The organism is Proteus sp. CD3 (assembly GCF_008808075.1).
Taxonomy (GTDB): Bacteria; Pseudomonadota; Gammaproteobacteria; order Enterobacterales; family Enterobacteriaceae; genus Proteus; species Proteus appendicitidis.
The window spans coordinates 3,916,543-3,972,914 of the sequence record NZ_CP019686.1; the positions used below are offsets into that span (position 1 = coordinate 3,916,543).

General features: G+C 42.0%; 64 protein-coding genes, 3 tRNA genes and 3 rRNA genes (1 of these 70 running past the window's edge). 59 read left to right on the forward strand and 11 right to left on the reverse strand.

Translation table 11 applies throughout. From position 1 onward, the window contains the following. The first annotated feature begins 70 nt into the window (after window positions 1-70). From tuf to BTA34_RS17635, 33 genes are all read left to right on the forward strand, one after another. Entirely contained in the window at window positions 71-1,255 is a 1,185-nt protein-coding gene (gene tuf / locus BTA34_RS17475) for an elongation factor Tu (RefSeq protein ID WP_151436284.1), read from the forward strand. A gap of 235 nt (window positions 1,256-1,490) precedes the next feature. Then, window positions 1,491-1,688 carry a bacterioferritin-associated ferredoxin gene (bfd, locus tag BTA34_RS17480; protein ID WP_151436625.1) on the forward strand — a complete coding sequence of 66 codons (198 nt, stop codon included), beginning with the start codon at window positions 1,491-1,493 and terminating at the stop codon, window positions 1,686-1,688. Between the two features lie 77 nt (window positions 1,689-1,765). After that, window positions 1,766-2,239: a bacterioferritin gene (gene bfr, locus BTA34_RS17485; RefSeq protein ID WP_151436626.1), complete on the forward strand. Its 474-nt coding sequence runs from the start codon at window positions 1,766-1,768 to the stop codon at window positions 2,237-2,239. Window positions 2,240-2,565: 326 nt separating this feature from the next. Next, window positions 2,566-2,877, forward strand: coding sequence for a 30S ribosomal protein S10 (gene rpsJ / locus BTA34_RS17490; RefSeq protein ID WP_001181005.1), 312 nt, complete (start codon window positions 2,566-2,568; stop codon window positions 2,875-2,877). 32 nt (window positions 2,878-2,909) lie between these two features. Continuing rightward, window positions 2,910-3,539 (forward strand): 50S ribosomal protein L3, encoded by a 630-nt coding sequence (gene rplC, locus BTA34_RS17495; RefSeq protein ID WP_023583465.1) that lies wholly within the window; start codon window positions 2,910-2,912, stop codon window positions 3,537-3,539. A gap of 16 nt (window positions 3,540-3,555) precedes the next feature. Further along, a complete protein-coding gene (gene rplD / locus BTA34_RS17500; RefSeq protein WP_023583466.1) occupies window positions 3,556-4,161 on the forward strand; it encodes a 50S ribosomal protein L4 in 606 nt (201 codons plus the stop codon). Then, complete coding sequence (gene rplW / locus BTA34_RS17505) at window positions 4,158-4,460, forward strand: 50S ribosomal protein L23 (protein WP_004246962.1); 303 nt, start codon at window positions 4,158-4,160, stop codon at window positions 4,458-4,460. Before rplD ends, rplW begins: the two co-directional genes overlap by 4 nt. A gap of 19 nt (window positions 4,461-4,479) precedes the next feature. Further along, window positions 4,480-5,304 carry a 50S ribosomal protein L2 gene (rplB, locus tag BTA34_RS17510; protein WP_006535497.1) on the forward strand — a complete coding sequence of 275 codons (825 nt, stop codon included), beginning with the start codon at window positions 4,480-4,482 and terminating at the stop codon, window positions 5,302-5,304. Between the two features lie 14 nt (window positions 5,305-5,318). Further along, window positions 5,319-5,597 (forward strand): 30S ribosomal protein S19, encoded by a 279-nt coding sequence (rpsS, locus tag BTA34_RS17515; protein ID WP_004246960.1) that lies wholly within the window; start codon window positions 5,319-5,321, stop codon window positions 5,595-5,597. A gap of 14 nt (window positions 5,598-5,611) precedes the next feature. After that, window positions 5,612-5,944 carry a 50S ribosomal protein L22 gene (rplV, locus tag BTA34_RS17520; protein ID WP_006535498.1) on the forward strand — a complete coding sequence of 111 codons (333 nt, stop codon included), beginning with the start codon at window positions 5,612-5,614 and terminating at the stop codon, window positions 5,942-5,944. 17 nt (window positions 5,945-5,961) lie between these two features. Then, the gene (gene rpsC / locus BTA34_RS17525; RefSeq protein WP_023583467.1) at window positions 5,962-6,663 is read left to right on the forward strand and encodes a 30S ribosomal protein S3; all 702 of its coding nucleotides are present in this window, start codon (window positions 5,962-5,964) and stop codon (window positions 6,661-6,663) included. A gap of 12 nt (window positions 6,664-6,675) precedes the next feature. Beyond that, window positions 6,676-7,086, forward strand: a complete 411-nt coding sequence (gene rplP, locus BTA34_RS17530) for a 50S ribosomal protein L16 (RefSeq protein WP_006535500.1) — start codon at window positions 6,676-6,678, stop codon at window positions 7,084-7,086. Beyond that, window positions 7,086-7,277, forward strand: coding sequence for a 50S ribosomal protein L29 (gene rpmC, locus BTA34_RS17535; protein WP_004238624.1), 192 nt, complete (start codon window positions 7,086-7,088; stop codon window positions 7,275-7,277). Before rplP ends, rpmC begins: the two co-directional genes overlap by 1 nt. Next, window positions 7,277-7,531: a 30S ribosomal protein S17 gene (rpsQ, locus tag BTA34_RS17540; RefSeq protein WP_023583468.1), complete on the forward strand. Its 255-nt coding sequence runs from the start codon at window positions 7,277-7,279 to the stop codon at window positions 7,529-7,531. The genes rpmC and rpsQ overlap by 1 nt, the downstream gene beginning before the upstream one ends. 176 nt (window positions 7,532-7,707) lie before the next feature. Then, complete coding sequence (gene rplN / locus BTA34_RS17545) at window positions 7,708-8,079, forward strand: 50S ribosomal protein L14 (RefSeq protein WP_004246955.1); 372 nt, start codon at window positions 7,708-7,710, stop codon at window positions 8,077-8,079. Window positions 8,080-8,089: 10 nt separating this feature from the next. Then, window positions 8,090-8,404 carry a 50S ribosomal protein L24 gene (gene rplX, locus BTA34_RS17550; protein WP_006535502.1) on the forward strand — a complete coding sequence of 105 codons (315 nt, stop codon included), beginning with the start codon at window positions 8,090-8,092 and terminating at the stop codon, window positions 8,402-8,404. A 13-nt stretch (window positions 8,405-8,417) separates the two neighbouring features. Beyond that, entirely contained in the window at window positions 8,418-8,957 is a 540-nt protein-coding gene (gene rplE / locus BTA34_RS17555; protein WP_036933223.1) for a 50S ribosomal protein L5, read from the forward strand. A 12-nt stretch (window positions 8,958-8,969) separates the two neighbouring features. After that, window positions 8,970-9,275 (forward strand): 30S ribosomal protein S14, encoded by a 306-nt coding sequence (gene rpsN / locus BTA34_RS17560; RefSeq protein ID WP_006535503.1) that lies wholly within the window; start codon window positions 8,970-8,972, stop codon window positions 9,273-9,275. Between the two features lie 32 nt (window positions 9,276-9,307). Continuing rightward, a complete protein-coding gene (rpsH, locus tag BTA34_RS17565; RefSeq protein ID WP_100158931.1) occupies window positions 9,308-9,700 on the forward strand; it encodes a 30S ribosomal protein S8 in 393 nt (130 codons plus the stop codon). Between the two features lie 14 nt (window positions 9,701-9,714). Then, window positions 9,715-10,248: a 50S ribosomal protein L6 gene (gene rplF / locus BTA34_RS17570; RefSeq protein WP_023583470.1), complete on the forward strand. Its 534-nt coding sequence runs from the start codon at window positions 9,715-9,717 to the stop codon at window positions 10,246-10,248. Between the two features lie 9 nt (window positions 10,249-10,257). Next, window positions 10,258-10,611, forward strand: a complete 354-nt coding sequence (rplR, locus tag BTA34_RS17575) for a 50S ribosomal protein L18 (protein ID WP_075674040.1) — start codon at window positions 10,258-10,260, stop codon at window positions 10,609-10,611. Between the two features lie 14 nt (window positions 10,612-10,625). Then, window positions 10,626-11,126 carry a 30S ribosomal protein S5 gene (gene rpsE / locus BTA34_RS17580; protein ID WP_023583472.1) on the forward strand — a complete coding sequence of 167 codons (501 nt, stop codon included), beginning with the start codon at window positions 10,626-10,628 and terminating at the stop codon, window positions 11,124-11,126. A gap of 5 nt (window positions 11,127-11,131) precedes the next feature. Continuing rightward, window positions 11,132-11,311 (forward strand): 50S ribosomal protein L30, encoded by a 180-nt coding sequence (rpmD, locus tag BTA34_RS17585; protein WP_036914634.1) that lies wholly within the window; start codon window positions 11,132-11,134, stop codon window positions 11,309-11,311. A 3-nt stretch (window positions 11,312-11,314) separates the two neighbouring features. Beyond that, a complete protein-coding gene (gene rplO, locus BTA34_RS17590; protein WP_004246944.1) occupies window positions 11,315-11,749 on the forward strand; it encodes a 50S ribosomal protein L15 in 435 nt (144 codons plus the stop codon). 7 nt (window positions 11,750-11,756) lie between these two features. Then, entirely contained in the window at window positions 11,757-13,079 is a 1,323-nt protein-coding gene (secY, locus tag BTA34_RS17595; RefSeq protein ID WP_006535510.1) for a preprotein translocase subunit SecY, read from the forward strand. A 42-nt stretch (window positions 13,080-13,121) separates the two neighbouring features. Further along, window positions 13,122-13,238, forward strand: a complete 117-nt coding sequence (gene rpmJ / locus BTA34_RS17600) for a 50S ribosomal protein L36 (RefSeq protein ID WP_071788572.1) — start codon at window positions 13,122-13,124, stop codon at window positions 13,236-13,238. A 146-nt stretch (window positions 13,239-13,384) separates the two neighbouring features. Beyond that, window positions 13,385-13,741 (forward strand): 30S ribosomal protein S13, encoded by a 357-nt coding sequence (rpsM, locus tag BTA34_RS17605; RefSeq protein ID WP_036914623.1) that lies wholly within the window; start codon window positions 13,385-13,387, stop codon window positions 13,739-13,741. 16 nt (window positions 13,742-13,757) lie between these two features. Further along, complete coding sequence (rpsK, locus tag BTA34_RS17610) at window positions 13,758-14,147, forward strand: 30S ribosomal protein S11 (RefSeq protein WP_002919257.1); 390 nt, start codon at window positions 13,758-13,760, stop codon at window positions 14,145-14,147. 36 nt (window positions 14,148-14,183) lie between these two features. Beyond that, the gene (rpsD, locus tag BTA34_RS17615; RefSeq protein ID WP_004246942.1) at window positions 14,184-14,804 is read left to right on the forward strand and encodes a 30S ribosomal protein S4; all 621 of its coding nucleotides are present in this window, start codon (window positions 14,184-14,186) and stop codon (window positions 14,802-14,804) included. Between the two features lie 25 nt (window positions 14,805-14,829). Continuing rightward, on the forward strand, window positions 14,830-15,819 hold the full coding sequence (locus BTA34_RS17620) for a DNA-directed RNA polymerase subunit alpha (protein WP_006535513.1): 990 nt from the start codon (window positions 14,830-14,832) through the stop codon (window positions 15,817-15,819). Window positions 15,820-15,856: 37 nt separating this feature from the next. Continuing rightward, entirely contained in the window at window positions 15,857-16,243 is a 387-nt protein-coding gene (gene rplQ, locus BTA34_RS17625; protein WP_004246940.1) for a 50S ribosomal protein L17, read from the forward strand. A gap of 296 nt (window positions 16,244-16,539) precedes the next feature. Beyond that, on the forward strand, window positions 16,540-16,953 hold the full coding sequence (zntR, locus tag BTA34_RS17630) for a Zn(2+)-responsive transcriptional regulator (protein WP_151436627.1): 414 nt from the start codon (window positions 16,540-16,542) through the stop codon (window positions 16,951-16,953). A 50-nt stretch (window positions 16,954-17,003) separates the two neighbouring features. Beyond that, entirely contained in the window at window positions 17,004-17,210 is a 207-nt protein-coding gene (locus BTA34_RS17635) for an alternative ribosome-rescue factor A (protein ID WP_151436628.1), read from the forward strand. Between the two features lie 3 nt (window positions 17,211-17,213). Here the strand turns inward: BTA34_RS17635 and mscL are convergent, their stop codons facing one another. From mscL to def, 5 genes are all read right to left on the reverse strand, one after another. Then, complete coding sequence (gene mscL, locus BTA34_RS17640) at window positions 17,214-17,621, reverse strand: large-conductance mechanosensitive channel protein MscL (protein WP_023583476.1); 408 nt, start codon at window positions 17,619-17,621, stop codon at window positions 17,214-17,216. Between the two features lie 115 nt (window positions 17,622-17,736). Beyond that, window positions 17,737-19,113, reverse strand: a complete 1,377-nt coding sequence (trkA, locus tag BTA34_RS17645; RefSeq protein ID WP_109396567.1) for a Trk system potassium transporter TrkA — start codon at window positions 19,111-19,113, stop codon at window positions 17,737-17,739. A 112-nt stretch (window positions 19,114-19,225) separates the two neighbouring features. Then, the gene (gene rsmB, locus BTA34_RS17650; protein WP_151436629.1) at window positions 19,226-20,494 is read right to left on the reverse strand and encodes a 16S rRNA (cytosine(967)-C(5))-methyltransferase RsmB; all 1,269 of its coding nucleotides are present in this window, start codon (window positions 20,492-20,494) and stop codon (window positions 19,226-19,228) included. A 99-nt stretch (window positions 20,495-20,593) separates the two neighbouring features. Next, entirely contained in the window at window positions 20,594-21,541 is a 948-nt protein-coding gene (fmt, locus tag BTA34_RS17655; protein WP_151436630.1) for a methionyl-tRNA formyltransferase, read from the reverse strand. 26 nt (window positions 21,542-21,567) lie between these two features. Next, window positions 21,568-22,092, reverse strand: a complete 525-nt coding sequence (def, locus tag BTA34_RS17660; protein WP_151436631.1) for a peptide deformylase — start codon at window positions 22,090-22,092, stop codon at window positions 21,568-21,570. A gap of 130 nt (window positions 22,093-22,222) precedes the next feature. On the opposite strand from def, the gene dprA reads away from it, so the two are divergent. From dprA to BTA34_RS17685, 5 genes are read left to right on the forward strand one after another with little or no spacing between them, the layout of a single operon-like run. After that, the gene (gene dprA / locus BTA34_RS17665) at window positions 22,223-23,383 is read left to right on the forward strand and encodes a DNA-processing protein DprA (RefSeq protein WP_151436632.1); all 1,161 of its coding nucleotides are present in this window, start codon (window positions 22,223-22,225) and stop codon (window positions 23,381-23,383) included. Between the two features lie 18 nt (window positions 23,384-23,401). Continuing rightward, a complete protein-coding gene (locus BTA34_RS17670; RefSeq protein ID WP_151436633.1) occupies window positions 23,402-23,959 on the forward strand; it encodes a topoisomerase DNA-binding C4 zinc finger domain-containing protein in 558 nt (185 codons plus the stop codon). Further along, entirely contained in the window at window positions 23,952-24,521 is a 570-nt protein-coding gene (tsaC, locus tag BTA34_RS17675; RefSeq protein ID WP_151436634.1) for an L-threonylcarbamoyladenylate synthase type 1 TsaC, read from the forward strand. Before BTA34_RS17670 ends, tsaC begins: the two co-directional genes overlap by 8 nt. Window positions 24,522-24,526: 5 nt before the next feature. Continuing rightward, on the forward strand, window positions 24,527-25,351 hold the full coding sequence (gene aroE, locus BTA34_RS17680) for a shikimate dehydrogenase (RefSeq protein WP_151436635.1): 825 nt from the start codon (window positions 24,527-24,529) through the stop codon (window positions 25,349-25,351). Beyond that, window positions 25,348-25,608: a DUF1488 family protein gene (locus BTA34_RS17685; RefSeq protein WP_151436636.1), complete on the forward strand. Its 261-nt coding sequence runs from the start codon at window positions 25,348-25,350 to the stop codon at window positions 25,606-25,608. The genes aroE and BTA34_RS17685 overlap by 4 nt, the downstream gene beginning before the upstream one ends. Here BTA34_RS17685 and BTA34_RS17690 read toward each other — a convergent pair. Beyond that, window positions 25,584-26,147 carry a gamma carbonic anhydrase family protein gene (locus BTA34_RS17690; RefSeq protein ID WP_151436637.1) on the reverse strand — a complete coding sequence of 188 codons (564 nt, stop codon included), beginning with the start codon at window positions 26,145-26,147 and terminating at the stop codon, window positions 25,584-25,586. The two genes, BTA34_RS17685 and BTA34_RS17690, sit on opposite strands and share 25 nt — an antisense overlap. Before the next feature lie 614 nt (window positions 26,148-26,761). Between BTA34_RS17690 and BTA34_RS17695 the strand changes: the two genes are divergently transcribed. The 6 genes from BTA34_RS17695 to BTA34_RS17720 all read left to right on the forward strand — a co-directional run bounded on the left by BTA34_RS17695 (window position 26,762) and on the right by BTA34_RS17720 (window position 32,179). Beyond that, window positions 26,762-28,304: ribosomal RNA gene (locus tag BTA34_RS17695) — 16S ribosomal RNA — on the forward strand. An 84-nt stretch (window positions 28,305-28,388) separates the two neighbouring features. After that, a tRNA-Glu gene (locus BTA34_RS17700) sits at window positions 28,389-28,464 on the forward strand. Between the two features lie 367 nt (window positions 28,465-28,831). Beyond that, window positions 28,832-31,734: ribosomal RNA gene (locus tag BTA34_RS17705) — 23S ribosomal RNA — on the forward strand. 119 nt (window positions 31,735-31,853) lie between these two features. Further along, window positions 31,854-31,969 (forward strand): 5S ribosomal RNA (rrf, locus tag BTA34_RS17710). The 16S, 23S and 5S rRNA genes sit together here with 3 tRNA genes alongside, the layout of an rRNA operon. 50 nt (window positions 31,970-32,019) lie before the next feature. Next, window positions 32,020-32,096 (forward strand) — tRNA-Asp (locus BTA34_RS17715). A gap of 7 nt (window positions 32,097-32,103) precedes the next feature. Then, a tRNA-Trp gene (locus tag BTA34_RS17720) sits at window positions 32,104-32,179 on the forward strand. 248 nt (window positions 32,180-32,427) lie between these two features. Here the strand turns inward: BTA34_RS17720 and hdfR are convergent. After that, the gene (gene hdfR, locus BTA34_RS17725; protein ID WP_151436638.1) at window positions 32,428-33,249 is read right to left on the reverse strand and encodes an HTH-type transcriptional regulator HdfR; all 822 of its coding nucleotides are present in this window, start codon (window positions 33,247-33,249) and stop codon (window positions 32,428-32,430) included. A 115-nt stretch (window positions 33,250-33,364) separates the two neighbouring features. On the opposite strand from hdfR, the gene BTA34_RS17730 reads away from it, so the two are divergent. Then, entirely contained in the window at window positions 33,365-33,703 is a 339-nt protein-coding gene (locus BTA34_RS17730) for a DUF413 domain-containing protein (RefSeq protein WP_036939631.1), read from the forward strand. 46 nt (window positions 33,704-33,749) lie between these two features. Here the strand turns inward: BTA34_RS17730 and BTA34_RS17735 are convergent, their stop codons facing one another. Then, window positions 33,750-35,282, reverse strand: coding sequence for a YifB family Mg chelatase-like AAA ATPase (locus BTA34_RS17735; protein ID WP_151436639.1), 1,533 nt, complete (start codon window positions 35,280-35,282; stop codon window positions 33,750-33,752). 451 nt (window positions 35,283-35,733) lie between these two features. Between BTA34_RS17735 and ilvL the strand changes: the two genes are divergently transcribed. From ilvL to ilvA, 6 genes are all read left to right on the forward strand, one after another. Beyond that, window positions 35,734-35,835 carry an ilv operon leader peptide gene (gene ilvL, locus BTA34_RS17740; protein ID WP_071788577.1) on the forward strand — a complete coding sequence of 34 codons (102 nt, stop codon included), beginning with the start codon at window positions 35,734-35,736 and terminating at the stop codon, window positions 35,833-35,835. A 141-nt stretch (window positions 35,836-35,976) separates the two neighbouring features. Further along, window positions 35,977-37,626 (forward strand): acetolactate synthase 2 catalytic subunit, encoded by a 1,650-nt coding sequence (gene ilvG / locus BTA34_RS17745; protein WP_151436640.1) that lies wholly within the window; start codon window positions 35,977-35,979, stop codon window positions 37,624-37,626. After that, window positions 37,623-37,898 (forward strand): acetolactate synthase 2 small subunit, encoded by a 276-nt coding sequence (ilvM, locus tag BTA34_RS17750; protein WP_151436641.1) that lies wholly within the window; start codon window positions 37,623-37,625, stop codon window positions 37,896-37,898. The genes ilvG and ilvM overlap by 4 nt, the downstream gene beginning before the upstream one ends. A gap of 10 nt (window positions 37,899-37,908) precedes the next feature. Further along, window positions 37,909-38,835, forward strand: a complete 927-nt coding sequence (gene ilvE / locus BTA34_RS17755; protein WP_023583659.1) for a branched-chain-amino-acid transaminase — start codon at window positions 37,909-37,911, stop codon at window positions 38,833-38,835. Window positions 38,836-38,907: 72 nt separating this feature from the next. Continuing rightward, window positions 38,908-40,758, forward strand: a complete 1,851-nt coding sequence (gene ilvD, locus BTA34_RS17760) for a dihydroxy-acid dehydratase (RefSeq protein ID WP_151436642.1) — start codon at window positions 38,908-38,910, stop codon at window positions 40,756-40,758. A 2-nt stretch (window positions 40,759-40,760) separates the two neighbouring features. Further along, on the forward strand, window positions 40,761-42,335 hold the full coding sequence (ilvA, locus tag BTA34_RS17765) for a threonine ammonia-lyase, biosynthetic (protein ID WP_151436643.1): 1,575 nt from the start codon (window positions 40,761-40,763) through the stop codon (window positions 42,333-42,335). On the opposite strand, the gene ilvY is transcribed toward ilvA, so the two are convergent. After that, entirely contained in the window at window positions 42,321-43,208 is an 888-nt protein-coding gene (gene ilvY, locus BTA34_RS17770; RefSeq protein WP_151436644.1) for an HTH-type transcriptional activator IlvY, read from the reverse strand. The two genes, ilvA and ilvY, sit on opposite strands and share 15 nt — an antisense overlap. A 170-nt stretch (window positions 43,209-43,378) precedes the next feature. Between ilvY and ilvC the strand changes: the two genes are divergently transcribed. Both ilvC and rep read left to right on the forward strand, forming a co-directional pair. After that, window positions 43,379-44,854, forward strand: a complete 1,476-nt coding sequence (gene ilvC / locus BTA34_RS17775) for a ketol-acid reductoisomerase (protein ID WP_151436645.1) — start codon at window positions 43,379-43,381, stop codon at window positions 44,852-44,854. Between the two features lie 300 nt (window positions 44,855-45,154). Beyond that, complete coding sequence (gene rep / locus BTA34_RS17780; RefSeq protein ID WP_151436646.1) at window positions 45,155-47,179, forward strand: DNA helicase Rep; 2,025 nt, start codon at window positions 45,155-45,157, stop codon at window positions 47,177-47,179. Window positions 47,180-47,257: 78 nt separating this feature from the next. On the opposite strand, the gene gppA is transcribed toward rep, so the two are convergent. Both gppA and rhlB read right to left on the reverse strand, forming a co-directional pair. Next, window positions 47,258-48,766 carry a guanosine-5'-triphosphate,3'-diphosphate diphosphatase gene (gene gppA / locus BTA34_RS17785; protein WP_151436647.1) on the reverse strand — a complete coding sequence of 503 codons (1,509 nt, stop codon included), beginning with the start codon at window positions 48,764-48,766 and terminating at the stop codon, window positions 47,258-47,260. Between the two features lie 3 nt (window positions 48,767-48,769). Beyond that, window positions 48,770-50,074: an ATP-dependent RNA helicase RhlB gene (gene rhlB / locus BTA34_RS17790; protein WP_151436648.1), complete on the reverse strand. Its 1,305-nt coding sequence runs from the start codon at window positions 50,072-50,074 to the stop codon at window positions 48,770-48,772. 119 nt (window positions 50,075-50,193) lie between these two features. Here rhlB and trxA point away from each other — a divergent pair, with 119 nt between their 5' ends. From trxA to wecC, 6 genes are all read left to right on the forward strand, one after another. Next, window positions 50,194-50,520 (forward strand): thioredoxin TrxA, encoded by a 327-nt coding sequence (gene trxA / locus BTA34_RS17795; RefSeq protein ID WP_151436649.1) that lies wholly within the window; start codon window positions 50,194-50,196, stop codon window positions 50,518-50,520. A 567-nt stretch (window positions 50,521-51,087) separates the two neighbouring features. After that, the gene (gene rho / locus BTA34_RS17800) at window positions 51,088-52,347 is read left to right on the forward strand and encodes a transcription termination factor Rho (protein WP_023583649.1); all 1,260 of its coding nucleotides are present in this window, start codon (window positions 51,088-51,090) and stop codon (window positions 52,345-52,347) included. 409 nt (window positions 52,348-52,756) lie between these two features. Further along, window positions 52,757-53,845 (forward strand): UDP-N-acetylglucosamine--undecaprenyl-phosphate N-acetylglucosaminephosphotransferase, encoded by a 1,089-nt coding sequence (wecA, locus tag BTA34_RS17805; RefSeq protein WP_151436650.1) that lies wholly within the window; start codon window positions 52,757-52,759, stop codon window positions 53,843-53,845. Between the two features lie 24 nt (window positions 53,846-53,869). Then, window positions 53,870-54,928, forward strand: a complete 1,059-nt coding sequence (gene wzzE, locus BTA34_RS17810) for an ECA polysaccharide chain length modulation protein (protein ID WP_151436796.1) — start codon at window positions 53,870-53,872, stop codon at window positions 54,926-54,928. 129 nt (window positions 54,929-55,057) lie between these two features. Continuing rightward, the gene (gene wecB / locus BTA34_RS17815; protein ID WP_069369918.1) at window positions 55,058-56,188 is read left to right on the forward strand and encodes a non-hydrolyzing UDP-N-acetylglucosamine 2-epimerase; all 1,131 of its coding nucleotides are present in this window, start codon (window positions 55,058-55,060) and stop codon (window positions 56,186-56,188) included. Then, on the forward strand, window positions 56,185-56,372 hold the beginning of the coding sequence (wecC, locus tag BTA34_RS17820; protein ID WP_151436651.1) for a UDP-N-acetyl-D-mannosamine dehydrogenase. The gene runs 1,075 nt beyond the window's last position; 188 of the gene's 1,263 nt are visible here — the first part of the coding sequence; its start codon is at window positions 56,185-56,187; the stop codon falls past the right edge of the window. Before wecB ends, wecC begins: the two co-directional genes overlap by 4 nt.

Consider the following 56,372-nt stretch of genomic DNA (forward strand, 5'->3'; position numbering starts at 1 on the left):
TCGCTAATTTACTTACTGCTTGGTTGATGTGGTGTAACCACCGATTCCGTGTCTTAGAGGGACAATTTAAATGTCTAAAGAAAAATTTGAACGTTCAAAACCGCACGTTAACGTTGGTACTATCGGCCACGTTGACCACGGTAAAACAACTCTGACTGCTGCAATCACTACAGTTTTAGCTAAAACTTACGGTGGTTCTGCTCGTGCATTCGATCAAATCGATAACGCACCAGAAGAAAAAGCACGTGGTATCACCATCTCTACTTCACACGTAGAATATGACACACCAACTCGTCACTACGCACACGTAGACTGCCCAGGTCACGCCGACTATGTTAAAAACATGATCACTGGTGCTGCGCAAATGGACGGTGCTATTCTGGTTGTTGCTGCAACTGATGGTCCTATGCCACAAACTCGTGAGCACATCCTGTTAGGTCGTCAGGTTGGTGTTCCTTACATCATCGTATTCCTGAACAAATGTGACATGGTTGATGATGAAGAGCTGTTAGAATTAGTAGAAATGGAAGTTCGTGAACTTCTGTCTCAATACGATTTCCCAGGTGATGACACTCCAGTTATCCGTGGTTCAGCGCTGAAAGCACTGGAAGGCGAAGCAGAGTGGGAAGCAAAAATTGTTGAATTAGCAGAAGCACTGGATTCTTATATCCCAGAACCAGAGCGTGCAATTGACAAACCATTCCTGTTACCAATCGAAGACGTATTCTCAATCTCAGGTCGTGGTACAGTAGTAACAGGCCGTGTTGAGCGTGGTGTTGTTAAAGTTGGTGAAGAAGTTGAAATCGTTGGTATCAAACCAACAGTTAAAACAACTTGTACTGGCGTTGAAATGTTCCGTAAATTACTTGACGAAGGTCGTGCAGGTGAGAACGTTGGTGTTCTTCTGCGTGGTACTAAACGTGAAGAAATCGAACGTGGACAAGTACTGGCAAAACCAGGTTCAATCAAACCACACACTAAATTCGAATCAGAAGTATATATTCTGAGCAAAGATGAAGGTGGTCGTCACACTCCATTCTTCAAAGGCTACCGTCCACAGTTCTACTTCCGTACAACTGACGTAACTGGTACTATCGAATTACCAGAAGGCGTAGAAATGGTAATGCCAGGTGACAACATCAACATGATCGTTGAACTGATTCACCCAATCGCGATGGACGACGGTTTACGTTTTGCTATCCGTGAAGGTGGCCGTACAGTAGGTGCGGGCGTTGTTGCTAAAGTATTAGGTTAATTCCTGATAGATTTATGCATGAAGAGGGCATCGTTAGATGCCCTTTTTTGTATCTGTTTTTTGTATCTGAAGGTTAGCTATTTTAAATTACAATGAAATACTAATGTTTTCCTTGCTTTATCATTTTTATCTTTTGCGATATAAATAAGTATACTTAAGTTAAATAAATAGAAATTGAAATCATAATAATTATCATTTACTATCTTGTTCGTGAGAAGTTAATGAGGTTGTTATTATGTACGTATGTCTTTGCCACGGTGTGAGTGATAAAAAAATTATCTCGACTGTCCGTAACCATCAAATTCACACTATTAATGAATTACGCAAGATCTTACCCGTTGGAAGTTGTTGTGGTAAATGTGTACGTCAAACTCGTCAACTGATCGAAAATGAGCAATCTGCTCTTTACCCTCAAATTTCTGAAGTTGCATAACAAATTTTAAATTTCCTTTCTCTCCTCTTTGTATAAAAGGTCTACACTGAAAAGACTGGAAGCAAAGGAGCATAAAAATGAAAGGTGATAAAAAAATGATAGCCCACCTTAATAAATTATTAGGTGGTGAACTTGTTGCAATTAATCAGTATTTCCTGCATGCCCGAATGTTCAAAAATTGGGGACTTACGCGCCTCAATGAAATGGAATACCATGAATCCATCGATGAGATGAAACACGCTGATAAATATATCGAGCGTATTTTGTTCCTTGAAGGTATTCCAAACTTACAAGATTTAGGCAAACTACACATCGGAGAAGATGTTGAAGAGATGCTACGTTCTGATCTGGAACTGGAATTAGGCGGTGCCAAAGATTTACGTGAAGCTATTGCTTATGCAGATTCAATTCATGACTATGTCAGCCGTGATTTGATGCTAGAAATTCTAACCGATGAAGAAGGGCATATTGATTGGATTGAAACCCAGCTTGAACTTATCGAACGAATGGGACTTCAAAACTATCTACAAGCACAAATTATTGAAGAATAATTTATCTTCTTTAGTGAGTTGTTAGACGGCTTTTAAAGCAAAGGTGATGACGGTTGCCTTTGCTTTTTTTATTTTCAAAAAGATAAAATGAATTTTTATCGCTGATTTTTTATTCTTGGCTTGATTTCATCACTCAGGCAAGTATAATGCGCAGGCTCACTGATTTAGTGAGGCTGATTTATCAGCTAATGCAGATTTTATATTGCATTAATATAATACTCCCAATTGGGGAGTTATATGCAGAACGATTACACTCTCTCATCAATCGAAATGGGTACGAGTAGTAATCATTTACGTTTATAAAAAATAGTTGGAGCTCTGGTCTCATGCAGAACCAAAGAATCCGTATCCGCCTGAAAGCTTTTGATCATCGTCTGATTGATCAATCAACTGCGGAAATCGTAGAGACTGCTAAGCGCACTGGTGCGCAAGTTCGTGGTCCAATCCCACTGCCGACTCGCAAAGAGCGTTTCACAGTGTTGATTTCTCCGCACGTTAATAAAGATGCGCGTGATCAGTATGAAATTCGCACTCACAAACGTCTGGTTGACATCGTTGAGCCAACCGAGAAAACCGTTGATGCTCTGATGCGTCTGGATCTGGCTGCCGGCGTAGACGTGCAGATCAGCCTAGGTTAATCAGGTCATCAAGCGATTGAGAGGTTGAAACAATGATTGGTTTAGTCGGTAAAAAAGTAGGAATGACTCGTATCTTCACTGAAGATGGCGTTTCAATCCCTGTAACCGTTATCGAAATTGAAAACAACCGTGTTACTCAGGTCAGAGATCTGGAGAAAGACGGTTATCGTGCCATTCAGGTGACTACTGGTAGCAAAAAAGCTAACCGTGTACTGAAACCTGAAGCAGGTCATTTTGCTAAAGCTGGTGTTGAAGCTGGCCGCTTACTACGTGAATTCCGTCTGAATGAAGGCGAAGAATACACTGTAGGTCAAAGCATTAGCGTAGAAATTTTCGCTGACGTTAAAAAAGTCGACGTTACTGGAACATCTAAAGGTAAAGGTTTTGCCGGTACTGTAAAGCGCTGGAACTTCCGTACTCAAGATGCTACCCACGGTAACTCCTTGTCTCACCGTGTTCCGGGTTCTATCGGTCAGAACCAGACTCCGGGTAAGGTGTTCAAAGGCAAGAAAATGGCAGGTCAACTGGGTAACGAACAAGTTACCGTTCAGAGCCTGGAAGTAGTACGTGTTGACGCTGAGCGCAACCTGCTGCTGGTCAAAGGTGCTGTTCCAGGTGCAACTGGCAGTGACCTGATCGTTAAACCAGCTGTCAAGGCGTAACGTCGAGGAGATAGGAATGGAATTGGTAATGAAAGACGCGCAAGGCGCGCTGACTGTTTCCGAAACTACCTTCGGGCGTGACTTTAACGAAGCGCTTGTGCATCAAGTAGTCGTTGCATACGCTGCTGGTGCTCGTCAAGGTACTCGTGCTCAGAAAACCCGTGCTGAAGTTTCTGGTTCAGGCAAAAAGCCTTGGAGACAGAAAGGTACAGGTCGTGCACGTTCAGGTTCAATCAAGAGCCCAATTTGGCGCTCTGGTGGTGTTAGCTTCGCAGCTAAACCACAGGACCACAGTCAAAAAGTAAACAAAAAGATGTACCGTGGTGCTCTGAAGAGCATTCTGTCTGAACTGGTACGTCAAGATCGTCTGATCGTCGTAGAGAAGTTCTCTGTTGAAGCTCCTAAAACTAAACTTTTAGCGCAGAAACTGAAAGATATGGCACTGGAAGATGTTCTGATCATCACTGCTGATGTAGATGAGAATCTGTATTTAGCAGCACGTAACTTATATAAAGTTGACGTACGTGATGCAGCAACAATCGACCCTGTTAGCTTAATCGCCTTCGACAAAGTCGTCATGACTGCTGACGCTGTGAAGCAAGTTGAGGAGATGCTGGCATGATCCGTGAAGAACGTCTGCTGAAAGTACTGCGCGCGCCGCATGTATCTGAAAAAGCTTCTATCGCGATGGAAAAATCAAACACCATCGTTCTCAAAGTTGCTAAAGACGCGACCAAAGCAGAGATTAAAGCAGCTGTACAAAAACTGTTTGAAGTCGAAGTTGAAAGTGTTAACACTCTGCTGATGAAAGGCAAAGTGAAACGTCACGGTCAGCGTATTGGTCGTCGTAGCGACTGGAAAAAAGCTTACGTCACCCTGAAGGAAGGCCAGAATCTGGACTTCGTCGGCGGCGCTGAGTAAGTCGGAGGAGTAAAGAACAATGGCAATTGTTAAATGTAAACCTACGTCTCCGGGCCGTCGCCACGTAGTTAAAGTGGTAAACCCTGAGCTGCATAAAGGGAAACCTTATGCGCCATTGCTGGAAAAAAACAGCAAGTCCGGTGGTCGTAACAACAATGGTCGTATCACTACCCGTCATATCGGTGGTGGTCACAAACAGGCTTACCGTATTGTTGACTTTAAACGCAACAAAGATGGTATCCCTGCGACAGTAGAACGTCTGGAATATGATCCAAACCGTTCAGCTAACATCGCTTTAGTGCTGTATGCTGATGGTGAACGTCGCTACATTCTGGCTCCAAAAGGCCTGAAAGCGGGTGATAAAGTTCAGTCTGGCGTTGATGCTGCTATCAAAGCGGGTAACACCTTACCAATGCGTAATATCCCGGTTGGTTCTACAGTTCATAACGTAGAAATGAAACCAGGTAAAGGTGGTCAGTTAGCTCGTTCAGCTGGTACTTACGTTCAGATCGTTGCTCGTGATGGTGCTTATGTCACTATTCGTCTGCGTTCTGGTGAAATGCGTAAAGTTCCTTCTGATTGCCGTGCAACTATCGGTGAAGTTGGCAACTCTGAGCACATGTTACGCGTTCTGGGTAAAGCTGGTGCAAGTCGCTGGCGTGGTATTCGTCCTACCGTCCGCGGTACTGCGATGAACCCAGTCGATCACCCACATGGTGGTGGTGAAGGTCGTAACTTTGGTAAACACCCAGTAACACCTTGGGGCGTTCAAACCAAAGGTAAGAAGACTCGTAAAAACAAACGCACTGAACATTTCATCGTTCATCGTCGTACTAAGAAATAATTAGAGGATAAGCCATGCCACGTTCTCTCAAGAAAGGTCCTTTCATTGACCTGCACTTGCTGAAGAAGGTAGAGAAAGCGGTGGAAAGCGGTGACAAAAAGCCTGTTAAGACTTGGTCCCGTCGTTCAACGATCTTTCCTAACATGATCGGTTTGACCATCGCTGTCCATAATGGTCGTCAGCATGTTCCAGTTTACGTTTCCGACGAAATGGTTGGTCACAAACTGGGTGAATTCGCGCCGACCCGTACTTATCGCGGTCATGCAGCCGATAAAAAGGCTAAGAAAAAATAAGGTAGGAGGAAGAGATGGAAACTATCGCTATGCATCGCCACGCTCGTTCTTCTGCTCAGAAGGTTCGCTTGGTAGCTGACCTGATTCGCGGTAAGAAAGTGTCGCAAGCTCTGGAAATTTTAACCTTTACCAACAAGAAAGCTGCTGGTTTAGTGAAGAAAGTACTGGAGTCTGCTATTGCTAATGCAGAACACAACGATGGCGCTGACATTGATGATCTGAAAGTAGCTAAGATCTTTGTTGACGAAGGTCCTTCTATGAAGCGCATTATGCCTCGTGCAAAAGGCCGTGCAGATCGTATTCTGAAGCGCACCAGCCACATCACTGTGGTTGTGTCTGATCGCTGAGACTCTGGAGACTAGCAATGGGTCAAAAAGTACATCCTAATGGTATCCGCCTTGGCATTGTCAAGCCTTGGAATTCCACATGGTATGCGGGTACCAATGAATTCGCTGACAACCTAGACAGCGACTTTAAAGTACGTCAGTACTTAACTAAAGAACTGGCTAAAGCATCTGTATCTCGTATCGTTATCGAGCGTCCTGCGAAAAGCATCCGTGTGACTATTCACACTGCTCGCCCAGGCATCGTTATCGGTAAAAAAGGTGAAGATGTTGAAAAACTGCGCAAAAACGTAGCGGATATCGCTGGCGTTCCTGCGCAAATTAATATCGCCGAAGTACGTAAACCTGAACTGGACGCAAAATTAGTTGCTGACAGCATCACTTCACAGCTGGAACGTCGTGTTATGTTCCGTCGTGCTATGAAGCGTGCGGTACAGAACGCTATGCGTTTAGGCGCTAAAGGTATTAAAGTGGAAGTAAGTGGTCGTTTAGGCGGCGCTGAAATCGCTCGTACTGAATGGTATCGTGAAGGTCGTGTACCTCTGCACACTCTGCGTGCAGATATCGACTACAATACCTCAGAAGCACAAACCACTTATGGTGTGCTCGGCGTTAAGGTATGGATCTTCAAAGGTGAGATCCTGGGTGGTATGGCTGCAGTTGAACAGGCGGAAAAACCGGCTGCTCAACCTAAAAAGCAGCAGCGTAAAGGCCGCAAGTAAGGAGAGTCGCTGATGTTACAACCAAAGCGTACAAAATTCCGTAAAGTGCACAAAGGCCGCAACCGTGGCTTAGCTGCTGGTGCGGATGTAAGCTTCGGGACTTACGGTCTTAAAGCTGTGGGCCGTGGTCGTCTGACTGCACGTCAGATCGAAGCGGCACGTCGTGCAATGACCCGTGCAGTTAAGCGTCAGGGTAAAATCTGGATCCGTGTGTTCCCAGACAAACCAATCACTGAAAAGCCGCTCGAAGTCCGTATGGGTAAAGGTAAAGGTAACGTTGAGTATTGGGTTGCCTTAATCCAGCCAGGTAAAGTCCTGTATGAAATGGATGGTGTGCCTGAAGAACTGGCCCGTGAAGCATTCAAGCTGGCGGCAGCAAAACTGCCTATCAAAACCACCTTTGTAACTAAGACGGTGATGTAATGAAAGCAAAAGAGCTGCGCGAAAAGAGCGTTGAAGAGCTGAACACAGAACTGCTGAACTTACTGCGCGAGCAGTTTAACCTGCGTATGCAGGCAGCAAGTGGTCAGTTACAACAGTCTCATCTGTTGAAACAAGTGCGTCGTAATATCGCACGCGTTAAGACTTTACTGACTGAGAAGGCGGGTGCGTAATGACCGATAAAATCCGTACTCTGCAAGGTCGTGTAGTTAGTGACAAAATGGAGAAATCTATTGTCGTTGCTATCGATCGTATGGTTAAACACCCATTATATGGTAAGTTTATCCGTCGTACGACCAAACTGCATGTACATGACGAGAACAACGAATGTGGAATTGGTGACGTAGTAGAAATTCGTCAAACACGTCCACTATCTAAGACTAAGTCTTGGGCGTTAGTTCGCGTTGTAGAAAAAGCTGTTCTGTAATAAAATAGCCTTTTCGTACGAAATAAACGGCTCAAAACTGAACGAGCCGTTTATTTTTTCTGTCCATATCGAGAATGTGGTGTTATAATGCCGCTCCCTCGTATTATGGGATATTGAACGGCCTCTTCTAATGTGGAAGTGGCTCAGTAGTAGTTGACATTTAGCGGAGCACTAAAATGATCCAAGAACAGACTATGCTGAACGTGGCCGACAACTCCGGTGCACGTCGCGTAATGTGTATCAAGGTTCTAGGTGGCTCGCACCGTCGCTACGCAGATGTAGGTGACATCATCAAAATTACCATCAAGGAAGCAATTCCACGTGGTAAAGTTAAGAAAGGTGATGTACTGAAAGCGGTAGTGGTGCGCACCAAGAAGGGTGTTCGTCGCCCTGACGGTTCTGTCATTCGCTTCGATAGCAACGCTTGTGTATTGTTAAACAACAACAGCGAGCAAGTTATTGGTACGCGTATTTTTGGGCCGGTTACTCGTGAACTTCGTAACGAGAAGTTTATGAAAATAATCTCTCTGGCACCTGAAGTACTCTAAGGAGCAGGCAATGGCAGCGAAAATCCGTCGTGAAGACGAAGTTATCGTGCTAACTGGTAAAGATAAAGGTAAGCGCGGTAAAGTAAAACAGGTTCTTTCTTCTGGTAAAGTTATCGTTGAAGGTATCAATCTGGTTAAAAAACATCAGAAGCCAGTTCCGGCTCTGAACCAACCAGGTGGCATCGTTGAAAAAGAAGCTTCTATCCAAGTTTCTAACGTTGCAATCTTCAATGCGGCAACCGGCAAGGCTGACCGTGTAGGTTTTAGATTCGAAGACGGCAAAAAAGTTCGTTTCTTCAAGTCTAATAAAGAAACTATCAAGTAATTTGGAGTATACGATGGCGAAACTGCATGATTACTACAAAGACGAGGTAGTCCAAAAACTGATGTCTCAGTTTGGTTACCATTCTGTCATGCAAGTCCCTCGGGTCGAGAAGATCACCCTGAATATGGGTGTTGGTGAAGCGATTGTTGATAAAAAACTGCTGGACAATGCAGCAGCTGATTTAGCAGCAATCTCAGGTCAAAAACCTTTGATCACCAAAGCACGCAAATCTGTTGCAGGCTTCAAAATCCGCCAGGGCTATCCGATCGGCTGTAAAGTGACCCTGCGTGGCGAACGCATGTGGGAGTTCTTTGAACGCCTGATCTCTATTGCTGTACCACGTATCCGTGACTTCCGTGGTTTGTCCGCTAAATCATTTGATGGACGTGGTAACTACAGCATGGGCGTACGTGAGCAAATCATCTTCCCTGAAATCGATTACGATAAAGTGGATCGTGTTCGTGGTTTGGATATTACCATTACTACGACTGCGAAATCAGATGATGAAGGTCGCGCACTGTTAGCAGCGTTTAACTTCCCGTTCCGCAAGTAAGGCAGGGCATTCATGGCTAAGAAATCTATGAAAGCACGTGATGTAAAACGTGCGAATTTAGCTGAGAAATTCTTCGCAAAACGCGCAGAACTGAAAGCTATCGTTTCAGATGTGAACGTGTCTGACGAAGATCGTTGGAATGCTGTTCTGAAACTGCAAACTATGCCACGTGATTCAAGTCCTTCACGTCAGCGTAACCGCTGCCGTCAAACTGGACGTCCGCACGGTTTCCTGCGGAAATTTGGCCTCAGCCGTATTAAAGTCCGTGAAGCCGCTATGCGCGGTGAAATCCCGGGCCTTAGAAAGGCTAGCTGGTAATTACCATAATTGAATCACGGGAGTAAAGACAGATGAGCATGCAAGATCCCATCGCGGATATGCTGACCCGTATCCGTAACGGTCAGGCCGCGAACAAAGTTGCGGTCACAATGCCTTCCTCCAAGCTGAAAGTGGCGATTGCCAACGTGCTTAAGGAAGAAGGTTATATTGAAGATTTTAAAATTGAAGGCGACACTAAGCCAGAACTGGAAATCACTTTAAAATATTTCCAAGGTAAGGCTGTAGTAGAAAGCATTCAGCGCGTAAGCCGTCCAAGTCTGCGCATCTATAAAAGAAAAGATGAGCTGCCAAATGTTATGGCAGGACTGGGCATCGCTGTTGTTTCTACCTCAAAAGGTGTTATGACTGATCGTGCAGCTCGCCAAGCAGGTCTTGGTGGCGAGATTATCTGCTACGTAGCTTAATTCGGGAGGAAAGAATGTCTCGTGTGGCAAAAGCACCCGTCGTCATTCCTGCCGGCGTAGAGGTTAAACTCAACGGTCAGGTAATTACGATTAAGGGTAAAAACGGCGAGCTAACTCGTACTATCCATAATGCAGTTGAAATTCAACATGCTGACAACCACTTAACTTTCGCACCTCGCGATGGTTTTGCTGATGCATGGGCACAAGCGGGTACTACTCGTTCTCTGTTAAATGCAATGGTTGTAGGTGTTACCGAAGGCTTCACTAAGAAACTGCAACTGGTAGGTGTAGGTTATCGTGCGTCTATTAAAGGCAATGCGGTTAACTTATCAGTAGGTTTTTCACATCCAGTGGAACACCAACTGCCAGCAGGCATCACTGCTGAATGCCCAACACAAACTGAAATCGTGCTGAAAGGTGCGGATAAGCAAGTGATTGGTCAAGTAGCAGCTGAACTGCGTGCTTACCGTCGCCCTGAACCTTATAAAGGTAAAGGTATTCGTTACGCCGACGAAGTTGTGCGTATCAAAGAGGCTAAGAAGAAGTAAGGTAACACTATGGATAAGAAAGCAGCTCGTATCCGTCGTGCGACCCGCGCACGCCGTAAGCTCCAGGAATTGGGTGCGACTCGCCTGGTGGTACACCGTACCCCTCGCCATATTTATGCGCAGGTTATTGCACCAAACGGTTCTGAAACTTTGGTGGCCGCTTCTACTACAGAAAAAGCTATCATTGAGCAACTGAAAAACACTGGAAACAAAGAAGCAGCAGCGGTAATTGGTAAAATTGTTGCTGAACGCGCTCTGGAAAAAGGTATCAAAGTAGTATCATTTGACCGTTCCGGTTTCCAATATCATGGTCGAGTCCAGGCACTGGCAGATGCTGCCCGTGAAGCTGGCCTTCAGTTCTAAGGTAGGAGTGTAAGATGGCTCACATCGAGAAACAAGCTGGCGAACTGCAGGAAAAGCTGATCGCGGTAAACCGCGTATCTAAAACCGTTAAAGGTGGTCGTATCTTTAGCTTCACCGCTCTTACAGTAGTTGGTGATGGTAATGGCCGCGTTGGTTTTGGATATGGCAAAGCTCGCGAAGTTCCGGCAGCAATCCAGAAAGCGATGGAAAAAGCCCGTCGCAATATGAAAACCGTCGCTTTAAACAACGGTACTCTGTTCCACCCTGTTAAAGGTACTCACACAGGCTCTCGCGTATTTATGCAGCCTGCTCATGAAGGTACCGGTATCATCGCAGGTGGTGCAATGCGTGCAGTTCTAGAAGTGGCTGGCGTTCGTAACGTACTGGCTAAAACCTATGGTTCCACTAACCCGATTAACGTGGTTCGTGCAACACTGGACGCTTTAGATAGCATGAAGTCTCCAGATATGGTCGCAGCTAAGCGTGGTAAATCCGTTGAAGAAATTCTGGGGTAATGACCATGGCTAAGACTATTAAAATTACTCAAACACGCAGCTTAATCGGCCGTCTGCCTAAACATAAGGCAACTATGACTGGTTTAGGCCTGCGTCGCATCGGTCACACTGTAGAACGCGAAGATACACCAGCAGTTCGCGGTATGATCAACTTGGTTTCCTATATGGTTAAAGTTGAGGAGTAAGAGATGCGTTTAAATACTCTGTCTCCGGCTGAAGGTGCCAAGCATGCGCCTAAACGTGTAGGTCGTGGTATCGGTTCTGGCTTAGGTAAAACTGGCGGCCGTGGTCACAAAGGTCAGAAATCTCGTTCTGGCGGTGGCGTACGTCGTGGTTTTGAAGGTGGCCAGATGCCTTTATATCGTCGTTTACCAAAATTTGGTTTTACTTCACGTAAATCATTCGTGACTGCGGAAATCCGTCTGTCTGATTTAGCTTACGTTGAAGGCGATGTAATCGATCTGAATGCACTGAAAGCCGCAAACGTTGTTGGCCCACAGATTGAATTTGCAAAATTAATTCTGTCTGGCGAGGTTAACCGTGCAGTGACTATTCGTGGTCTGCGTGTTACCAAAGGTGCCCGTGCAGCAATCGAATCAGCTGGCGGTAAAATTGAGGAATAAGTGACAGATGGCTAAACAACCAGGTTTAGATTTTCAGAGTGCTAAAGGTGGTGTTGGTGAACTAAAACGCAGACTTTTGTTTGTTCTTGGTGCACTTATTGTCTTTAGGATTGGCTCTTTTATTCCTATCCCTGGTATTGATGCCACTGTGCTTGCCAAATTGCTCGATCAGCAAAAAGGCACCATCATTGAAATGTTTAACATGTTCTCTGGTGGTGCTCTTAGCCGTGCTTCTATCTTTGCGCTGGGTATCATGCCTTATATTTCGGCATCGATTATTATCCAACTCTTATCAGTGGTTAACCCTCGGTTAGCAGAGATTAAGAAGGAAGGGGAGGCCGGTCGTCGTAAGATCAGCCAATATACCCGTTATGGTACTTTGGTGCTGGCGATATTCCAATCAATTGGTATCGCAACAGGCTTACCGAATATGCCAGGAATGCAAGGTCTGGTAATTAATCCAGGTCTACCATTCTATATTACGGCTGTTGTGAGCTTAGTCACTGGGACAATGTTCCTAATGTGGTTAGGTGAGCAAATCACTGAACGTGGTATTGGTAACGGTATCTCAATCATTATCTTTGCAGGTATCGTTGCAGGTCTTCCGCCTGCCATTGGTCAAACCATCGAGCAGGCGCGGCAAGGCGAACTGCACTTCCTCCTGTTATTGTTGGTTGCAGTATTAGTGTTCGCGGTTACTTTCTTTGTTGTTTTTGTAGAAAGAGGACAACGTCGTATCGTTGTTAACTATGCAAAACGTCAACAAGGGCGTAGAATATACGCGGCACAAAGTACACATCTACCACTTAAAGTAAATATGGCGGGTGTTATACCAGCAATTTTTGCTTCAAGTATTATCCTGTTTCCTGGTACAATAACCTCTTGGTTTGGCGATGGTACAGGGTGGGGTTGGCTGACGACGATTTCTTTAAATCTACAGCCTGGTCAACCTATTTATGTGTTACTATACGCTGCTGCAATCATATTCTTCTGTTTCTTCTATACGGCGTTGGTTTTCAACCCAAGAGAAACGGCAGATAACCTGAAGAAGTCCGGTGCATTTGTACCAGGAATTCGCCCGGGAGAGCAGACGGCTAAATATATAGATAAAGTAATGACACGTTTAACCTTAATTGGTGCCTTGTATATTACCTTTATCTGTCTCATCCCGGAGTTCATGCGTGACGCAATGAAAGTACCTTTCTATTTTGGTGGTACTTCCCTCTTAATCGTGGTTGTGGTCATCATGGATTTTATGGCTCAAGTGCAAACTCTCCTGATGTCAAGTCAGTATGAGTCTGCATTGAAAAAAGCAAATCTTAAAGGTTAATTACTGATAAGCGATTTGTTTTAGAAGTTACGGAGAGTAAAAATGAAAGTTCGTGCTTCCGTCAAGAAAATGTGCCGTAACTGCAAAATTGTTAGACGTCACGGTCACGTGCGTGTAATTTGCAGCGTCGAGCCTAAGCATAAACAGCGTCAAGGCTAATTTATTGCATTTTTTTCTTGCAAAGTTCGGTTGAGCTGGCTAAATTAGCCAGCCCAATCTTTTATAATATATACAGTATTGTTTGAGTATCCTGAAAACGGGCTTTTCAGAATGGTACTGTATAACTGCTAATTTAGGAGTGCATAGTGGCCCGTATAGCAGGCATTAACATTCCTGATCATAAACATACTGTAATCGCATTAACTTCGATTTACGGTATCGGTAAGACCCGCTCACAGGCTATCTGTGTAGCTGCTGGTATTGCTGAAAATGTTAAGATCAGTGAGCTGTCTGAAGAGCAAATCGACAAGCTGCGTGACGAAGTTGCCAAATACGTTGTAGAAGGTGATCTGCGTCGTGAAGTTACCCTGAGCATCAAACGTCTGATGGATCTTGGTACTTACCGTGGTTTACGTCATCGTCGTGGTCTACCAGTTCGCGGTCAGCGTACTAAGACTAACGCACGTACCCGTAAGGGTCCGCGTAAGCCGATCAAGAAATAATCGGGGTATTTGAACAATGGCAAAAGCACCTATTCGTGCACGTAAGCGTGTAAGAAAACAAGTCTCTGACGGTGTGGCTCATATCCATGCTTCTTTCAACAACACAATCGTTACTATTACCGATCGTCAAGGTAACGCATTGGGTTGGGCTACTGCCGGTGGTTCCGGTTTCCGTGGTTCTCGTAAATCTACTCCGTTCGCGGCTCAGGTTGCAGCAGAACGTTGCGCTGAAGCTGTTAAAGAGTACGGAATTAAGAACTTGGAAGTTATGGTTAAAGGACCTGGTCCTGGTCGTGAGTCAACTATCCGTGCATTAAACGCGGCTGGTTTCCGCATCACTAATATTACTGATGTGACTCCGATTCCTCATAACGGTTGTCGTCCACCGAAAAAACGTCGCGTTTAATAACGTTTTCGTTTTTAGGAAAGTTGGAGAAAGAAAATGGCAAGATATTTGGGTCCTAAGCTCAAGCTGAGCCGCCGTGAAGGTACAGATTTATTTCTAAAATCTGGCGTTCGGGCGATTGACACCAAGTGTAAACTGGAACAAGCACCAGGTCAGCACGGCGCACGTAAACCGCGTCTTTCTGATTACGGTGTTCAGTTACGTGAAAAACAAAAAGTACGTCGTATTTACGGTGTTCTAGAACGTCAATTCCGTAACTACTACAAAGAAGCAACTCGTCTGAAAGGCAACACAGGTGAAAACCTGCTGACTCTGCTGGAAGGTCGTCTGGATAACGTTGTTTATCGTATGGGCTTTGGCGCAACTCGCGCAGAAGCACGTCAGATGGTTAGCCATAAAGCAATCATGGTAAATGGTCGCGTGGTTAACATTGCTTCTTATCAGGTTTCCCCGAATGACGTAGTCAGCGTTCGTGAAAAATCGAAAAAACAGTCTCGTATCAAGGCTGCTTTAGAGCTGGCTGAACAGCGTGAAAAGCCAACATGGCTGGAAGTTGATGCTGCTAAGATGGAAGGTGTGTTCAAACGTATTCCTGAACGTACTGACTTGTCTGCTGACATTAACGAGCACCTGATCGTCGAGCTTTACTCCAAGTAAGGCTTAGCACCAAAGAGAGGACACAATGCAGGGTTCTGTGACAGAGTTTCTAAAACCGCGCCTGGTTGATATCGAGCAAGTCAGTTCGACGCACGCCAAGGTGACCCTTGAACCATTAGAGCGAGGCTTCGGCCATACTCTTGGTAACGCACTGCGCCGTATTCTGCTTTCGTCTATGCCGGGTTGTGCGGTAACAGAGGTTGAGATTGATGGTGTACTGCATGAGTACAGCACCAAAGAAGGTGTTCAGGAAGATATCCTAGAAATACTGCTCAACCTTAAAGGGTTGGCGGTAAAAGTTCATGGTAAAGATGAAGTTATTCTTACTTTGAGCAAATCTGGCATTGGCCCTGTTATTGCAGCCGATATCATCCATGACGGTGATGTCGAAATCGTCAAGCCGCAGCACGTTATCTGCCACCTTACAGACGAGAACGCATCTATTAATATGCGTATCAAAGTTCAGCGTGGTCGTGGTTATGTGCCGGCTTCTGCCCGAATTCATTCGGAAGAAGATGAGCGCCCTATCGGTCGCCTTTTAGTAGACGCGTGCTATAGCCCAGTTGAGCGTATTGCTTATAATGTGGAAGCAGCTCGTGTTGAACAGCGTACCGACTTGGATAAGCTGGTTATCGAGATGGAAACTAACGGTACTATCGATCCAGAAGAATCGATTCGCCGTGCAGCGACTATCCTGGCTGAACAGCTTGAAGCTTTTGTTGACTTACGTGATGTTCGTCAACCAGAAGTTAAAGAAGAGAAGCCAGAATTCGATCCTATCTTACTGCGCCCAGTAGACGATCTTGAATTGACTGTCCGCTCTGCTAACTGTCTGAAGGCAGAAGCAATCCACTACATCGGTGATCTGGTACAGCGTACTGAAGTTGAATTACTTAAGACGCCTAACCTTGGTAAGAAATCTCTTACTGAGATTAAAGACGTACTGGCGTCGCGTGGTTTATCTCTGGGCATGCGCCTTGAGAATTGGCCACCTGCAAGTATCGCTGATGAATAAGATCACAGGTTAAGGTTTTACTGAGAAGGATAAGGTCATGCGCCATCGTAAGAGTGGTCGTCAATTGAACCGCAACAGCAGCCATCGTCAGGCTATGTTTCGTAACATGGCAGGTTCTTTAGTTCGTCATGAGATAATCAAGACAACTTTGCCTAAAGCGAAAGAACTGCGTCGCGTCGTTGAGCCGCTGATTACTCTTGCCAAGACCGACAGCGTAGCTAATCGTCGTCTGGCATTCGCCCGTACTCGTGATAACGAAGTCGTGGCAAAACTGTTTACAGTATTAGGTCCGCGTTTTGCGAGCCGTGCAGGTGGTTACACTCGTATTCTGAAGTGTGGCTTCCGTGCTGGTGACAACGCTCCAATGGCTTACATTGAGCTTGTTGACCGTGCTGATTCTGAAACAGAAGCAGCAGCTGAATAATTTAATTATTATTTAGTGAAGCGAATAAAAAAACCGGATTTTTAATCCGGTTTTTTTACATCTATTGAAAATGATAGCTACTGAAACTGTTTTATAAAATAACTTATCAAGCCATACTCAAACCTTTCTATTTGTTATTCTATGCTTTTTTACCTACCCTTGTGTTGCATCATATCTATTTTTTATTATTTCAACATACTACTCTTTTTTGCCAAATAAGCTTCGCACTATATTTCAATTCTATTTTTTCGATTATTTGCTATGCTTATTCATAATCTATAGTGAGGAAGTGCTCCATGTATCGTATTGGACAGGTTGCAAAATTAGCGAATGTGACAACAGATACAATCCGTTTTTATGAAAAACAAGGATTGATGGATCATGACAGGCGAACAGAAGGTGGTTATCGCCTATATACAGAGCAAGATCTTCAACGTTTGCGTTTTATTCGTTATGCAAAAGAGTTGGGATTTACATTAGATGCGATTACAGAGCTACTTTCTATTCGTGTTGACCCTGCTCATCACACTTGTGTTGAATCAAAACATATTGTTGATGCAAGACTTGCTGAAGTTGAAATTCGCTTGAAAGAAATGGAAAAAATGCGAGATTCATTGAAGATGTTAAGTAATGCATGTTGTGGTAGCGCTCATGAAAGTACTTATTGTTCTATTCTTGAAATACTTGAATCTGGAGCCACAAAGCAATAATATCTGTACCGTATTACGTTTTATGTTCTTTAACAATTTAAGAGGTTTTTATGTCTAGTAAATATCAGCACCAGAAAGGTGTTATTAAAGATAATGCTTTAGCGGCACTTGTTCATGATCCACTATTTAGACAACGCGTGGAAAAGAATAAGAAAGGAAAAGGAAGTTATATGAGAAAAGCAAAACATGACAAGAAGGGTAACTGGGAGGCCAGTGATAACAAAAGATGTTTTCAATTGTTATCACTGGCCTTTTAGTTTTTATTTTTGCTGATTTTTTAATAAATCACGAATTTCTGTTAATAGAGTTTCTTCTGCGGAAGGAGCCGGGGGGGCTTTAGGTGCTTCTTCTGCTTGACGACGTGTCTTATTGATTAATTTGATTGCGCAGAATATAGCAAATGCAACAATGGCAAAGTCAAAAACAGTTTGAATGAACATACCATAATTTAGTACAACAGCAGGCACATCTCCACTTGCATCTCTTAATACAAGGCTAAACTGTTTAAAATCAATACCACCGATTAATAATCCTAATGGAGGCATGATAATATCAGCAACTAAAGATGAAACAATCTTACCGAAAGCTGCACCGATGATGACACCGACTGCCATATCAACAACGTTGCCTTTCATGGCAAATTCACGAAACTCTTTAAAAAAAGACATAACCACCCCTTATTTATCTCAATATAGATTTATTATGTAAAAATATAGTATCTAACATGATAATAATAGACCACTATAAGTAACAATCACTATTATTCTTATTTCTACGTAATCTTTATAAGAAAAATGGACTTGGCTGGAAAAGTTTTTCAACTTCAGGAACATATTTTTTATCAGTGATAAACATAATGACATGATCACCCTGTTCTATAGAGTGACTTGCGTTCGCAATAATAACATCTTGCTCTCTAACAATTGCACCGATGATGGTTCCTGGTGGTAGTTTTATATCTTGTATACGGCGACCAACAACTTTTGATGTATTTTCATCACCATGTGCAACGGCTTCGATCGCTTCTGCAACACCTCGTCGTAATGATGAAACGCTAACAATATCAGCTTTACGAACATGACCTAAAAGTGCAGAAATAGTTGCTTGTTGTGGCGATATTGCAATATCAATAACCCCACCTTGGACTAAATCAACATAAGCGCTACGCTGAATAAGTACCATTGCTTTTTTAGCACCCATTCTTTTTGCCAGCATCGCTGACATAATATTGGCTTCATCATCATTAGTCAGTGCGATAAAGACATCAATTTGTTCAATATGTTCTTCAGCAAGAAGCTCTTGATCTGATGCATCACCATAAAAAACGATGGTGTCATGGAGTAACTCTGCCAGTTCTGTGGCTCGTTGCTGATTATGTTCAATAAGTTTGACGCTATAATCTTTTTCTAATCTAGCCGCTAAACCAGCACCGACATTACCACCACCAACAATCATAATGCGTTTATAAGGTTTTTCTAATCGTTGTAATTCGCTCATTACCGCACGAATATGCTGAGATGCAACGACAAAGAAAACTTCATCTCCAGCTTCAATAATTGTGGAACCTTGAGGTCTGATAGGTCTATCTTGGCGAAAAATTGCAGCAACACGCGTATCAATATGTGGCATATGATCACGTAATGTTGATAACGCATTCCCAACGAGAGAACCGCCATAATACGCTTTTACCGCAACAATACTGACTTGACCATCGGCAAAATTAACAACTTGTAAGGCACCTGGGTATTGGATCAATTTATAAATATAATCAATAACCAAATGCTCTGGTGAAATTAAATAATCAATGGGAATAGCTTCTGGGAGAAAGAGTTTATCTGCTTCACGAACAAATTCAGAGGCACGGATCCGAGCAACTTTATTGGGCGTATTAAACAGAGTGTAAGCAACTTGGCACGCTATCATATTGGTTTCGTCAGAGTTGGTGACGGCAACCAGCATATCTGCATCTTCTGCACCGGCTTCTCTTAAGATCCTTGGGTGAGATCCATGTCCATTGACTACTCGTAAATCGAATTTATCTTGAAGTTGGCGTAAGCGATCTGCATTCGTGTCAACGACAGTAATATCATTATTCTCCCCGACAAGATTTTCAGCGAGAGTACCACCTACTTGACCAGCGCCTAAGATAATAATTTTCATTGTAATTTCTCAGAGTATTCGATTAACAAATAGAAAAGAAACGCAAGATCTGGGTGATCTTGCGTTGAAATAGTAGCGTTTTTTAGATCTGATATCATCTTTTATCACAAGATCATATTTTCTTGATCAATGCATAAAAGAAACCATCGCCACCTTTTTCTTCTGGTAAGCATTGGTACTGATAATCACACTGTGCATCTTTTGTTGATGCTAAAAATGCTTCAACTTGCTGTTTATTTTCTTCAGGTAAAATAGAGCAGGTTGCATATACCAACGTGCCACCAGATTTTAGGTATGGCCAAATAGCATGAAGGATCTCTTTTTGAATTTGAGCCAATTGCTCAATGTCGTCATTACGACGAAGCCATTTTATATCTGGGTGACGACGGATAACTCCTGTTGCTGAGCATGGTGCATCAAGAAGAACTCGGTCAAACTGCATGCCTGAACACCATTGTTCAGGATAACGACCATCACCACTTTTGACGACTGCATTAAGTTTTAAACGTGTAAGGTTCTCTTGTACACGCTTTAGACGTTGCTCATCTAGGTCGATAGCTAATACTTGAGCTTGCGGAGCTATCTCTAAAATATGTGTTGTTTTACCACCAGGTGCTGCACATAAATCAAGGATCTGTTCTTTATTTTCTGGTGCTAATAATTCAGCACAACGTTGAGCAGAACGATCTTGAACGGTTACCCAACCGTCAGCAAATCCAGGAAGAAGATTCACGTTGCATGGATTTTCTAAACGGATCGCGAAAGGGTGGCTATCATCAGCAATGGCGGGAATATTTTCATTTTCAAGTAATGTTAAATATTCTTCTCGAGAATGATGACGTTGATTTACACGTAACCACATTGGTGGTTTTTGGTTATTGCCTTCAACAATACTCATCCACTGCTCAGGATAAGCCTGTTTAATACGAGCAAGTAGCCATGATGGATGGAGAAAACGATTTTCGCTATTTTGAAAGCGTTCGTTCAGGATATTTTGTTGGCGTTGAAATTGACGTAACACACCGTTAATCAATCCTTTTAACTGTGGTTTTTTTAGTGCAACAGCGCCATTTACTGTCTCTGCTAAAGCTGCATGGGCAGGAATACGTGTATAAAGCAGCTGATATAAACCAACCATAATAAGGTAGTGCAAAATACGTTGTTTGCCTTTTAATGGTTTATCCATAAGCTGCTGAATAATCCATTCTAATTGTGGCAATGTACGTAATACGCCAAAGCAGATTTCTTGTAACAAGGGTTTATCTTTGTCTGAAATATTTTTCTGAAGTTCTGGTATGACAGTGCTTAGAGATAAGCCTTGGTCTAATACTTGGTTAATTGCTTTGGCTGCAATGCTACGTAAGTTGTATGACGTTTTCATGATGAGTTAACGTTTAATATTGAGCGCCAGAGATGTATTACATTGGCGTGAAAAAAGGAAAGCCCTGATAATAATGTTAGGTATCAGGGCTTATAATTATTATTGAATGATTTTTCCAGGAGTAAACCAATCTCGCTTGGAGTTTAAGAAATCAGCAGAAGCCATAGGTTTCTTACCCGATGGTTGCAATTCAGTGATATTTAGAATGCCGTTACCTGTCGCAATATAAATACCTGTTTTATCTGCTTTTAATAAGGTTCCTGCAGGTTTGTCTGTATTATCCGCTATAGCTTGTGCTTTCCATACTTTTACAGGTTGCTCGTCTAACATGAAAAAGCTCATTGGCCATGGATTGAATGCTCTTATACAACGTTCAATCTGTTCTGCTGATAATGACCAATCAATTTTTGCTTCTTCTTTAGATAATTTTTGTGCGTAATTCGCTAAATTATCATCTTGTTTTTCAGCTTTTATTTTACCTGAGGTAATAAGATCTAACGTAGTTGTTAGCGCTTTAGGCCCCAGTTCTGCAAGTTTTTCATAAAGTGATGCGCTGGTATCTTCATTCGTAATTGGGCATGATGCTTTATACAGCATATCGCCGGTATCTAAACCAACATCCATTTGCATAATTGTGATGCCTGTTTCTTTATCTCCCGCCCACAAAGAGCGTTGAATTGGTGCAGCACCACGCCATTTAGGAAGGAGAGATCCATGCACATTAAGGCAACCTAAACGCGGTATTTCAAGAACGGCTTTAGGTAAAATCATGCCATAAGCGACAACAATCATAATATCTGCTTGTTGTGCTGCTATCCACTCATGGTTCTCTTCTGGTTTTAAAGAGGCTGGTTGATAAACAGGAATATCATGAGTTAACGCCAGTTCCTTAACAGGGCTAATAGTCAGTTTCTTACCTCTTCCTGCGGGTTTATCTGGAGGAGTAAGTACTCCCACCACACGATGTTGAGTTGATAATAATGCAGCTAAATGTCGAGCTGCAAAATCGGGTGTTCCCGCAAAAATAATACGTAATGAATCAGACACGTTTTCTTCCTGTTTCAATTTAACTGTTACTGTCCTGTTTTAGCTCTTTTTTTATCTAGCTTATCGAGTTTTTCAACTTTTTGACGGATACGTTGGCGTTTTAATGGAGATAAATAATCTACAAATAGCTTGCCAACTAAATGATCCATTTCATGTTGAATGCAGATAGCTAATAAATCATTAGCTTCTAACTCAAAAGGTTGACCATTGTAATCAAGGGCTTTTATTTTTACATGCTCTGCACGAGGAATAAAAGCGCGTTGTTCTGGGATAGATAAACAGCCTTCTTCTATGCCTGTATCACCGTCGGCATCAAGAAGTTCTGGATTTATTAATACCAGTCTTTGATCTCTTGTTTCAGAGATATCAATGACGATAATGCGCTGGTGGATATTCACCTGTGTCGCGGCTAAACCGATACCTTCTTCCAAATACATCGTTTCAAACATATCATCGACAATTTTTTGAATTTCGGCATCAACTTTTTCGACTGGCTTTGCAATCGTGCGAAGGCGCTCGTCTGGATAATGTAATACGTGTAACACTGCCATAATTTATTCGGACTGTTTCTAAAATGTGAATAGGATTTAACGTCTATTCTAGACATTTATTGTCTAGATTGACAGTATTTGGTGTGTTTAGCATTCACCCTGTTTGCTAAAAACAATATTAGGATAATGCATGGATGCTAGAGAAATATGGATAAGGCTTAATGCTGTTTCAAGACTACCTATTAATAAAGCGATTCAAATTGCAAGGTATCTACAATCTTTGACTCAGTTAAATCAAAGACTATTAATAGGTTGTGGTCTATCAGAACAACAAAGTTATCAATTCTTAAGACTTCACGCAAATGCTGTCAACGATACATTAAAGTGGTTAGATAAAAACGAATCATCATTATTAACAATTATAGATTCAGATTATCCATCTTTATTAAAACAAATTTCATCACCGCCACTTTTGCTTTTTGTTGCAGGAAATAAGCAGTATTTAAAAAGCACACAAATTGCATTAATTGGTAGTCGAGTTGCTACACCTTATGGTTCCAAATGGGCAACTTATTTTGCACAGGAATTAGTAAAGAAAGAACTCACCATTACAAGTGGGTTAGCTCAAGGTATTGATGGTATAGGGCATCGAAGTGCATTAAAGAATAATGGTATTACTATTGCTGTACTAGGAAGTGGCTTAGCACAGATTTATCCGTCATTCCATCGCACTCTTGCAACACAAATAAAAGAATCCGGTCTTATTATTTCTGAACATTTACCTATGACGCCCCCTTTAGCGCGCCATTTTCCTCAACGTAACCGGATTATTAGTGGGCTAAGTGCTGCACTACTTATTGTCGAAGCAGGAATTAAAAGCGGTTCTTTAATAACAGCAAATTATGCTTTGCAACAAGGTAAAGAGCTGTTTGTGTTACCTGGATTATTAGGCGATGACCATTTTGAAGGTAATCATCAGCTTATTAAACAAGGTGCAAATTTAGCATCGTCACCTGAAGATATTCTGGAATATTTAAATAGCTCTTTGCAGTGGCTTACTAGTGATAGTGAGTATCAACAAAAAATAACAACAGAAGAATATGCAACGTTTACCAATAATGAAAAACGAGAGGCGAAAACAGAGCAACTTACACCAGAACAATTTACACTTGAACAACAACACGCAATGGATGTGATATTGCCTTTTCTACGTTTTAATAAAGCAGTACCTATTGATATCATTGCTCAGGATAGTGGATTATCAACTTCTGAATTAGCTCCTCTTTTATTAGAACTTGAGCTTATTGAAAAAGTCGCTATTGTGGCTGGTGGTTATACTCGATTGGAATAAGTGTAATGAGGTAAAACAATGGCAAAGAATATGCCGTTTACACAGCAACCTGAACAGGGAAAATGTCCTGAATGTGGTAGTGCATTAGTGATGAAAAATGGAGGGCATGGTCCTTTTTTAGGATGCTCTAATTATCCTGATTGCCACTATATTAAAACACTGAAACCACAAGGTGATGGGCAAATTATTAAAGTGTTAGAAGGACAACCTTGTAAGTGCTGTGGTGCTGATTTAGTTTTACGTCAGGGTAAATTTGGGATGTTTATTGGTTGTAGCAATTATCCTGAGTGTGAACATATAGAGCAAATTGATAAACCTGATGAAACCGTTATACCTTGTCCTCAATGTAAAAAAGGGAAATTATTACAGCGTAAGTCTCGGTTTGGTAAGATATTTTATGCTTGCAACCAATATCCAGAATGCCAATTTGTATTAAATAACAAACCTGTTAATGGTGAATGCGAACATTGTCACTATCCATTATTGATGGAAAAAAGGTCTTCTCAAGGAGTAAGATTGGTGTGCGCCAGCAAATTATGTGGAAAGCAACAAACAAAAAGAGAAGAACATGAATAATGAAGCATCACCTGTAAGCAATACTATTATAGAAGCATTAAAAAATAATAAAGTTATCGCATATCCAACAGAAGCTGTATTTGGGGTCGGTTGTGATCCTGATAGCGAGCATGCTGTTATGGCGCTATTAATGTTAAAACAACGTTCAATTGATAAAGGGCTAATTTTAATTGCTGATAATTATGAGCAATTGAAACCTTATATTGATGATAGTGCATTGACACAAACTCAACGAGACAGAATGTTTGCATCTTGGCCGGGACCCATTACATGGGTTATTCCTGCTAAATCAACGACGCCAAAATGGTTAACTGGAAAATTTGCATCTTTAGCCGTAAGAGTAACAGATCATCCAGTTGTTAAAGAGCTATGTTTAGCTTATGGAAAACCTTTAGTGTCAACGAGTGCTAACTTAAGTGGATTACCACCATGTCGTACAGTTGAAGAAGTAAGAGAACAATTTGAGGATACAATTCCTATCGTTGAAGGAAATGTTGGTGGTAGACAGAATCCTTCTGAAATTCGAGATGCATTAACAGGTGAATTGTACCGACAAGGGTGATTGTGATGGAAAAATATTTAGTGATGGGAAACCCTATCGAGCATAGTCAGTCTCCTTTCATTCACCAATTTTTTTCAAAACAAACAGGAATAGAGTATGGCTATGGACGCTTACTTGTTCCTTTAGGTGAATTTAATAAAACCGCTTCACATTTTTTTTCTAATGGGGGGCGAGGTGCTAATGTTACTGTTCCTTTTAAAGAAGATGCATTCCGCTTTGTGGATAAATTAACAGATAGAGCAAAAGCATGTGGCGCAGTTAACTCTATTGTTAAATTAGACGATGGATCACTTCTTGGTGATAACACTGATGGACAAGGACTTATTCTAGATTTAGCGAGGCTCGATTTTATCGTTCCTAATAAGGTTAAATCCGTCTTAGTGATTGGTGCTGGTGGCGCAACAAGAGGAATACTACTTCCACTACTTGATTATGATTGTGATATTACTTTAACCAATCGCACATTTGCTAAAGCCGAGCAATTAGTAAAAGAGTTTAGTGAATTTGGAACGATCAGAGCAATAGCTGCTGAAGATGTTGCTGATAAACATTACGATTTAATTATAAATGCATCTGCATCTAGTATGACTAATGATTTACCACCGATCCCTAATGATGTTTATGGCTTTGAAACAGCGTGCTATGACCTTTATTATCAAACTGGAATGACTTCATTTCTATATAACGCGTTGAAACATGGAAGTACGCGTTTATCAGATGGATTAGGTATGTTAGTAGGGCAAGCGGCTTATGCATTTGAATTGTGGTATGAACTTGTACCAGATATTAATCCCGTCCTTAATGTATTAAGAGAAAGATTGAATAAATGAACCAATCCATTCAATTTCCAGATCGTGAAATATGGCTAGCTGAGAGTAGAAAAGTTCTTTTTCCTATAATGATCAACGGAATGCTTTTTGATTGTCAAATTACAGAGCAAGAGCTTATAGAGCGTTTTGGTAATGGTGAGGGGATTTTATTATTTAAACAAAATCGCTGGGACATTGAAGAAGAATTTGAAGAGTTGGTAACAGAGCATGAGTTATCAACTCTTCATCCGATCTATTCTTTATCAATGGCAGATTGATAAGTGGCTAGATAGTTATTTTTCCACCCAACATAATTATTCGCAGAATAGATAAAGTGCTCTATTTCTGCGGGTGAAAGTGGGCGAACCTTTTTCACTGGACTTCCTAAGTAAAGAAAACCGCTTTCAAGTCGCTTTCCGGGTGGAACTAAACTACCTGCACCAATCATTACATCGTCTTCAATAATTGCACCATCAAGTAAAATAGAACCCATTCCTACTAAAACACGATTTCCGATTGTGCACCCGTGTAGCATTGCTTTGTGCCCCACAGTAACGTTATCACCAATAATAAGAGGAAAACCTTCAGGATCATTGGATGAGATGTGAGTGACATGAAGAACCGAACCATCTTGAATATTTGATCTTTTCCCAATACTTACGTAATTCACATCACCACGAATAACAACCATAGGCCAAATACTGACATCTTCGCTAATGCGTACATCTCCAATCACAGTTGCTGTTTCATCAATAAAAACATCTTTATCAATAGAAGGTGAAAGGTGTAAATAATTCCTGATTGTTGATTTCCCCATAATTTAACCTCGTACTTAGTTTCACTTTATAATAAGAAAAGCATAGCAGTGGATGGTGGGGGCTGGCGAGATCAATGATTTTTATGATGCATTACTATAAAAATCGATAATAAAAGAGAAAGTAGAGCAATAGAGTGTGATTGATAGAATATACCGAATAGACAATAACAAGATAAAGCGTATATTTTTTGTACGCAAGAAGTGTTTTTCGTATCAAAAATAGACGTAAAGTTCAAAAAGAGAACGAACAGAAAAAAAATTGAAATAAACACTTGCGCTAATCCGAGATCTCCCTATAATGCGCATCCACTGACCGGCGATGAGCAAACAACAAGCCACGCAGGACGGTGAAGAGAAAAGAAAAAAGTTTGAAAAAACTCTTGACTCTTCAGAGGGATAATGTAATATACGCCTCCTCGCAACAACGCAGAAGGCCGGAAACGGCAGCGAATGTTGCACTGCTCTTTAACAAATTATCAGACAATCTGTGTGGGCACTCGCAGAGACGATATCTTCTAAAATATTAGATGTATCAAGTCTTGAAGAGTGAACAACAAAAGTAAATTCATTTATGAATAGCTAAGTTTTCGATTTCTTTGAGCATCAAACACTTTTAATTGAAGAGTTTGATCATGGCTCAGATTGAACGCTGGCGGCAGGCCTAACACATGCAAGTCGAGCGGTAACAGGGGAAAGCTTGCTTTCTTGCTGACGAGCGGCGGACGGGTGAGTAATGTATGGGGATCTGCCCGATAGAGGGGGATAACTACTGGAAACGGTAGCTAATACCGCATGACGTCTACGGACCAAAGCAGGGGCTCTTCGGACCTTGCGCTATCGGATGAACCCATATGGGATTAGCTAGTAGGTGAGGTAATGGCTCACCTAGGCGACGATCTCTAGCTGGTCTGAGAGGATGATCAGCCACACTGGGACTGAGACACGGCCCAGACTCCTACGGGAGGCAGCAGTGGGGAATATTGCACAATGGGCGCAAGCCTGATGCAGCCATGCCGCGTGTATGAAGAAGGCCTTAGGGTTGTAAAGTACTTTCAGCGGGGAGGAAGGTGATAAAGTTAATACCTTTATCAATTGACGTTACCCGCAGAAGAAGCACCGGCTAACTCCGTGCCAGCAGCCGCGGTAATACGGAGGGTGCAAGCGTTAATCGGAATTACTGGGCGTAAAGCGCACGCAGGCGGTCAATTAAGTCAGATGTGAAAGCCCCGAGCTTAACTTGGGAATTGCATCTGAAACTGGTTGGCTAGAGTCTTGTAGAGGGGGGTAGAATTCCACGTGTAGCGGTGAAATGCGTAGAGATGTGGAGGAATACCGGTGGCGAAGGCGGCCCCCTGGACAAAGACTGACGCTCAGGTGCGAAAGCGTGGGGAGCAAACAGGATTAGATACCCTGGTAGTCCACGCTGTAAACGATGTCGATTTAGAGGTTGTGGTCTTGAACCGTGGCTTCTGGAGCTAACGCGTTAAATCGACCGCCTGGGGAGTACGGCCGCAAGGTTAAAACTCAAATGAATTGACGGGGGCCCGCACAAGCGGTGGAGCATGTGGTTTAATTCGATGCAACGCGAAGAACCTTACCTACTCTTGACATCCAGAGAATCCTTTAGAGATAGAGGAGTGCCTTCGGGAACTCTGAGACAGGTGCTGCATGGCTGTCGTCAGCTCGTGTTGTGAAATGTTGGGTTAAGTCCCGCAACGAGCGCAACCCTTATCCTTTGTTGCCAGCACGTAATGGTGGGAACTCAAAGGAGACTGCCGGTGATAAACCGGAGGAAGGTGGGGATGACGTCAAGTCATCATGGCCCTTACGAGTAGGGCTACACACGTGCTACAATGGCAGATACAAAGAGAAGCGACCTCGCGAGAGCAAGCGGAACTCATAAAGTCTGTCGTAGTCCGGATTGGAGTCTGCAACTCGACTCCATGAAGTCGGAATCGCTAGTAATCGTAGATCAGAATGCTACGGTGAATACGTTCCCGGGCCTTGTACACACCGCCCGTCACACCATGGGAGTGGGTTGCAAAAGAAGTAGGTAGCTTAACCTTCGGGAGGGCGCTTACCACTTTGTGATTCATGACTGGGGTGAAGTCGTAACAAGGTAACCGTAGGGGAACCTGCGGTTGGATCACCTCCTTACCTAAGAGATACGTGTTATGTGCAGTGCTCACACAGATTGTCTGATGAAGAACGAGCAAAAGCGCGTCTGCGAAGCTGACTGAAGTCCCCTTCGTCTAGAGGCCTAGGACACCGCCCTTTCACGGCGGTAACAGGGGTTCGAATCCCCTAGGGGACGCCAATTGCGCGGTATGAGTGAAAGGCGTACCACACTATAGTCTGATAAGAATCAGAGAATAGTTAAGATAATTCGCATGAGTTATTTTACCTATTATGCTCTTTAACAATCTGGAACAAGCTGAAAAATTGAAAACAAATCAATATATCACCGAGGTATATTGATGAGTCTCTCAAAATCTCAAGCTTTGAATGTGTTTTTGACATCAAAGTGGGATGAGCGAGCAATTTACAGTTCGAGGCGGCCAGCGCACAGCAAGCGCAGCATACTAAAGTATGTGAGCATTGCGAGCACTGCCCAACGATGAAATGTAATCTGCGCAGCCATCACCACCAAGAGAGTCATCGAAAAAGACACCTTCGGGTTGTGAGGTTAAGCGAATAAGCGTACACGGTGGATGCCTAGGCAATCAGAGGCGATGAAGGACGTGCTAATCTGCGATAAGCGTCGGTAAGGTGATATGAACCGTTATACCCGACGATTTCCGAATGGGGAAACCCAATATCCAATGGATATTATCATTAACTGAATACATAGGTTAATGAAGCGAACCGGGAGAACTGAAACATCTCAGTACCCCGAGGAAAAGAAATCAACCGAGATTCCCCTAGTAGCGGCGAGCGAACGGGGAACAGCCCAGAGTCTTAATCAACAGCAGCATCAGGAGAACGGTCTGGAAAGTCCGGCAGTAAAGGGTGATAGCCCCGTATCTGAAGATGCTGTTATTGTGAACTCGACGAGTAGGGCGGGACACGTGTTATCCTGTCTGAATATGGGGGGACCATCCTCCAAGGCTAAATACTCCTGATTGACCGATAGTGAACCAGTACCGTGAGGGAAAGGCGAAAAGAACCCCGGCGAGGGGAGTGAAAAAGAACCTGAAACCGTGTACGTACAAGCAGTAGGAGCCTCTTCGTGAGGTGACTGCGTACCTTTTGTATAATGGGTCAGCGACTTATATTCTGTAGCAAGGTTAACCGTATAGGGGAGCCGTAGGGAAACCGAGTCTTAACTGGGCGAATGAGTTGCAGGGTATAGACCCGAAACCCGGTGATCTATCCATGGGCAGGTTGAAGGTTGGGTAACACTAACTGGAGGACCGAACCGACTAATGTTGAAAAATTAGCGGATGACTTGTGGATGGGGGTGAAAGGCCAATCAAACCGGGAGATAGCTGGTTCTCCCCGAAAGCTATTTAGGTAGCGCCTCGTGAACTCATCTTCGGGGGTAGAGCACTGTTTCGACTAGGGGGTCATCCCGACTTACCAACTCGATGCAAACTGCGAATACCGAAGAATGTTATCACGGGAGACACACGGCGGGTGCTAACGTCCGTCGTGAAGAGGGAAACAACCCAGACCGCCAGCTAAGGTCCCAAAGTCATGGTTAAGTGGGAAACGAAGTGGGAAGGCTCAGACAGCCAGGATGTTGGCTTAGAAGCAGCCATCATTTAAAGAAAGCGTAATAGCTCACTGGTCGAGTCGGCCCGCGCGGAAGATGTAACGGGGCTAAACCATGCACCGAAGCTGCGGCAGCGACACTATGTGTTGTTGGGTAGGGGAGCGTTCTGTAAGCCTGCGAAGGTGTACTGTGAGGTATGCTGGAGGTATCAGAAGTGCGAATGCTGACATAAGTAACGATAATGCGGGTGAAAAACCCGCACGCCGGAAGACCAAGGGTTCCTGTCCAACGTTAATCGGGGCAGGGTGAGTCGACCCCTAAGGCGAGGCTGAAAAGCGTAGTCGATGGGAAACGGGTTAATATTCCCGTACTGGTGGTAACTGCGATGGGGGAACGGAGAAGGCTAGGTTGTCCGGGCGACGGTCGTCCCGGTTCAAGCATGTAGGCAGAGTGATTAGGCAAATCCGGTCACTTAATGCTGAGGTGTGATGACGAGCCACTAAGGTGGTGAAGCAATTGATGCCCTGCTTCCAGGAAAAGCCTCTAAGCTTCAGGTTACCAACAATCGTACCCCAAACCGACACAGGTGGTCAGGTAGAGAATACTCAGGCGCTTGAGAGAACTCGGGTGAAGGAACTAGGCAAAATGGTGCCGTAACTTCGGGAGAAGGCACGCTGGCGGTAAGTGAAGTCCCTCGCGGACAGAGCCGAAGCCAGTCGAAGATACCAGCTGGCTGCAACTGTTTATTAAAAACACAGCACTGTGCAAACACGAAAGTGGACGTATACGGTGTGACGCCTGCCCGGTGCTGGAAGGTTAATTGATGGGGTTATCCTTAGGGAGAAGCTCTTGATCGAAGCCCCAGTAAACGGCGGCCGTAACTATAACGGTCCTAAGGTAGCGAAATTCCTTGTCGGGTAAGTTCCGACCTGCACGAATGGCGTAATGATGGCCAGGCTGTCTCCACCCGAGACTCAGTGAAATTGAACTCGCTGTGAAGATGCAGTGTACCCGCGGCAAGACGGAAAGACCCCGTGAACCTTTACTATAGCTTGACACTGAACATTGAGCCTTGATGTGTAGGATAGGTGGGAGACTTTGAAGTGTGGACGCCAGTCTGCATGGAGTCAACCTTGAAATACCACCCTTTAACGTTTGATGTTCTAACCTAGGTCCATAATCTGGATCGGGGACCGTGTCTGGTGGGTAGTTTGACTGGGGCGGTCTCCTCCTAAAGAGTAACGGAGGAGCACGAAGGTTGGCTAAGCATGGTCGGACATCATGCGGTTAGTGCAAAGGCATAAGCCAGCTTGACTGTGAGAGTGACGGCTCGAGCAGGTACGAAAGTAGGTCTTAGTGATCCGGTGGTTCTGAATGGAAGGGCCATCGCTCAACGGATAAAAGGTACTCCGGGGATAACAGGCTGATACCGCCCAAGAGTTCATATCGACGGCGGTGTTTGGCACCTCGATGTCGGCTCATCACATCCTGGGGCTGAAGTAGGTCCCAAGGGTATGGCTGTTCGCCATTTAAAGTGGTACGCGAGCTGGGTTTAGAACGTCGTGAGACAGTTCGGTCCCTATCTGCCGTGGGCGTTGGAAGATTGAGAGGGGTTGCTCCTAGTACGAGAGGACCGGAGTGAACGCACCACTGGTGTTCGGGTTGTCATGCCAATGGCATTGCCCGGTAGCTAAGTGCGGAAGAGATAACCGCTGAAAGCATCTAAGCGGGAAACTTGCCTCGAGATGAGTCTTCCCTGTCACCTTGAGTGACCTAAAGGAACGTTTAAGACTAAGACGTTGATAGGCTGGGTGTGTAAGCGTAGCGATACGTTGAGCTAACCAGTACTAATGAACCGTGAGGCTTAACCTGACAACACCGAAGGTGTTTTGTCTGAGAGACGAAGAGTAGATGAAGTAGGCTTGTTTAAGATTGCATATTGCTGGTTACTGAGGAAGAAACGACAGTAACGGGTAATAAAACCGAATTTGCTTGGCGGCCATAGCGCAGCGGACCCACCTGAATCCATGCCGAACTCAGAAGTGAAACGTTGTAGCGCCGATGGTAGTGTGGGGTCTCCCCATGTGAGAGTAGGGAACTGCCAGGCATCAATTAAAGCGTTAGTGTTAAATAACATTAATCGCGCAAAGAATACGCGGAGCGGTAGTTCAGTTGGTTAGAATACCTGCCTGTCACGCAGGGGGTCGCGGGTTCGAGTCCCGTCCGTTCCGCCAACTATTTAGGGGCGTAGTTCAATTGGTAGAGCACCGGTCTCCAAAACCGGGTGTTGGGAGTTCGAGCCTCTCCGCCCCTGCCAGTTACCAATTAAGTAATAACAAAATTTATACTTCTTTGTAGCCCAGTTAATTAACTGGGCTTTTTGTTATCTATATATTCTCAATATTTACTGCGCTAAATTCCCATCGACTAACCTGCCAATGTGCTTCTTTTACTAATATCTATCAGTAATATTTCCCGTTATATGTAATAAAAATTCTAGCGATAAAGCTTAAACCCAAGAGTAATTTGTTAATATCATGAATAACTATGGTGTGGATTTAAGCTTTATTGATGATTTATCGGCTGTTTTAATAGCTGTTGTATTAATACTTGTTGATCACTCGTATTTAGCCAAACTGCAAATAAAGGTTTTTGAATAATTTCTGTTGAGGCAGGAGCTAAATCTGAATAGAGATCTAGCCAATGTGTAGGTAGAAATGCAACTGCTTGCGTTGTTTTCATTAACTGATAAGCAATCATTGCGGAGTTAGTGGTTAAAATAGGATCAATTTTCTGCACGGCACCACTAGGAAGAAAAGGCTGAAAATCAGCGCTCCATTCAATTTTGATAAATTGTGCTATTTCTTCGGTTTTATTTGATGCAATTTTCATCAACTGAAAAGTAATATCGCCAATAATTTTACTTTCTAATTCATCCATCTTTGGTGCTTCAGTCGTAAAAAGAAGATCTAGCTCTCTTGCATGAAGTTGTTTTACAAGAGATTGCCTTGTAGAGACTCTAGATTCGATTTTAAGCTCTTTTCTTTCTAGATAAGATTCCTGTAACCAAGATGTTAGATATGCTTCCCAGAGCGATGCTGTGGCTCCAATTGATAGCTCCGAATGTTGAGAAGCATGGCTAATCTCTTTTTTAGCGAGAAGCCATGTATTCATTAACGATTCAGCATAGGGGATCAGTCTTTCACCCGCGACAGTTAGACGAATATTATTACGATGGCGAGTAAATAGATTTGTGCCTAATTGTGTTTCCAATTGTCGTATTCTAAAACTAACCGCAGACTGCGTTAAATAAAGAGATTCAGCGGCTCGTCCAAAGTGTCTAGTCTTACTGACTTCCAAAAAGGTTTTCAGTAATTCGGTATCCACATCTATCTCCAAAAAAATTTGTCGTTACGATTTAAATATTTTGTTTTACAGAACCGCATGACTATCTAATACTCCGCGCCATAAGTATGACGATAGAGAATTAGGAGTGTGTCAGATGGCAGAAAGTTTTATCACGACTAATCGTTTTTTTGACAATAAACATTATCCGCGTGGTTTTTCTCGTCATGGCGATTTCACTATCAAGGAATCCCAGATATTGGAACGTCATGGTCAAGCCTTTAATGAGCTTGATTTAGGCAAACGAGAGCCTACAACTGAAGCGGAAAAATTATTTGTTGCCATGTGTCGTGGCGAACGAGAAGCAGCAACGGTCGAAGAAAAAATTTGGAAGAAGTATACAAGTCGTATAAGTCGTCCAAAACGTTTTCATACATTATCGGGTGGAAAGCCGCAGCTCGATCCATCTGATGACTATACCGACTCTGATGACTAATATCATTAGTTTTAGTTAAAAGGAGCGTTTTTTCGCTCCTTTTTATTTATCCATCTAGTTGCTTTTGTAAATAGATCATTAATCTATCCATTGCACGAAAGCTTAGTGCTTCAATTAAATGATTTCTCTGTATTTTCTCTTCATTTGCAAGATCTGCAATAGTCCTCGATACTCTTAAAATTTTATGCCAAGCCCGTATCGATAATCCTAATTTATTAAGCGTATCTTCAAGAAAAGTTGCATCACTGGTATTCAATGAGCAATAACATTCAATCTCTTTTCCGGTTAAATAAGTATTCACTTTTCCACATCGTGCAAATTGTCTTTCTCTTGCCTTTAGAACACGCTCTCTAATTGTCGTACTCGTTTCTGTGGTAAATGTAGGATGAATAAGTGCGCCTTGAGGAAGAAGTGGCATTTCGACAGATAAATCAAACCTATCTAAAAAAGGTCCAGAAACCTTGCTTAAATAGCGCAGGATTTGCTTTATTGGTACTCGATTGTGACTACCTTGATAATGTCCTGTAGGGCTTGGATTTAATGCACCGACCAATAATACATTAGCAGGGTAGCTTATTTTGGCTTTTGCGCGTGAAATAGTAATTTCTCTAGCATCTAGAGGTTCACGCAATGCATCGAGTACACGGCGCTCGAATTCAGGTAGTTCATCTAAAAATAAAATACCGTGATGTGCTAATGTAATTTCTCCCGGTTTAGGAAGAGAGCCTCCTCCTGTTAAAGCAACAGCAGAGGAAGTATGGTGAGGCGCTCTAAATGGTCTTGTAGGCCACTTTCTTTCATTAAATGTCACTCCTCTTAAGCTACTAATGATTAATACATCAAGTGCTTCTTTAGCAGTTAAAGGTGGAAGAAGCGTACTTATCCTTTGTGCTAACATTGTTTTGCCTGTTCCAGGTGGTCCAAGAAATAAAATGTTGTGATTTCCTGCTGCTGTGATTTCTGCTGCCCTTTTTGCATTATTTTGACCAATTATATCGCTCATATCTTTATTATTTTGATTTTCAATTTCATCATTAATAATAAAATTTTCTGTTTCAATTAATGGTGTATTATTTTCTAGATGATGGCAAATCTCTAAAAGATGAGAGGCTAATAAAGCCGACTTATTAGGTAATAATGAAACTTCAGTTTGATGTTCTGTTGATACAATACTTATTCGATGATCTTTTGATGCACTAAGAATTGATGGAATAACTGCATTAACGCGGTGTAATTTTCCAGAAAGTGCAAGCTCTCCAATAAACTCATAACGCTCTAATTTATTTGATATTAATTGTTCTGAGGCAATGAGTATTGCCAGTGCAATAGGTAAATCATAACGCGCACCTTCTTTGGGTAAATCAGCGGGTGAAAGATTAATCGTTATTCTTTTTGCAGGATAAGTATATCCGCTATTAATTAATGCACTTCTTACTCTATCTTTTGCTTCTTTTACGACAGTTTCAGGTAATCCAACTAATGTTAATCCGGGTAATCCCTGACTAATATGAGCCTCGATAGTAATAAGCGGAGCTGATATTCCTAAAGAGGCACGCGTATATATTATTGCTAATGCCATTTTTTATTCTCCATTATTTTTTTCTTTTTAAATTGTTTTTTCTTTTTTGTTAAATGAAGAATTAAATAAATGCGAGATATCTCGAAAATAATCTAATGCATTGAAATATAATGATTAATAAATTTATCTATTAATTTAGTAAATTAATATAAATATAATAAAAAATATCATTGATTCTTAACTTGGAATAGTAAATTGTAATAGTAGAAAAAACAAAATAACGCGTTCCTTCTTAGTATTAATAACTAAAAAATAAATATTTTATAGATGAATGCTCTGGTAAGAGTTTGCGATATAAAAAAGTATATAAAATTCATTATGTTATAATTATTTTTAAAATAAACGTTGTCAATTCTAAAATATCATGATAACTCTAAAAGGACAGAGTGAAAGAAAACACAACACAACATTACAAACATACATTTTAAATAAGAAAAGAAGTTATAAAACTATGAATACTATCGTCCTAGTGATTAGCCTAATTATTGTCAGCGTGGTGGTGATTATTAACCCACCGTGCGGGGCTGCACTAGGACGAAGAAAGGCTAACTAAACTAGCCGGATCTCTTAAAAACCCCCGCACCGAAAGGCGCGGGGGTTTTTTTTGAGCCTGAGTTTGAAAAAGAGATTAAATAGAAAATAAATTCAAATTAAATTCAAATTAAACAAGAAGTTAAGATGGCAGGGTGAAAGGATGAATGGAGCACAGTGGTTAGTACAGGCATTACGAAAACATCAAGTCGAAACAGTCTTTGGTTATCCTGGCGGTGCAATCATGCCTGTCTACGATGCCCTTTATGATGGCGGTGTTGAACATGTTTTATGTCGCCATGAACAAGGTGCTGCAATTGCTGCTATTGGTTTTGCTCGCTCTACAGGTACGACAGGTATTTGTATCGCGACATCAGGCCCAGGCGCTACTAATGTTATCACTGGCCTTGCTGATGCATTGTTAGATTCTGTGCCTGTTGTTGCTATCACTGGGCAAGTTGCTTCTAATTTAATTGGTACTGATGCATTCCAAGAAATTGATGTTTTAGGGCTTTCATTAGCGTGTACAAAACACAGTTTTTTAGTTTCGACCGTTGATGAATTACCAAGAGTGTTATCAGAGGCATTTTCTATTGCATCTCAAGGTCGCCCTGGACCTGTTTTAATTGATATTCCTAAAGATGTTCAATTGGCCGATGCTTCCCATTTATCAAGTTATGAATTACCAGAAGAGCAAGAATTTCCTTATCCAACACAAGAGCTGGCTCAAGCTAAGCAGATGTTAGCGCAGGCACAAAAACCGATTTTGTATGTAGGTGGTGGTGTTGCCATGAGTAATGCGGTGGAAACGTTAAGAGAATTTGTGAAGCAAACAGAAATGCCCGTTGTGTCCACTTTAAAAGGGTTAGGTTGTGCTGATGCATTAGATGCTAATTATTTAGGTATGTTAGGTATGCATGGCACTAAAGCGGCAAATTATGCCGTTCAGCGTAGTGATTTATTAATCGCGGTTGGTGCGCGTTTTGACGATCGCGTTACTGGGCGATTAAACACTTTTGCACCTAATGCCAAGGTTATTCATATCGATATCGACCATGCAGAATTAAATAAATTGAAACAGGCACATGTTGCGTTATTAGGTGATGCAAAAGTGTTATTGCCTGCTTTAACTCAGCCATTATCTATCGCTGCTTGGCAACAAGAAGTACAAGAATTAAAAGCAGAATATGCATGGCGCTATGATCATCCAGGCTCTGCAATTTATGCACCGTTATTATTAAAACAATTATCAGATGCAAAACCTGAAAATACGATTGTGACAACAGATGTTGGCCAACATCAAATGTGGTCTGCACAACATATGACATTTGATGCACCTGAAAACTTTATCACCTCAAGTGGTTTAGGCACGATGGGGTTTGGTATCCCTGCGGCTGTGGGCGCTCAAATTGCTAGGCCTGATGCATGTGTTATCTGCGTATCAGGTGATGGCTCTTTTATGATGAATGTGCAGGAGTTGGGCACCATTAAGCGTAAGCAATTACCGATCAAATTGGTGTTATTAGATAACCAACGTCTTGGTATGGTCCGTCAATGGCAAGAGCTGTTTTTTGAACAACGTTATAGCGAAACAATTTTAACCGATAACCCAGACTTTGTTGCCTTGGCAAACGCTTTTGATATTCCGGGGCAACGTATTACAGAAAAAGCACAAGTTGCTGATGCAATAAAATGTTTATTAGAGAGCGATGGTCCTTACTTATTACAGGTATCTATCGATGACGCTGAAAATGTCTGGCCTTTAGTCCCGCCGGGCGCAAGTAATGATGAGATGATGGAGAAATCAAAATGAACCAACACAATATCACAATTGAAGCCCGTTTTTGTCCAGAGATCTTAGAACGTATCCTGAGAGTTATTCGTCATCGTGGTTTTCATATATGCTCGATGAATATGAATGTCACTGAGAGCAACAATATTAATTTAAGCCTGACGGTGAGTAGTCAGCGACCATTAGAACTTCTGTGCAGCCAGTTAACAAAATTAGCTGATGTTGCAGGTATTCAAGTATCACATCAACAGAAAGAAAAATTACGATTCATGAATGCACTAAGTGCCATGTAAGGATAAAAGAATGACAAAGCAAGCTGATTATATTTGGTTTAACGGTGAAATGGTTCCATGGGCTGAGGCAAAGGTTCATGTGATGTCTCACGCATTGCATTATGGTACTTCCGTATTTGAAGGTGTGCGTTGTTACAATTCTCATAAAGGCCCTGTGGTTTTTCGCCATCGTGAACATATGCAACGTTTACATGACTCAGCCAAAATCTACCGTATGCCTGTTGAGCAAAGCGTTGATGAGTTAATGGAAGCCTGTCGTGAAACCTTACGTAAAAACAAATTAGTCAGTGCTTATATTCGTCCATTAGTTTTTATTGGCGATGTCGGTATGGGGGTGAATCCGCCAGCTGGTTATAAAACAGATGTGATCATCGCTGCATTCCCATGGGGAGCTTATCTCGGTGAAGAAGCTTTAGATAAAGGTATTGATGCAATGGTTTCTTCTTGGCATCGTGCTGCGCCAAATACTATTCCAACAGCAGCAAAAGCTGGCGGCAACTATCTATCTTCACTGTTAGTGGGAAGCGAAGCTCGCCGCCATGGTTATCAAGAAGGGATTGCATTAGATGTGCATGGCTATTTATCAGAAGGTGCAGGTGAAAACCTATTTGAAGTAAAAGACGGTGTTATTTTTACACCTCCATTTACTTCATCAGCATTACCGGGGATCACGCGTGATGCCATCATCAAATTAGCAAAAGATCTCGGCTATGAAGTGCGTGAACAAGTGCTTTCTCGTGAATCACTTTATCTTGCAGATGAAGTCTTTATGTCAGGTACAGCGGCAGAGATAACGCCAGTACGTAGTGTTGATGGCATTCAAGTAGGTATCGGACGTTGTGGTCCTGTGACCAAAGCAATTCAAAAAGCATTCTTTGGTCTGTTCACTGGTGAGACAGAAGATAAATACGGCTGGTTAGATCCAATCAATTCATAAACATAATCAAATAAATTTGTTTAGCGGGTAGCGCGTTCCCTACTCGCTTTCTTTATCGCAGGAGTGTGAAAAATGCCTAAATACCGTTCAGCGACAACGACACATGGTCGTAATATGGCTGGAGCCCGTGCCTTATGGCGTGCAACAGGAATGACTGATGCTGATTTTGGTAAACCCATTATCGCTGTTGTGAACTCATTTACGCAATTTGTGCCGGGTCATGTGCATCTGCGGGATTTAGGAAAACTCGTTGCTGAGCAAATTGAAGCCGCTGGTGGTGTTGCTAAAGAATTTAATACCATTGCGGTTGATGACGGTATCGCAATGGGGCACGGTGGCATGCTTTACTCTTTGCCATCGCGTGAGCTTATCGCCGACTCTGTTGAATATATGGTTAATGCACACTGTGCTGATGCGATGGTGTGTATCTCAAACTGCGACAAGATCACCCCAGGAATGTTAATGGCGTCTTTACGCTTAAATATTCCGGTTATTTTTGTTTCGGGAGGTCCTATGGAAGCGGGCAAAACGAAGCTTTCAGATCAACTGATCAAATTGGATCTGGTTGATGCCATGATCCAAGGGGCGAATCCAAATGTTAGCGATGCGGATAGTGAGCAAATTGAACGATCTGCATGCCCGACTTGCGGATCGTGTTCGGGTATGTTTACCGCAAACTCCATGAACTGTTTAACCGAAGCACTGGGATTATCTCAACCTGGAAATGGCTCATTATTAGCAACACACGCAGATCGTGAAACACTATTTATCAACGCAGGTAAGCGCATTGTTGAATTAACCAAGCGTTATTATGAAAAAGATGATGAATCCGCATTACCGCGCAATATCGCTAAAAAAGAAGCCTTTGAAAATGCGATGATCTTAGATATTGCAATGGGTGGCTCGACAAATACAGTTCTGCATTTATTAGCCGCTGCGCAAGAAGGTGAGGTTGACTTCACCATGGAAGATATCGACAGACTTTCTCGCCAAGTACCTCATTTATGTAAAGTAGCACCAAGTACACAAAAATATCATATGGAAGATGTTCACCGTGCAGGTGGAGTCATGGGTATTTTAGGTGAATTAGACAGAGCCGGATTACTTAACCGTAATGTGAATAATATCTTAGGGTTAAGTTTGCCAGAAACATTAGCGCAATATGACGTAATGTTAACGCAAGATGAGCAAGTAAAATCAATGTTCCAAGCAGGTCCTGCCGGTATTCGTACAACGAAGGCATTTTCGCAAAATTGTCGTTGGCCAACTTTAGATACCGATCGTGAAAACGGATGTATCCGCAGTAAAGAACATGCGTATAGCCAAGATGGTGGATTAGCAGTTTTATCCGGCAACTTAGCCGTAGATGGTTGTATTGTTAAAACAGCCGGCGTTGATGAAGATAACTTAATTTTTAGCGGTCCTGCAAAAGTATATGAAAGCCAAGATGATGCTGTTGAAGCCATCTTAGGTGGAAAAGTAGTGGCGGGCGATGTGGTCATTATTCGCTATGAAGGTCCTAAAGGTGGGCCGGGTATGCAAGAGATGCTGTATCCAACCTCATATTTAAAATCAATGGGATTAGGTAAAGCTTGCGCACTTATCACTGACGGACGTTTTTCTGGCGGAACATCGGGCTTGTCTATCGGGCATGTTTCACCTGAAGCGGCAAGTGGTGGCGTAATTGGTTTAGTGGAAGAAGGCGATATTGTCTCTATCAATATTCCAACTCGTGAGATCTCATTAAAGGTAGATGATAAAACGTTATCTGCACGTCGTGATGCACAAAATGCTCGTGGCGATAAATCATGGACACCACAAAATAGACAGCGCCAAGTTTCGTTTGCCTTACGTGCTTACGCCTCTTTAGCCACTAGTGCTGATAAAGGCGCGGTGCGTGATAAATCTAAATTAGGGGGCTGAGAATGGCTGCCTTTAGACCTTTAAATTCAGCGCCAAGTAGCGCTGAATATTTAAAAGCGGCGCTGAGCGCACCTGTTTATGAAGCCGCAATTGTCACGCCACTTCAAGAGATGACAAAAATCTCTGAACGCTTAGAAAATACGATTTTAGTTAAGCGTGAAGACAGACAACCTGTTCATAGTTTTAAATTACGTGGTGCATACACCATGATTGCAGGGTTGACTCCTGAGCAAAAAGCAAAAGGCGTTGTAACTGCTTCGGCAGGTAACCACGCTCAAGGTGTTGCGCTGTCAGCGAATCGAATGGGTGTAAAAGCATTAATCGTGATGCCTGTGGCAACAGCGGATATCAAAGTCGATGCTGTTCGCCAATTTGGTGGAGAAGCATTGCTTTATGGTGCCAACTTTGATGAAGCAAAAGCCAAAGCTATCGCCCTATCTGAAGAGATGGGATACACCTTTGTTCCTCCTTTTGATCATCCAGCAGTAATAGCAGGACAGGCAACGCTGGCAATGGAACTCTTACAGCAAGATGTTCATCTTGATCGTATTTTCGTACCCGTAGGTGGCGGCGGTTTAATTGCTGGCGTGGCTGTATTAATCAAACAGCTTATGCCAGAAATTAAGGTTATCGGCGTTGAAGCAGAAGATGCAGCATGTCTAAAAGCAGCATTAAAGGCAGGACATCCTGTTGAGCTAGCTCGAGTCGGTTTATTTGCAGAAGGTGTTGCCGTTAAGCGTATTGGTGATGAAACTTTTCGTTTATGCCAGAAGTATGTCGATGATGTGATTACTGTTGATAGTGATGAAATTTGCGCTGCAGTAAAAGATTTATTTGAAGATGTGCGTGCGATTGCAGAGCCTTCAGGCGCATTGGCATTAGCAGGGCTTAAAAAATACGTAGAAGAGCACCAGATCAAAGGTGAGCGCCTAGCGCATGTGCTTTCCGGTGCAAATGTGAATTTTCATGGGTTACGTTATGTTTCTGAGCGCTGTGAACTCGGTGAAAAACGCGAAGCATTATTAGCGGTGACTATCCCAGAACAAAAAGGCAGTTTTTTACGTTTCTGCCAAATCTTAGGTCAACGCGTTGTCACTGAATTTAATTATCGTTATAGCGATGCTGATCCTGAAAATGCACGTATTTTTGTTGGTGTGCGTTTAAGTCAAGGACTCACTGAGCGTAAAGAAATTTTGCGGGAGCTTACGACTGCGGGTTATCAAGTGGCTGATCTTTCTGATGATGAAATGGCAAAACTTCATGTGCGTTATATGGTTGGCGGTCGCCCTAATAAGCCACTTAAAGAGCGTCTATTTAGTTTTGAGTTCCCTGAGTCACCCGGCGCTTTAATGAAGTTTTTAAAAACACTAGGGACTTATTGGAATATCACATTATTTCACTATCGTAGTCATGGTACAGATTATGGGCGTGTGCTGGTGGCTTTTGAATTGCCCGAAACAGAAGGGCGTTTCGAGCGACATTTAGATGCATTAGGCTATGAATATCATGATGAGACAGGAAATCCGTCTTTTCAGCTATTTCTGTCGCCACAAACGACAAGCTTAGTCGTGGAGTAATCGCCAAAAAGCACTAATCACAGGCTCTTGAAGGCGTTTGTGTGATCCGCAAACGCCTAATTCGAAAGGTTCTACCATTGAAATATTATCCAATAAAGAGATGCGATTACGTACAGGCTCTGGACAATTATCAACGACGACCTGTGGAATAAGCGCGATACCGCAACCTAACGCAACCATTGAGACAATTGCTTCATGCCCTGAAACAGTCGCATAAATTAAGGGATTATGGATACGGTGGCGTTTAAACCATAATGCAATTCGTTGTCGTGATGGTCCATGTTCAGGAATGATAAATGGAATATGGAGCCAATCGGGTTTCTCTTGTGTTGCAAGATGACGAACATTACAAGGCAAAGCGGGTGCAATCAGTACTAATGGAATTTCGCCTATTTTTTCAAAACAGATATTTTCAGGAAGCTTTTCAGGTTTTCCTGCAATACCTAAATCGGCTTCATCAGATTGCACTTTATCGACTGCGTCAGCTGCATCTCCAGTGGTGAGTTTTATTTCAACGAGTGGGTTTTCTGCACGAAAACGGTCAAGAATAGGCGGTAAATGGCTGTAAGCTGCTGTTACAGAACAAAATAGGCGCAGTTCACCAGAAAGGCTTGGGCTATTTTGATTTAACGTGTGCTTAAGTTGTTTATATTGTAATAAAGTTTGTTGAGCATAGCGTTTTAACTGTTCGCCAGCATCGGTGAGAGTCACTTGTCTGTTATCACGTAAAAACAAAGGATGACCTAAGCTTTCTTCAAGGCGTTGAATTTGGCGAGAGAGCGTAGAAGGGCTGACGTGCATCGCTTGTGCTGTCTTGGTGAAGTGACAACTTTCAGCTAAATGCAGAAAGAGTTTGAGATCACGAATATCCATTATCAGCCACCTTAGGTGATAAAAAAGAACGTTGCATTTTTCGCAACACTATCTTGTAAATATATCAATTTAAGCAATGGCTTTCATCCCATATAGTAAAGTCATGCAACACCTCACGGAGAGTGAGGATAATAATAGCAAACACATACACAACGATTTTGGAGTCTTCTATGACAAATTATTTTAATACATTGAATCTGCGTCAGCAGTTGTCACAATTAGGTAAATGTCGCTTTATGTCACGCGAAGAATTTGCTGATGAAGCAAATTACCTGAAAGGCAAAAAAGTCGTTATCATTGGTTGTGGCGCTCAAGGACTAAACCAAGGTTTAAATATGCGTGATTCAGGTTTGAATATCGCGTATGCCTTACGCCAAGAAGCGATTGATGAGAAACGTGCATCATGGCGTCGTGCAACTGAAAACGGCTTTGAGGTTGGAACCTATGAAGCGTTGATCCCTCAAGCAGATTTAGTTGTTAACTTAACGCCAGATAAACAGCACTCTGCTGTTGTTCAAGCGGTTCAACCACTGATGAAATCAGGTGCAGCATTAGGTTACTCCCATGGTTTTAATATCGTTGAAGTTGGCGAAAAAATTCGTGATGACATCACCGTTGTTATGGTGGCACCAAAATGCCCAGGCACAGAAGTTCGAGAAGAATATAAGCGTGGTTTTGGTGTACCAACTCTGATTGCCGTTCACCCTGAGAATGATGCAAAAGGTGAAGGCATGGCGATTGCAAAAGCATGGGCTGCTGCGACAGGTGGTCATCGTGCTGGTGTTTTAGAGTCCTCTTTCGTTGCTGAAGTAAAATCAGACTTAATGGGTGAGCAAACCATTCTGTGCGGCATGTTACAAGCTGGCTCTCTGTTATGTTATGACAAAATGGTTGCCGATGGTGTAGAGCCGGGCTATGCAGGTAAGCTGCTCCAATTTGGTTGGGAAACGATTACAGAAGCACTGAAGCAAGGTGGTATCACCTTGATGATGGACAGATTATCTAACCCTGCGAAAATGCGTGCCTATGCATTATCAGAGCAACTGAAAGAGATCATGGCTCCACTGTTTGCGAAACATATGGATGATATTATTTCAGGTAAATTCTCTGAAACTATGATGGCTGATTGGGCAAATGATGATAAAAACTTGCTGACATGGCGTGAAGAGACTGGCGCAAGCGCATTTGAAAATTACCCTGAATATGAGGGTAAAATCAGTGAACAAGAGTACTTTGATCACGGTGTATTAATGGTCGCAATGGTTAAAGCAGGTGTTGAATTAGCCTTTGATACCATGATTGAAGCAGGGATCTTTGCAGAGTCGGCTTATTATGAATCACTGCATGAGTTGCCATTAATCGCGAATACCATCGCTCGTAAGCGTTTGTATGAGATGAATGTGGTTATCTCTGATACTGCAGAATATGGCAACTATCTGTTCTCATTCGCTGTTGTTCCTATGTTGAAAGAGTTTATGACAACATTGCAATCTGGCGATTTAGCGAAGAAAGTTCAAGATAATGGAACTGATAATGCGCAATTGCGAGATATCAATGAAGCAATTCGTCAGCATCCAATTGAAGCTGTAGGTAAAACCCTGCGTGGGTATATGACGGATATGAAGAAGATTGCCGTCGGTAACTAATTTTCCGATTTTTCGTCGCTCTTTACGCGATAAGTGCGTTGGCTACACTCGGTTACCCAAGTCACATACTAATGTATGCTCCTTGGGATAACCTCCTTTGCCGCCTTCTTCTCTCGCAAATAGCTTAGAAAAATAAGCGTAAGATCCAAATTTGTTGAAAACCGTGTTTCTTAATGAAATACGGTTTTTTGTTTTTATAATTTTAGGGAAAGTTGAAAGAGGGAATGACTCAAGACTTTGGTTGATTTCTGCTACAATTATCCCCCGTTATGTTCTTGGTTAATGAAGTTTGGAAAAAGTATGCGATTAAATCCCGGTCAGCAAAAAGCAGTGGAATATGTGTCAGGCCCTTGTTTGGTCTTGGCGGGTGCGGGATCGGGTAAAACACGGGTTATTACCAATAAAATTGCACATCTTATTCGTCAATGCCAATACCCAGCAAAGCAGATTGCAGCGGTTACGTTTACTAATAAAGCCGCGCGTGAAATGAAAGAGCGTGTTGCTCAAACTTTAGGTCGCCAAGAGGCGAAAGGATTAATGATCTCAACGTTTCATACCTTGGGATTAGAAATTATTAAACGTGAATATAAAGCACTAGGTATTAAAGCTAAATTTTCATTGTTTGATGATCAAGACCAATCTGCATTACTTAAAGAATTAACGGCTGATTTATTAGAAGAAGATAAAGATTTGCTTTCTCAGCTAAAGAGCCAAATTTCTAACTGGAAAAATGACATGCTCACGCCAGAGCAAGCAATAGGAATGGCGAGATCGCAACAAGATCATACGTTTGCCGAATGCTTTCGACGTTACGAACAACATCTGCGTAGTTGTAATGTGCTCGACTTTGATGACTTAATTAGTCGACCAACTATGTTATTGCGCACGAATGAAGAAGTGAGAGAGCGCTGGCAAAGACGCATCCGTTATTTGCTGGTGGATGAATATCAAGATACAAATACAAGCCAATATGAATTAGTGAAATGGTTGGTTGGTGAACGAGCGCGTTTTACCGTTGTTGGTGATGATGACCAATCTATATATTCATGGCGTGGCGCTCGACCTCAAAATTTAGTGTTGTTACAAAAAGATTTCCCTCAACTTAATGTCATTAAACTCGAGCAAAATTATCGCTCTTCTGGACGCATTCTAAAATCAGCGAATATCTTGATTGAAAACAATCCCCATGTTTTTGAAAAACGCTTATTTTCAGAGTTAGGTTATGGTGATGAACTTCGTGTTTTAACGGCAAATAATGAAGAGCACGAAGCTGAACGTGTCGCTGGCGAATTAATTGCGCATCACTTTATTAATAAAACCAATTATAAGGATTACGCGATACTTTATCGTGGTAATCACCAGTCGCGTATTTTTGAAAAATACTTGATGCAAAATCGCATTCCTTATCGCATTTCGGGTGAAACCTCTTTTTTCTCACGAGAAGAGATAAAAGATATTCTTGCCTATTTACGAGTCATTACTAATCCTGATGATGATGCGGCATTTTTACGTATTGTGAATAAGCCTCGTCGTGAAATCGGCCCTATGACAATTCAAAAGTTAGGTGAGTGGGCAAAAGTTCGAGATAAAAGCTTATACAATGCCTGTTTTGATTTGGGGCTAAGTCAAACATTAACAGGCCGAGGGTTGAATTCATTACAAGCATTCTCACAATGGATGTCGCGTATAGTACAAAAATCAGAACGAGAGCCACTGTTAGCTGTACGTGATTTATTGCATGAAATGGATTATGAAAGTTGGTTATATGAAACCTCAAGTAGCGCAAAAGCCGCTGAAATGAGAATGAAAAATATTAATCAGCTATTTTTATGGATGAGCGAAATGCTTGAAGGTGATGAATTGCATGAACCTATGACGCTTTCTCAAGTGGTTAACCGTTTCACCTTGCGCGATATGATGGAGCGAGGAGAAACAGAAGAAGAGTTAGATCAAGTTCAGTTAATGACATTACATGCCTCTAAAGGTCTTGAATTTCCTCATGTATTTTTAGTGGGAATGGAAGAAGGTATATTGCCACACCAAAGCAGTATTGATGAAGATAATGTAGAAGAAGAAAGACGTCTTGCTTATGTGGGTATTACTCGCGCACAGAAAACACTCACGTTTACGTTATGTAAGGAAAGACGTCAATACGGTGAATTAATCAAACCAGATCCAAGCCGTTTTCTTTATGAATTACCTCAAGATGATTTGAATTGGGATACCAATAAAAAGAAAGTGTTAAGTGCCGAGGAAAAACAAGAGAAAGGGCAAAAAGGTGTCGCAGGATTAAGAGCTATGTTGGCAAGGCATAAACCTGAATAGCATAGAGAGTAGTTGATAAAATTAACCCCTTGGCATATTGATATCCAAGGGGTTTTTATTTTTGTATAAGTAAAAAAATTAACTTATACGAGAGCTATTTTGTTCTTCAATCATTAAAGACCAATGGACATAACTCTGAAGTTGGATCTCTTCTTGGAGATTTTCAGCACGTAACGGATGCTCATTAAGCCATTGATGTGGCAGTGTAATAATGAGTTTCTCATCTTCGGTGCGTAATCGTAATGCAGGAAGCGTATCATCACGGCGACGGCTAGCAAAAATAATGGCTAATCGCAGCAAACGCACTAGTCGATTGGCTTGAGTTATCGGTAGGGCGTTTTGATGATTAAGAGGCGCGAGATCGATGATCCCTGTTTGGTTTTTTAGCAAAGAAGCTAATAAACGTCGTTGCGCAGGTGTATACCCCGGTAAATCAAGATGAGAGATCAGATAGCTTGCATGAGAAGGGGCTTGGCGGAAATCAACACTTAGACCAATTTCATGTAATGCACTAGCGCTATTAAGCAACTCTCGGCAACGATTATCTAACTGCCAACTCTTGCTGACTTGGATAAAAAAATGTTCTGCAAGTTGCTGAACTCGGTGTGCTTGCTCAATATCAATCTGAAACCGACGCTGGACATTACGAAGAGTACGTTGGCGAATGTCTTGCTCAATAGGAAGATGCAACATTCCATAGACTAAGCCTTCTCGTAATGCACCACCTGCTAAGATCATATTGTCGATATGCAGTGTTTCAAATATGGCGATTAAGATAGCAAGCCCACTCGGAAACACTAAGGCTCTTTCAAAAGTAAGCCCTTCAATTTCCAATTCTTCCAGCTTTCCACATTCAATGGCTTTGTGTTTGAGTCGCTCAAGCTTAGGTAAGGTGATTAATTCATCCATACCTTGAGCAATCATGATCTCTTGCAACGCTTGTACAGTACCAGAAGCCCCCACACACACTTGCCAGCCTTGCTCAATTAATTTACCCGCCACTGGGGCGAGTATCGCTTTGGCTGCGTCTTGTGCTTTCGCAAAATTTTCTTGTGTTAAAGAGCGATCAGTAAAATAGCGCTCTAACCAAGTTACACAGCCCATACTTAAGCTCATTAATTGCGTCGTTTTAGCGCCAGTACCTGTCACTAGCTCTGTACTGCCACCGCCAATATCGACGACTAAACGTTGCTCTGCACCACCAGTGGTATGTGCGACGCCACGATAGATAAGGCGCGCTTCTTCCTCACCACTAATAACATGAACAGTATTGCTCAATATTTCAGACGCTTTTGCGACAAAAATATCTGCATTTTTAGCAATACGTAATGTGGCTGTTGCAACGACTCTGATTTGTTCAGTCGGAATATCACGCAGATATTCAGAAAAAAGTCGTAAACATTGCCAACCGCGTTCCATTGCCTGCTCTGACAATTCATTTTCACTGTTTAGGCCAGCAGCGAGTCGAACTTTACGTTTCACGCGGGAAAGGACTTGTATAGACCCCGCGATTTCTCGAACGACTAACATATGAAAACTGTTAGAACCTAAATCAATAGCAGCATAAAGTGATGAGGATTTCAGCATAATTTATGGATGACTCGGGCGTTTATTTCGGTTGTTACGTTGAGTATTATTTCCTCTATTATTTCGCACCGGCGCATTATTGCGACGAGGCTGACCTTGGCGAGGACGGTGACGGCGTTTAGGCTCTGGAAGATCAGCTAATAACGCATCACTATTATATTTACTCACAGGAATAGTATGTTGAATATAAGTCTCAATTGCAGGTAAATTCAGTGCATATTCTTCACATGCAAGGCTGATTGAATTACCACTATTTCCAGCACGTCCGGTTCTACCAATACGGTGAACATAATCTTCACAATCATCAGGTAAATCATAGTTAAAAACATGCGTTACTGATGGAATATGAAGACCTCTAGCGGCAACGTCAGTGGCAACCAGAATATCAATATTACCTTGGGTAAAATCTTCTAAAATGCGTAGACGTTTTTTCTGAGGAACATCACCTGTTAATAAACCAACACGGTGTCCATCAGCAGCAAGGTGCGCCCAAATATCGTCACAACGGTGTTTTGTATTGGCGAAAATGATACAACGATCTGGCCATTCTTCTTCAATTAATGTTTGAAGAAGACGCATTTTCTCTTCATTTGAAGGATAAAAGAGTTCTTCTTTTATGCTAAAACCTGTTTTTTGTTCAGGTTCAACTTCAACATATTCAGGATTATTCATCTGCTCAAAAGCCAGTTCTCTGACGCGGTAAGAAAGCGTTGCAGAAAACAGCATATTCATACGCTCAGCCGCAACTGGCATACGACGGAAAATCCAACGAATATCTTTAATAAAGCCGAGATCGTACATTCTGTCAGCTTCATCAAGTACCACAACTTGGATTGCGCTAAGGTTAATATGGCCTTGTTTAACGTAGTCAATTAAACGACCTGTTGTGCCAATAACAATATCGACACCATTACTTAATACTTTGAGTTGTTCGTCATAGCCATCGCCGCCGTAGGCGAGACCCATTTTAATCCCTGTATTTTGCGCAAGCTCTTTAGCATCAGAATAAATCTGTACGGCTAATTCGCGTGTTGGCGCCATAATAAGAGCACGAGGTTGATTGGTTTCATGCCCTTCTTTAGCAGGGTGTGTTAAAAGATAATGAAACGTTGAGGTTAAAAACGCCAACGTTTTGCCTGTTCCTGTTTGGGCTTGCCCGGCAATGTCTTGACCTTTCACAGTGATAGGTAACGTCAATGCCTGAATTTGTGTACAATTAGAGAACCCTTTTTTCTCAAGGGCTTCTATCACTTTTGGATGCAAGGCGAAGTCGGAAAACTTCTTTTCTGTCAAATATGTTTTGCTCATAATGTAATAGAATATCAGTTATGGGTTGCATTACAAAAGTTTATCCGCTGAAATGCAGACAGACTTCTGTTATTTAATGTTACACTGGTACGGTCAATATTATTCTTTGGAGTAGAACAATGAGCGATAAAATCCTTCACTTATCTGACAGCAAATTCGATGCTGATGTATTAAATGCAACCGGCCCTGTGCTCGTTGATTTCTGGGCTGAATGGTGTGGCCCATGTAAAATGATTGCTCCTATTCTAGATGAAGTTGCAACAGAATACGCTGGTAAATTAACAGTTGCTAAGCTAAACATCGATCAAAACCCGCTGACAGCACCAAAATACGGTATTCGCGGTATTCCTACACTGATTTTATTCAAAAACGGTGCAGCTGCTGCGACTAAAGTAGGCGCATTGTCAAAAACTCAACTGAAAGAGTTTTTAGACGAAAATATCTAATTTGATTTAGATATCAAAAATAAAAGTAGGACGTTTAGACCTTGTCATTATTTCTGTTATTGACAGCTAGACGTCCGCTTCGAAGCATGATAAGTTAGCGCCACTTACTTACATAATATATCGGATCTACTTGTCAATATGATTAGACACGATTAAATAAGTCTGAGATATTGAATATCAAGCATGCAAAGTAATAGAATTGAATAACATAATATGATATTTAATCTAATATGATATTTAATATAAGTAATCTGAATTCATCTAACCAGTCAAGTTGCCTTAGAATAATCTATAGTATTCAAGGAATATAAATTTTTCCAAAGTATGTTCCGAACCCATAAGTTGAAAGTACACTCATGCATCACAAAAATGAATGTCACTTCTCTGGGATAAAGCAGACTGGTCTAATAGTATTAACACTCTCTAACATTATCATTTTAGTTATACCCTTATGTTAGAAAGTTATAATCTGTAATTTTACACATGACGAAACTGACAGCAATTTGCTGTTATACTATTCACGTTCATAGTTCGAGAGTTACCCCGAGTTATTAAGAACCCACCATTATGAATCTTACCGAATTAAAAAATACGCCGGTATCAGAACTGATAGCACTTGGCGAAAACATGGGGCTAGAGAATCTGGCTCGAATGAGAAAACAAGACATTATTTTCTCTATCTTGAAGCAACACGCGAAAAGTGGAGAAGATATTTTCGGTGACGGTGTGCTGGAAATATTGCAGGATGGCTTCGGCTTCCTACGTTCCGCAGACAGTTCCTACCTTGCTGGTCCCGATGATATCTACGTTTCTCCAAGTCAAATTCGCCGTTTTAACCTTCGCACTGGTGACACCATCGCAGGGAAAATTCGTCCTCCTAAAGAAGGTGAACGTTATTTTGCCCTCCTAAAAGTTAATGAAGTTAACTTTGATAAACCAGAAAATGCCCGCAGTAAAATCCTCTTTGAAAACTTAACACCTTTACATGCTAATAATCGTTTACGCATGGAACGTGGTAATGGCTCCACAGAAGACTTAACTGCGCGTGTTCTTGACTTAGCGGCACCAATTGGCCGTGGTCAACGTGGTCTTATCGTTGCTCCACCAAAAGCAGGTAAAACCATGTTGCTGCAAAACATTGCAGCAAATATTGCTCATAACTACCCAGATTGCGTATTAATGGTACTTCTGATTGATGAACGTCCAGAAGAAGTGACAGAAATGCAACGCTTAGTAAAAGGGGAAGTTATTGCTTCAACCTTTGACGAGCCAGCTTCTCGCCACGTACAAGTTGCAGAAATGGTGATTGAAAAAGCGAAGCGTTTAGTTGAGCATAAAAAAGACGTTATCATCCTGTTAGACTCCATCACACGTTTAGCCCGTGCTTATAACACCGTTGTTCCTTCATCAGGTAAAGTGTTAACAGGTGGTGTGGATGCAAACGCATTACATCGTCCTAAACGTTTCTTCGGTGCGGCTCGTAATGTTGAAGAAGGTGGTAGCTTGACTATCATTGCAACTGCGTTAGTCGATACGGGTTCTAAGATGGATGAAGTTATCTACGAAGAATTTAAGGGTACAGGTAATATGGAATTACACCTGTCTCGTAAAATTGCTGAAAAACGTGTTTTCCCTGCGATTGATTACAATCGTTCTGGTACACGTAAAGAAGAGTTGCTGACGTCTCAAGATGAGCTACAAAAAATGTGGATCTTGCGTAAAATTATTCATCCAATGGGTGAAATTGACGCAATGGAATTCCTCATTAATAAGTTAGCAATGACTAAGACAAATGAAGAATTCTTCGACTTTATGAAACGTTCATAAAGTGTATTAACAAAGTGAGTAAGCTAAGAATTAGAATATAAAATATTAAAATAGTGTGCTCTGTTACAGAATAAGTAATATCACCTCAATTTATATGCTGTTAAGCTCATTTACTTTGTAAGAATGAAGATATGATGAAAACGCCACAATAGTTGTGGCGTTTTTTGTTTTTTATGGATGTAATTTAATTTTAGATTGCAATATTTTAGCGAGATGTTGGTATATATATTGCATGTTTTAGTAATTGATAAAAATAGCGATGGCATCAATGAAAATAGTTAAGGAAAACTTATAATTGATGAAGGGTGGTGGGTTTTGAATAAACTCGTCGTGGTGAAGCTGGAAAAAAGAATAAAAACACATGGAAGCGTAAAATAACCAGCTATATTTATTATAGAGAACAGGTACTGTGGATATACTAAAAATGAGCACAAGCGTTTTTTATGTGTTCTTATTTTCTTTCGCTTTTTTATTCTTGGCTCGTAAAATTGCAAAGAAAATTGGACTCGTGGATAAACCGAATTATCGTAAAAAACATCATGGATTGATCCCCTTAGTTGGCGGAATATCAGTCTATTTTGGTATTGTTTTCGCATTTTATATTTCAGATATCTATATTCCTCATAAGGAATTGTATCTGGCATGTGCGGGGCTTCTTGTTTTTATCGGCGCTTTAGATGATCGCTTCGATATTAGTGTCAAAATTAGAGCTACAATCCAAGCTTTTGTTGGGATCGTGATGATGGTGGGTGCAGGGTTAAAACTTGACTCACTGGGTCATGCTTTTGGTCCTTGGGAAATGCATTTAGGACCTTTTGGCTATATTGTTACACTTTTCGCTGTTTGGGCTGCAATCAATGCCTTTAATATGGTTGATGGTATTGATGGGTTATTAGGTGGTCTTTCTTGTGTCTCTTTTGGCGCGCTTGGTATTTTATTATATCAAAGTGGCAATTCAGCTCTTGCATTCTGGTGCTTCTCATTTATCGCGGCAATTTTACCTTATATCCTTTTAAACTTAGGGGTCTGTGGTAAAAAATTCAAAGTCTTTATGGGAGATGCGGGAAGTACACTGATTGGATTTACCATTATTTGGTTATTGGTCGCATCAACACAAGCTCAGCCTCGTCCTGTTAAAGCGGTAACCGCATTATGGATAATTGCTATTCCTCTTATGGATATGGTGGCAATTATGTACCGTCGTTTACGTAAAGGCATGAGTCCATTCTCTCCAGACCGTCAACATATTCACCATTTGATTATGCGTGCAGGTTTTACCTCCCGCCAAGCTTTTATTCTGATTACACTGTCAGCCGCGTTATTAGCAGCGATTGGTATTATCGGTCAAAACCTATCATTTGTACCTGAATGGTTTATGTTGGCATTATTCTTGCTTGCATTTGTTATGTATGGTTATTGTATTAAACGCGCGTGGCGAGTCGCTCGTTTTATTAAACGACATAAGCGTCGCTTACGTAGAGCAACACAACAGCATTAATATAAGCAGAGGTTTTTTAACGTGATGAACTCGGAAAATAACGCCTCCCGACAGGGTGAACAGCCAGATAATGAACTCGATATTAGAGGTCTTTTTTGTGCACTTTGGTCAGGAAAAAGCTGGATTATAGGGTTCGCTCTGCTTTTTGCAGTGATTGCACTCGGTGCATCTTATTTGATGCAACCTAAATGGAGTGCAATTGCAATGACAGAGAAACCAACGATTAATAACTTAGGCAGTTATTATTCGCAATCTCAGTTTTTGCGCAATCTTGATACACAGATTAATCCAGCAGCACAAACCTCATCTTTAACTATTTCAGATGAAGCTTATCAAGAGTTTATTACTCAAATCGCGGCGTTTGATACACGTCGTGAGTTTTGGTTGCAAACGGATTATTTCAAACAGCGCAAAGAAAGTGATGAACAGGCTAATGCTGCGTTATTGGATGAGTTAATTAATAATATTCAATTTACGCCTGCCGATGAGAAAAAATTAGTTAATGATCAACTAAAACTGATTGCTGAAACATCCAAAGAAGCAAGCCAATTATTAAATGAGTATATTGCTTTTGCTAATAAAAGAGCATCTACCCATCTTAATGATGAAGTCATAACGGCTTGGGCAACTAGAACTCAATCAATGAAAGCGCTAGTTAAACGTCAAGAAATGGCGGCTCAATCTGCATATCAACGCCAAATTAACTTATTAGAGCAATCAATCAAAGTAGCTGAGAAACAAGGTATTTCTCAAAAGCAAACTTCGATTGCGATTGATGAGTTACCAGATTCTAAACTGTTTCTGTTAGGTGTTCCTCTGTTGCAATCACAGTTAGAAACTTTAGTCGCAACAGGTGCTGATTTTGATAGTGATTACGATCAAAATACGGCAATGTTAGCGACCCTTGCTGTGGGCGCAAAATTACAAGATAACTTCCAAACTTACCGTTTTCTACGTACCCCTGAAGATCCTGTGAAACGTGATAGTCCTCGTCGTGCCTTTATGATGGTACTTTGGGGCGCTATTGGCGTTTTAGCGGGTGCAGGTGTTGCATTAGTAAGACGCAGTTCATTAAAAAAATAATAATAATTAAATTTTGTCATTGATGACAATAACGAGACATCAGGTGTTTCGGCACCTGATGTATTGAGAATAAGGGCATATTGCTTTCCCAAAAATAAGCAATATAACAATGAAAAAAAGAGAGCCACTGTGAAAGTGTTGACTGTTTTTGGCACACGCCCTGAAGCGATAAAAATGGCACCTTTAGTGCACGCTTTAGCAAATGATGATTCGTTTGAAGCGAAGGTATGTGTTACGGCCCAACATCGAGAAATGCTTGATCAGGTATTAAATCTTTTTGAGATCAAACCAGATTACGATCTCAATATTATGAAACCAGGACAAGATTTAACGGATATTACCTGTCGTATTTTAGAAGGGTTAAAACCGGTATTAGCGTCATTTCAACCTGATGTTGTTTTGGTACATGGTGATACAACAACGACTATGGCAGCAAGTTTAGCCGCATTTTATCAACGAATTCCTGTTGGTCATGTGGAAGCTGGGCTGCGTACTGGCAATCTTTACTCCCCTTGGCCCGAAGAGGCAAACCGTACTATTGCAGGTCATCTTGCAATGTATCATTTCGCACCAACAGAAACTGCAAAATTAAATTTGGTACGAGAAGCGGTTGCGGATAAAAATATTTTTGTCACGGGAAATACGGTAATTGATGCGTTGTTTTGGGTAAGTGACAGAGTGATGGGCAATCAAACACTCTTAAACGAGCTTGCTGTAAACTACCCATTTATTCAGCCTGATAAGAAAATGATCTTGGTAACAGGACATCGTCGAGAAAGCTTTGGTGGAGGTTTTGAACGTATCTGCCAAGCTTTAGCTGAAATTGCATTAGCACACCCTGATGTAGAAGTTGTTTATCCTGTTCACTTAAATCCTAATGTGAGTGAGCCTGTTCAACGGATCCTTCATGGTATTGATAATATTAAGCTAATACAGCCACAAGATTATCTCCCATTCGTTTATTTAATGAACCATGCTTACCTTATTTTGACCGACTCTGGTGGAATTCAAGAAGAAGCGCCTTCATTAGGTAAGCCTGTTCTTGTAATGCGAGACACAACAGAACGCCCAGAAGCTGTTGAAGCGGGTTCTGTTCGTTTAGTCGGAACAGATACTAAACGTATTGTTAGCGAAGTAACCTCTTTATTGACAGACGAAAACGCGTATCACCAAATGAGTAAGGCAACAAATCCTTATGGTGATGGTCATGCCTGCCAACGTATTCTTGAAGCATTGAAAAAAAATCAGGTGACATTATGAGTTTTGAAACTATTTCTGTTATCGGCCTCGGCTACATTGGTTTACCTACAGCGGCAGCTTTTGCCTCTCGTAAAAAAAGCGTCATCGGTGTTGATGTTAATCAGCATGCAGTTGATACGATTAATAAAGGTCAAATTCACATTGTTGAGCCTGATCTTGATAAAGTCGTTAAACAAGCAGTTGA

Coding starts and splice junctions, on each gene's coding strand:
- tuf (WP_151436284.1), top strand. CDS start 71: ATGTCTAAAGAAAAATTTGAACGTTCAAAACCGCACGTTAACGTTGGT.
- bfd (WP_151436625.1), top strand. CDS start 1,491: ATGTACGTATGTCTTTGCCACGGTGTGAGTGATAAAAAAATTATCTCG.
- bfr (WP_151436626.1), top strand. CDS start 1,766: ATGAAAGGTGATAAAAAAATGATAGCCCACCTTAATAAATTATTAGGT.
- rpsJ (WP_001181005.1), top strand. CDS start 2,566: ATGCAGAACCAAAGAATCCGTATCCGCCTGAAAGCTTTTGATCATCGT.
- rplC (WP_023583465.1), top strand. CDS start 2,910: ATGATTGGTTTAGTCGGTAAAAAAGTAGGAATGACTCGTATCTTCACT.
- rplD (WP_023583466.1), top strand. CDS start 3,556: ATGGAATTGGTAATGAAAGACGCGCAAGGCGCGCTGACTGTTTCCGAA.
- rplW (WP_004246962.1), top strand. CDS start 4,158: ATGATCCGTGAAGAACGTCTGCTGAAAGTACTGCGCGCGCCGCATGTA.
- rplB (WP_006535497.1), top strand. CDS start 4,480: ATGGCAATTGTTAAATGTAAACCTACGTCTCCGGGCCGTCGCCACGTA.
- rpsS (WP_004246960.1), top strand. CDS start 5,319: ATGCCACGTTCTCTCAAGAAAGGTCCTTTCATTGACCTGCACTTGCTG.
- rplV (WP_006535498.1), top strand. CDS start 5,612: ATGGAAACTATCGCTATGCATCGCCACGCTCGTTCTTCTGCTCAGAAG.
- rpsC (WP_023583467.1), top strand. CDS start 5,962: ATGGGTCAAAAAGTACATCCTAATGGTATCCGCCTTGGCATTGTCAAG.
- rplP (WP_006535500.1), top strand. CDS start 6,676: ATGTTACAACCAAAGCGTACAAAATTCCGTAAAGTGCACAAAGGCCGC.
- rpmC (WP_004238624.1), top strand. CDS start 7,086: ATGAAAGCAAAAGAGCTGCGCGAAAAGAGCGTTGAAGAGCTGAACACA.
- rpsQ (WP_023583468.1), top strand. CDS start 7,277: ATGACCGATAAAATCCGTACTCTGCAAGGTCGTGTAGTTAGTGACAAA.
- rplN (WP_004246955.1), top strand. CDS start 7,708: ATGATCCAAGAACAGACTATGCTGAACGTGGCCGACAACTCCGGTGCA.
- rplX (WP_006535502.1), top strand. CDS start 8,090: ATGGCAGCGAAAATCCGTCGTGAAGACGAAGTTATCGTGCTAACTGGT.
- rplE (WP_036933223.1), top strand. CDS start 8,418: ATGGCGAAACTGCATGATTACTACAAAGACGAGGTAGTCCAAAAACTG.
- rpsN (WP_006535503.1), top strand. CDS start 8,970: ATGGCTAAGAAATCTATGAAAGCACGTGATGTAAAACGTGCGAATTTA.
- rpsH (WP_100158931.1), top strand. CDS start 9,308: ATGAGCATGCAAGATCCCATCGCGGATATGCTGACCCGTATCCGTAAC.
- rplF (WP_023583470.1), top strand. CDS start 9,715: ATGTCTCGTGTGGCAAAAGCACCCGTCGTCATTCCTGCCGGCGTAGAG.
- rplR (WP_075674040.1), top strand. CDS start 10,258: ATGGATAAGAAAGCAGCTCGTATCCGTCGTGCGACCCGCGCACGCCGT.
- rpsE (WP_023583472.1), top strand. CDS start 10,626: ATGGCTCACATCGAGAAACAAGCTGGCGAACTGCAGGAAAAGCTGATC.
- rpmD (WP_036914634.1), top strand. CDS start 11,132: ATGGCTAAGACTATTAAAATTACTCAAACACGCAGCTTAATCGGCCGT.
- rplO (WP_004246944.1), top strand. CDS start 11,315: ATGCGTTTAAATACTCTGTCTCCGGCTGAAGGTGCCAAGCATGCGCCT.
- secY (WP_006535510.1), top strand. CDS start 11,757: ATGGCTAAACAACCAGGTTTAGATTTTCAGAGTGCTAAAGGTGGTGTT.
- rpmJ (WP_071788572.1), top strand. CDS start 13,122: ATGAAAGTTCGTGCTTCCGTCAAGAAAATGTGCCGTAACTGCAAAATT.
- rpsK (WP_002919257.1), top strand. CDS start 13,758: ATGGCAAAAGCACCTATTCGTGCACGTAAGCGTGTAAGAAAACAAGTC.
- rpsD (WP_004246942.1), top strand. CDS start 14,184: ATGGCAAGATATTTGGGTCCTAAGCTCAAGCTGAGCCGCCGTGAAGGT.
- BTA34_RS17620 (WP_006535513.1), top strand. CDS start 14,830: ATGCAGGGTTCTGTGACAGAGTTTCTAAAACCGCGCCTGGTTGATATC.
- rplQ (WP_004246940.1), top strand. CDS start 15,857: ATGCGCCATCGTAAGAGTGGTCGTCAATTGAACCGCAACAGCAGCCAT.
- zntR (WP_151436627.1), top strand. CDS start 16,540: ATGTATCGTATTGGACAGGTTGCAAAATTAGCGAATGTGACAACAGAT.
- BTA34_RS17635 (WP_151436628.1), top strand. CDS start 17,004: ATGTCTAGTAAATATCAGCACCAGAAAGGTGTTATTAAAGATAATGCT.
- mscL (WP_023583476.1), bottom strand. CDS start 17,621: ATGTCTTTTTTTAAAGAGTTTCGTGAATTTGCCATGAAAGGCAACGTT.
- trkA (WP_109396567.1), bottom strand. CDS start 19,113: ATGAAAATTATTATCTTAGGCGCTGGTCAAGTAGGTGGTACTCTCGCT.
- rsmB (WP_151436629.1), bottom strand. CDS start 20,494: ATGAAAACGTCATACAACTTACGTAGCATTGCAGCCAAAGCAATTAAC.
- def (WP_151436631.1), bottom strand. CDS start 22,092: ATGGCAGTGTTACACGTATTACATTATCCAGACGAGCGCCTTCGCACG.
- dprA (WP_151436632.1), top strand. CDS start 22,223: ATGGATGCTAGAGAAATATGGATAAGGCTTAATGCTGTTTCAAGACTA.
- BTA34_RS17670 (WP_151436633.1), top strand. CDS start 23,402: ATGGCAAAGAATATGCCGTTTACACAGCAACCTGAACAGGGAAAATGT.
- tsaC (WP_151436634.1), top strand. CDS start 23,952: ATGAATAATGAAGCATCACCTGTAAGCAATACTATTATAGAAGCATTA.
- aroE (WP_151436635.1), top strand. CDS start 24,527: ATGGAAAAATATTTAGTGATGGGAAACCCTATCGAGCATAGTCAGTCT.
- BTA34_RS17685 (WP_151436636.1), top strand. CDS start 25,348: ATGAACCAATCCATTCAATTTCCAGATCGTGAAATATGGCTAGCTGAG.
- BTA34_RS17690 (WP_151436637.1), bottom strand. CDS start 26,147: ATGGGGAAATCAACAATCAGGAATTATTTACACCTTTCACCTTCTATT.
- BTA34_RS17730 (WP_036939631.1), top strand. CDS start 33,365: ATGGCAGAAAGTTTTATCACGACTAATCGTTTTTTTGACAATAAACAT.
- BTA34_RS17735 (WP_151436639.1), bottom strand. CDS start 35,282: ATGGCATTAGCAATAATATATACGCGTGCCTCTTTAGGAATATCAGCT.
- ilvL (WP_071788577.1), top strand. CDS start 35,734: ATGAATACTATCGTCCTAGTGATTAGCCTAATTATTGTCAGCGTGGTG.
- ilvG (WP_151436640.1), top strand. CDS start 35,977: ATGAATGGAGCACAGTGGTTAGTACAGGCATTACGAAAACATCAAGTC.
- ilvM (WP_151436641.1), top strand. CDS start 37,623: ATGAACCAACACAATATCACAATTGAAGCCCGTTTTTGTCCAGAGATC.
- ilvE (WP_023583659.1), top strand. CDS start 37,909: ATGACAAAGCAAGCTGATTATATTTGGTTTAACGGTGAAATGGTTCCA.
- ilvD (WP_151436642.1), top strand. CDS start 38,908: ATGCCTAAATACCGTTCAGCGACAACGACACATGGTCGTAATATGGCT.
- ilvA (WP_151436643.1), top strand. CDS start 40,761: ATGGCTGCCTTTAGACCTTTAAATTCAGCGCCAAGTAGCGCTGAATAT.
- ilvY (WP_151436644.1), bottom strand. CDS start 43,208: ATGGATATTCGTGATCTCAAACTCTTTCTGCATTTAGCTGAAAGTTGT.
- ilvC (WP_151436645.1), top strand. CDS start 43,379: ATGACAAATTATTTTAATACATTGAATCTGCGTCAGCAGTTGTCACAA.
- rep (WP_151436646.1), top strand. CDS start 45,155: ATGCGATTAAATCCCGGTCAGCAAAAAGCAGTGGAATATGTGTCAGGC.
- gppA (WP_151436647.1), bottom strand. CDS start 48,766: ATGCTGAAATCCTCATCACTTTATGCTGCTATTGATTTAGGTTCTAAC.
- rhlB (WP_151436648.1), bottom strand. CDS start 50,074: ATGAGCAAAACATATTTGACAGAAAAGAAGTTTTCCGACTTCGCCTTG.
- trxA (WP_151436649.1), top strand. CDS start 50,194: ATGAGCGATAAAATCCTTCACTTATCTGACAGCAAATTCGATGCTGAT.
- rho (WP_023583649.1), top strand. CDS start 51,088: ATGAATCTTACCGAATTAAAAAATACGCCGGTATCAGAACTGATAGCA.
- wzzE (WP_151436796.1), top strand. CDS start 53,870: ATGAACTCGGAAAATAACGCCTCCCGACAGGGTGAACAGCCAGATAAT.